The organism is Silicimonas lutimaris, assembly GCF_047314965.1.
Taxonomy (GTDB): Bacteria; Pseudomonadota; Alphaproteobacteria; order Rhodobacterales; family Rhodobacteraceae; genus JAVJUV01.
On record NZ_JBLBVK010000043.1, the window covers coordinates 54,259 to 110,916 of the forward strand.

The 56,658-nt window shown below is 59.9% G+C and carries 57 protein-coding genes (2 of these 57 cut by a window edge); 33 read left to right on the top strand and 24 right to left on the bottom strand.

What is annotated here, in order from left to right:
* Positions 1–277 carry the end of a beta-galactosidase gene (locus tag ACKLNI_RS07655; RefSeq protein WP_413718471.1) on the top strand. Its footprint begins 1,637 nt before the window's first position, so 277 of the gene's 1,914 nt are visible here — the last part of the coding sequence; its start codon lies off the left edge, out of view; its stop codon occupies positions 275–277.
* Here the strand turns inward: ACKLNI_RS07655 and ACKLNI_RS07660 are convergent.
* Both ACKLNI_RS07660 and ACKLNI_RS07665 read right to left on the bottom strand, forming a co-directional pair.
* Complete coding sequence (locus ACKLNI_RS07660; RefSeq protein ID WP_413718472.1) at positions 262–2,316, bottom strand: glycosyltransferase family 2 protein; 2,055 nt, start codon at positions 2,314–2,316, stop codon at positions 262–264. The genes ACKLNI_RS07655 and ACKLNI_RS07660 overlap by 16 nt on opposite strands.
* A complete protein-coding gene (locus tag ACKLNI_RS07665; protein WP_413718473.1) occupies positions 2,316–3,056 on the bottom strand; it encodes a hypothetical protein in 741 nt (246 codons plus the stop codon). The genes ACKLNI_RS07660 and ACKLNI_RS07665 overlap by 1 nt, the downstream gene beginning before the upstream one ends.
* A 265-nt stretch (positions 3,057–3,321) precedes the next feature.
* Here ACKLNI_RS07665 and pseB point away from each other — a divergent pair, with 265 nt between their 5' ends.
* The 8 genes from pseB (at position 3,322) to ACKLNI_RS07705 (ending at position 10,365) form a co-directional block, all read left to right on the top strand.
* Positions 3,322–4,320: a UDP-N-acetylglucosamine 4,6-dehydratase (inverting) gene (pseB, locus tag ACKLNI_RS07670; RefSeq protein ID WP_413718474.1), complete on the top strand. Its 999-nt coding sequence runs from the start codon at positions 3,322–3,324 to the stop codon at positions 4,318–4,320.
* Entirely contained in the window at positions 4,317–5,462 is a 1,146-nt protein-coding gene (gene pseC / locus ACKLNI_RS07675; protein ID WP_413718475.1) for a UDP-4-amino-4,6-dideoxy-N-acetyl-beta-L-altrosamine transaminase, read from the top strand. The genes pseB and pseC overlap by 4 nt, the downstream gene beginning before the upstream one ends.
* The gene (pseF, locus tag ACKLNI_RS07680) at positions 5,459–6,145 is read left to right on the top strand and encodes a pseudaminic acid cytidylyltransferase (protein WP_413718476.1); all 687 of its coding nucleotides are present in this window, start codon (positions 5,459–5,461) and stop codon (positions 6,143–6,145) included. Before pseC ends, pseF begins: the two co-directional genes overlap by 4 nt.
* A gap of 74 nt (positions 6,146–6,219) precedes the next feature.
* Positions 6,220–7,266 carry an N-acetylneuraminate synthase family protein gene (locus ACKLNI_RS07685; protein ID WP_413718477.1) on the top strand — a complete coding sequence of 349 codons (1,047 nt, stop codon included), beginning with the start codon at positions 6,220–6,222 and terminating at the stop codon, positions 7,264–7,266.
* Complete coding sequence (locus tag ACKLNI_RS07690; protein WP_413718478.1) at positions 7,263–8,618, top strand: 3-deoxy-D-manno-octulosonic acid transferase; 1,356 nt, start codon at positions 7,263–7,265, stop codon at positions 8,616–8,618. Before ACKLNI_RS07685 ends, ACKLNI_RS07690 begins: the two co-directional genes overlap by 4 nt.
* Before the next feature lies 1 nt (position 8,619).
* The gene (locus tag ACKLNI_RS07695; protein ID WP_413718479.1) at positions 8,620–9,216 is read left to right on the top strand and encodes a YdcF family protein; all 597 of its coding nucleotides are present in this window, start codon (positions 8,620–8,622) and stop codon (positions 9,214–9,216) included.
* Entirely contained in the window at positions 9,209–9,667 is a 459-nt protein-coding gene (locus ACKLNI_RS07700) for a GNAT family N-acetyltransferase (protein ID WP_413718480.1), read from the top strand. The genes ACKLNI_RS07695 and ACKLNI_RS07700 overlap by 8 nt, the downstream gene beginning before the upstream one ends.
* The gene (locus ACKLNI_RS07705) at positions 9,664–10,365 is read left to right on the top strand and encodes a YrbL family protein (RefSeq protein WP_413718481.1); all 702 of its coding nucleotides are present in this window, start codon (positions 9,664–9,666) and stop codon (positions 10,363–10,365) included. Before ACKLNI_RS07700 ends, ACKLNI_RS07705 begins: the two co-directional genes overlap by 4 nt.
* 9 nt (positions 10,366–10,374) lie before the next feature.
* Here the strand turns inward: ACKLNI_RS07705 and ACKLNI_RS07710 are convergent, their stop codons facing one another.
* The 6 genes from ACKLNI_RS07710 to ACKLNI_RS07735 form a co-directional block, all read right to left on the bottom strand.
* Positions 10,375–11,079, bottom strand: a complete 705-nt coding sequence (locus tag ACKLNI_RS07710) for a class I SAM-dependent methyltransferase (RefSeq protein ID WP_413718482.1) — start codon at positions 11,077–11,079, stop codon at positions 10,375–10,377.
* A 65-nt stretch (positions 11,080–11,144) separates the two neighbouring features.
* Positions 11,145–12,452 (bottom strand): DUF4910 domain-containing protein, encoded by a 1,308-nt coding sequence (locus tag ACKLNI_RS07715; RefSeq protein WP_413718483.1) that lies wholly within the window; start codon positions 12,450–12,452, stop codon positions 11,145–11,147.
* The gene (locus tag ACKLNI_RS07720; protein ID WP_413718484.1) at positions 12,453–13,418 is read right to left on the bottom strand and encodes a GNAT family N-acetyltransferase; all 966 of its coding nucleotides are present in this window, start codon (positions 13,416–13,418) and stop codon (positions 12,453–12,455) included. It abuts the gene before it with no gap.
* Entirely contained in the window at positions 13,415–14,749 is a 1,335-nt protein-coding gene (locus ACKLNI_RS07725) for an NAD(P)-binding protein (protein ID WP_413718485.1), read from the bottom strand. The genes ACKLNI_RS07720 and ACKLNI_RS07725 overlap by 4 nt, the downstream gene beginning before the upstream one ends.
* The gene (locus tag ACKLNI_RS07730; protein WP_413718486.1) at positions 14,742–15,398 is read right to left on the bottom strand and encodes a class I SAM-dependent methyltransferase; all 657 of its coding nucleotides are present in this window, start codon (positions 15,396–15,398) and stop codon (positions 14,742–14,744) included. The genes ACKLNI_RS07725 and ACKLNI_RS07730 overlap by 8 nt, the downstream gene beginning before the upstream one ends.
* A 60-nt stretch (positions 15,399–15,458) precedes the next feature.
* Positions 15,459–16,319 (bottom strand): lysophospholipid acyltransferase family protein, encoded by an 861-nt coding sequence (locus ACKLNI_RS07735; RefSeq protein WP_413718487.1) that lies wholly within the window; start codon positions 16,317–16,319, stop codon positions 15,459–15,461.
* A gap of 309 nt (positions 16,320–16,628) precedes the next feature.
* Here ACKLNI_RS07735 and ACKLNI_RS07740 point away from each other — a divergent pair, with 309 nt between their 5' ends.
* Complete coding sequence (locus tag ACKLNI_RS07740; RefSeq protein ID WP_413718488.1) at positions 16,629–17,987, top strand: polysaccharide pyruvyl transferase family protein; 1,359 nt, start codon at positions 16,629–16,631, stop codon at positions 17,985–17,987.
* 189 nt (positions 17,988–18,176) lie between these two features.
* On the opposite strand, the gene ACKLNI_RS07745 is transcribed toward ACKLNI_RS07740, so the two are convergent.
* The gene (locus ACKLNI_RS07745) at positions 18,177–18,605 is read right to left on the bottom strand and encodes an FKBP-type peptidyl-prolyl cis-trans isomerase (protein ID WP_413718489.1); all 429 of its coding nucleotides are present in this window, start codon (positions 18,603–18,605) and stop codon (positions 18,177–18,179) included.
* A gap of 145 nt (positions 18,606–18,750) precedes the next feature.
* Here ACKLNI_RS07745 and ACKLNI_RS07750 point away from each other — a divergent pair, with 145 nt between their 5' ends.
* From ACKLNI_RS07750 to ACKLNI_RS07760, 3 genes are read left to right on the top strand one after another with little or no spacing between them, the layout of a single operon-like run.
* Positions 18,751–19,437, top strand: coding sequence for a haloacid dehalogenase type II (locus tag ACKLNI_RS07750; RefSeq protein ID WP_413718490.1), 687 nt, complete (start codon positions 18,751–18,753; stop codon positions 19,435–19,437).
* Positions 19,437–20,258, top strand: a complete 822-nt coding sequence (locus ACKLNI_RS07755; RefSeq protein ID WP_413718491.1) for an alpha/beta fold hydrolase — start codon at positions 19,437–19,439, stop codon at positions 20,256–20,258. The genes ACKLNI_RS07750 and ACKLNI_RS07755 overlap by 1 nt, the downstream gene beginning before the upstream one ends.
* On the top strand, positions 20,255–21,217 hold the full coding sequence (locus ACKLNI_RS07760) for a threonine ammonia-lyase (RefSeq protein WP_413718492.1): 963 nt from the start codon (positions 20,255–20,257) through the stop codon (positions 21,215–21,217). Before ACKLNI_RS07755 ends, ACKLNI_RS07760 begins: the two co-directional genes overlap by 4 nt.
* Positions 21,218–21,375: 158 nt before the next feature.
* On the opposite strand, the gene ACKLNI_RS07765 is transcribed toward ACKLNI_RS07760, so the two are convergent.
* Together ACKLNI_RS07765 and ACKLNI_RS07770 are read right to left on the bottom strand one after the other, a co-directional pair.
* Positions 21,376–22,371, bottom strand: coding sequence for a zinc transporter ZntB (locus ACKLNI_RS07765; RefSeq protein ID WP_413718493.1), 996 nt, complete (start codon positions 22,369–22,371; stop codon positions 21,376–21,378).
* Positions 22,372–22,613: 242 nt separating this feature from the next.
* Complete coding sequence (locus ACKLNI_RS07770; protein ID WP_413718528.1) at positions 22,614–23,144, bottom strand: hypothetical protein; 531 nt, start codon at positions 23,142–23,144, stop codon at positions 22,614–22,616.
* 183 nt (positions 23,145–23,327) lie between these two features.
* On the opposite strand from ACKLNI_RS07770, the gene pobA reads away from it, so the two are divergent.
* The 10 genes from pobA to ACKLNI_RS07820 all read left to right on the top strand — a co-directional run bounded on the left by pobA (position 23,328) and on the right by ACKLNI_RS07820 (position 32,264).
* Positions 23,328–24,494, top strand: a complete 1,167-nt coding sequence (pobA, locus tag ACKLNI_RS07775) for a 4-hydroxybenzoate 3-monooxygenase (protein WP_413718494.1) — start codon at positions 23,328–23,330, stop codon at positions 24,492–24,494.
* Complete coding sequence (pcaD, locus tag ACKLNI_RS07780; RefSeq protein WP_413718495.1) at positions 24,491–25,279, top strand: 3-oxoadipate enol-lactonase; 789 nt, start codon at positions 24,491–24,493, stop codon at positions 25,277–25,279. The genes pobA and pcaD overlap by 4 nt, the downstream gene beginning before the upstream one ends.
* Complete coding sequence (pcaC, locus tag ACKLNI_RS07785) at positions 25,272–25,655, top strand: 4-carboxymuconolactone decarboxylase (RefSeq protein ID WP_413718496.1); 384 nt, start codon at positions 25,272–25,274, stop codon at positions 25,653–25,655. Before pcaD ends, pcaC begins: the two co-directional genes overlap by 8 nt.
* Positions 25,648–26,376, top strand: coding sequence for a protocatechuate 3,4-dioxygenase subunit beta (pcaH, locus tag ACKLNI_RS07790; RefSeq protein ID WP_413718497.1), 729 nt, complete (start codon positions 25,648–25,650; stop codon positions 26,374–26,376). Before pcaC ends, pcaH begins: the two co-directional genes overlap by 8 nt.
* A gap of 1 nt (position 26,377) precedes the next feature.
* Positions 26,378–26,962 (top strand): protocatechuate 3,4-dioxygenase subunit alpha, encoded by a 585-nt coding sequence (gene pcaG, locus ACKLNI_RS07795; protein ID WP_413718498.1) that lies wholly within the window; start codon positions 26,378–26,380, stop codon positions 26,960–26,962.
* Positions 26,962–27,666 (top strand): alpha/beta fold hydrolase, encoded by a 705-nt coding sequence (locus ACKLNI_RS07800; protein ID WP_413718499.1) that lies wholly within the window; start codon positions 26,962–26,964, stop codon positions 27,664–27,666. The genes pcaG and ACKLNI_RS07800 overlap by 1 nt, the downstream gene beginning before the upstream one ends.
* Entirely contained in the window at positions 27,663–28,493 is an 831-nt protein-coding gene (locus ACKLNI_RS07805) for a 3-oxoadipate:acetyl-CoA acetyltransferase (protein ID WP_413718500.1), read from the top strand. The genes ACKLNI_RS07800 and ACKLNI_RS07805 overlap by 4 nt, the downstream gene beginning before the upstream one ends.
* Positions 28,493–29,827: a class-II fumarase/aspartase family protein gene (locus ACKLNI_RS07810; RefSeq protein ID WP_413718501.1), complete on the top strand. Its 1,335-nt coding sequence runs from the start codon at positions 28,493–28,495 to the stop codon at positions 29,825–29,827. Before ACKLNI_RS07805 ends, ACKLNI_RS07810 begins: the two co-directional genes overlap by 1 nt.
* Before the next feature lie 76 nt (positions 29,828–29,903).
* Complete coding sequence (locus tag ACKLNI_RS07815; protein ID WP_413718502.1) at positions 29,904–31,106, top strand: TCR/Tet family MFS transporter; 1,203 nt, start codon at positions 29,904–29,906, stop codon at positions 31,104–31,106.
* 81 nt (positions 31,107–31,187) lie between these two features.
* A complete protein-coding gene (locus ACKLNI_RS07820; RefSeq protein ID WP_413718503.1) occupies positions 31,188–32,264 on the top strand; it encodes a Zn-dependent alcohol dehydrogenase in 1,077 nt (358 codons plus the stop codon).
* Between the two features lie 10 nt (positions 32,265–32,274).
* On the opposite strand, the gene ACKLNI_RS07825 is transcribed toward ACKLNI_RS07820, so the two are convergent.
* Positions 32,275–32,715 carry a GNAT family N-acetyltransferase gene (locus tag ACKLNI_RS07825; protein ID WP_413718504.1) on the bottom strand — a complete coding sequence of 147 codons (441 nt, stop codon included), beginning with the start codon at positions 32,713–32,715 and terminating at the stop codon, positions 32,275–32,277.
* 30 nt (positions 32,716–32,745) lie between these two features.
* On the opposite strand from ACKLNI_RS07825, the gene ACKLNI_RS07830 reads away from it, so the two are divergent.
* Complete coding sequence (locus ACKLNI_RS07830; protein ID WP_413718505.1) at positions 32,746–33,981, top strand: mandelate racemase/muconate lactonizing enzyme family protein; 1,236 nt, start codon at positions 32,746–32,748, stop codon at positions 33,979–33,981.
* A 4-nt stretch (positions 33,982–33,985) separates the two neighbouring features.
* Here ACKLNI_RS07830 and ACKLNI_RS07835 read toward each other — a convergent pair whose 3' ends face one another.
* The gene (locus tag ACKLNI_RS07835; RefSeq protein ID WP_413718506.1) at positions 33,986–34,657 is read right to left on the bottom strand and encodes an ABC transporter ATP-binding protein; all 672 of its coding nucleotides are present in this window, start codon (positions 34,655–34,657) and stop codon (positions 33,986–33,988) included.
* Between the two features lie 4 nt (positions 34,658–34,661).
* A complete protein-coding gene (locus ACKLNI_RS07840) occupies positions 34,662–35,741 on the bottom strand; it encodes a KpsE/RkpR family capsule polysaccharide export protein (protein WP_413718507.1) in 1,080 nt (359 codons plus the stop codon).
* A gap of 193 nt (positions 35,742–35,934) precedes the next feature.
* On the opposite strand from ACKLNI_RS07840, the gene ACKLNI_RS07845 reads away from it, so the two are divergent.
* Together ACKLNI_RS07845 and ACKLNI_RS07850 are read left to right on the top strand one after the other, a co-directional pair.
* Positions 35,935–36,729 carry an ABC transporter permease gene (locus tag ACKLNI_RS07845; RefSeq protein ID WP_413718508.1) on the top strand — a complete coding sequence of 265 codons (795 nt, stop codon included), beginning with the start codon at positions 35,935–35,937 and terminating at the stop codon, positions 36,727–36,729.
* Entirely contained in the window at positions 36,726–37,727 is a 1,002-nt protein-coding gene (locus ACKLNI_RS07850; RefSeq protein WP_413718509.1) for a glycosyltransferase, read from the top strand. Before ACKLNI_RS07845 ends, ACKLNI_RS07850 begins: the two co-directional genes overlap by 4 nt.
* Before the next feature lie 60 nt (positions 37,728–37,787).
* Here the strand turns inward: ACKLNI_RS07850 and ACKLNI_RS07855 are convergent, their stop codons facing one another.
* Positions 37,788–38,507 (bottom strand): sugar transferase, encoded by a 720-nt coding sequence (locus tag ACKLNI_RS07855; RefSeq protein ID WP_413718510.1) that lies wholly within the window; start codon positions 38,505–38,507, stop codon positions 37,788–37,790.
* A gap of 127 nt (positions 38,508–38,634) precedes the next feature.
* On the opposite strand from ACKLNI_RS07855, the gene ACKLNI_RS07860 reads away from it, so the two are divergent.
* Positions 38,635–39,003 carry a hypothetical protein gene (locus ACKLNI_RS07860; protein ID WP_413718511.1) on the top strand — a complete coding sequence of 123 codons (369 nt, stop codon included), beginning with the start codon at positions 38,635–38,637 and terminating at the stop codon, positions 39,001–39,003.
* Between the two features lie 1,200 nt (positions 39,004–40,203).
* On the opposite strand, the gene ACKLNI_RS07865 is transcribed toward ACKLNI_RS07860, so the two are convergent.
* Positions 40,204–40,698, bottom strand: a complete 495-nt coding sequence (locus ACKLNI_RS07865; protein WP_413718512.1) for a hypothetical protein — start codon at positions 40,696–40,698, stop codon at positions 40,204–40,206.
* A 66-nt stretch (positions 40,699–40,764) separates the two neighbouring features.
* On the opposite strand from ACKLNI_RS07865, the gene ACKLNI_RS07870 reads away from it, so the two are divergent.
* Positions 40,765–42,663, top strand: a complete 1,899-nt coding sequence (locus ACKLNI_RS07870; RefSeq protein ID WP_413718513.1) for a glycosyltransferase — start codon at positions 40,765–40,767, stop codon at positions 42,661–42,663.
* Here the strand turns inward: ACKLNI_RS07870 and ACKLNI_RS07875 are convergent.
* The 6 genes from ACKLNI_RS07875 to ACKLNI_RS07900 form a co-directional block, all read right to left on the bottom strand.
* The gene (locus tag ACKLNI_RS07875; RefSeq protein WP_413718514.1) at positions 42,660–43,307 is read right to left on the bottom strand and encodes a DUF707 domain-containing protein; all 648 of its coding nucleotides are present in this window, start codon (positions 43,305–43,307) and stop codon (positions 42,660–42,662) included. The genes ACKLNI_RS07870 and ACKLNI_RS07875 overlap by 4 nt on opposite strands.
* Before the next feature lie 509 nt (positions 43,308–43,816).
* Positions 43,817–44,200 carry a hypothetical protein gene (locus ACKLNI_RS07880; RefSeq protein WP_413718515.1) on the bottom strand — a complete coding sequence of 128 codons (384 nt, stop codon included), beginning with the start codon at positions 44,198–44,200 and terminating at the stop codon, positions 43,817–43,819.
* A 12-nt stretch (positions 44,201–44,212) separates the two neighbouring features.
* Positions 44,213–44,821, bottom strand: coding sequence for a hypothetical protein (locus ACKLNI_RS07885; RefSeq protein WP_413718516.1), 609 nt, complete (start codon positions 44,819–44,821; stop codon positions 44,213–44,215).
* Positions 44,805–47,366: a class I SAM-dependent methyltransferase gene (locus ACKLNI_RS07890; RefSeq protein WP_413718517.1), complete on the bottom strand. Its 2,562-nt coding sequence runs from the start codon at positions 47,364–47,366 to the stop codon at positions 44,805–44,807. Before ACKLNI_RS07890 ends, ACKLNI_RS07885 begins: the two co-directional genes overlap by 17 nt.
* A 3-nt stretch (positions 47,367–47,369) precedes the next feature.
* Positions 47,370–49,460, bottom strand: a complete 2,091-nt coding sequence (locus tag ACKLNI_RS07895; RefSeq protein WP_413718518.1) for a calcium-binding protein — start codon at positions 49,458–49,460, stop codon at positions 47,370–47,372.
* 59 nt (positions 49,461–49,519) lie between these two features.
* Entirely contained in the window at positions 49,520–50,731 is a 1,212-nt protein-coding gene (locus ACKLNI_RS07900; protein ID WP_413718519.1) for a glycosyltransferase family 4 protein, read from the bottom strand.
* Between the two features lie 286 nt (positions 50,732–51,017).
* On the opposite strand from ACKLNI_RS07900, the gene ACKLNI_RS07905 reads away from it, so the two are divergent.
* On the top strand, positions 51,018–51,494 hold the full coding sequence (locus ACKLNI_RS07905; protein WP_413718520.1) for a hypothetical protein: 477 nt from the start codon (positions 51,018–51,020) through the stop codon (positions 51,492–51,494).
* A 206-nt stretch (positions 51,495–51,700) separates the two neighbouring features.
* Complete coding sequence (locus ACKLNI_RS07910; RefSeq protein WP_413718521.1) at positions 51,701–52,876, top strand: tyrosine-type recombinase/integrase; 1,176 nt, start codon at positions 51,701–51,703, stop codon at positions 52,874–52,876.
* A gap of 353 nt (positions 52,877–53,229) precedes the next feature.
* Here the strand turns inward: ACKLNI_RS07910 and ACKLNI_RS07915 are convergent, their stop codons facing one another.
* Positions 53,230–54,195, bottom strand: a complete 966-nt coding sequence (locus tag ACKLNI_RS07915) for a helix-turn-helix transcriptional regulator (RefSeq protein WP_413718522.1) — start codon at positions 54,193–54,195, stop codon at positions 53,230–53,232.
* A 365-nt stretch (positions 54,196–54,560) separates the two neighbouring features.
* Here ACKLNI_RS07915 and ACKLNI_RS07920 point away from each other — a divergent pair, with 365 nt between their 5' ends.
* The gene (locus ACKLNI_RS07920; protein WP_413718523.1) at positions 54,561–54,902 is read left to right on the top strand and encodes a hypothetical protein; all 342 of its coding nucleotides are present in this window, start codon (positions 54,561–54,563) and stop codon (positions 54,900–54,902) included.
* Between the two features lie 257 nt (positions 54,903–55,159).
* Here the strand turns inward: ACKLNI_RS07920 and ACKLNI_RS07925 are convergent, their stop codons facing one another.
* Entirely contained in the window at positions 55,160–55,603 is a 444-nt protein-coding gene (locus ACKLNI_RS07925) for a c-type cytochrome (RefSeq protein WP_413718524.1), read from the bottom strand.
* 496 nt (positions 55,604–56,099) lie between these two features.
* On the opposite strand from ACKLNI_RS07925, the gene ACKLNI_RS07930 reads away from it, so the two are divergent.
* Positions 56,100–56,519, top strand: a complete 420-nt coding sequence (locus ACKLNI_RS07930; protein WP_413718525.1) for a nuclear transport factor 2 family protein — start codon at positions 56,100–56,102, stop codon at positions 56,517–56,519.
* A 17-nt stretch (positions 56,520–56,536) separates the two neighbouring features.
* On the top strand, positions 56,537–56,658 hold the 5' end (the start) of the coding sequence (locus ACKLNI_RS07935; RefSeq protein WP_413718526.1) for a hypothetical protein. Its footprint extends 166 nt past the window's final position; 122 of the gene's 288 nt are visible here — the first part of the coding sequence; its start codon is at positions 56,537–56,539; the stop codon falls past the right edge of the window.

Here is a 56,658-nt window from a genome sequence, read left to right on the forward strand (position 1 = left end):
GGTCGTCACGCGTGCCGGTCGACCCGCACTGGTAGGCTCGGGTACACTGCGATATCTCGCCGGGTGGCCTGACGCCGAGGGCTGGAACCGGATCATCGCCTTGGCCGCCACCGATGCGGGGCTGAAGACGACATTGCTGCCCGATGGCCTGCGCCTCCGCGACACCGCATCCCACCGCTTCGCGTTCAACTACGCGCCCGAACCGGTGACGTGGCAAGGCCAGACGATCCCGCCCGCAGGTGTGCATTGGTGGCCCCTCGATCAGATCCCGAAATAGAACCGTTCGGAGACGTCTCTTTCCAGGATGGCATCCGGAATGACCTGAGGCCCGGTATAGAAGACGCGCGACCCGAAATTCGGGGTCATCCGCGACAGTTTCTGCAACCGTGGCCCCGTGATCTCCGCATAAAAGGCGGCATAGTCCGCGTCCGCGCGTAATCGCGCGATACGTGACCTGTGCCAGTCAACCGCCCCGCTGTGCGCCTCGGACACGCCGGGAATAAGGCACAACCGGTCCCGCTCGGCCGCCACGCGATCGTCAAACCGCCGGATCGAATGATCTTCGGTCACATTATGGTTCATCCGAAACCAATAGCCCGCTCCCTGGTCGTGACCGACATGGTTGACGCGCCCGCGTTCCCGCTTGACCAGGAAGCTCTCGGCAGACCGCACGGCATAATGGTTGATGGTCGCGATTTCATAGCCCCAGCACTCCGGCGTCATGCGCCACCCCGACTGCCAGAGCCTTCGCGGCAGCGGACGGCCCGTGCCCTCGACCCAGTGCAGCGCCTCCGCCTTTTCAGGATTCAAATCGTTCGGTCGATGCACACCGATACGCCCGAATGTTCCATCGTTCCTGTAAAGCGTCTTGAACGCCCAGGCCTGCAGGGGCCGGGGCGCATATTCCGGCGCGCACAAGGGAAACAGCCGAACAACGGGCGTGTCCTCGAACCGATGGCGGTCCGCATTGCCGAAGAGCCGCCAGGGAATCGAGATCGCGCCCGCTCCGGGCGTTGCGGCAAAAAGATCCGAAACGAAACCGTCTCCAGCATGGATATTGAGGTACTCATCGACATCGAGCGTCAGCAGCCAGCCTGCATCTCGCACGACAGCCTCGGCCTCGGCAGCACGGAAAGCGGCGCGCTGTGGCGGTTGCCCACTCCGTCCGTGCGGATTGTCCCTCCGCACCACGCCCGTGTCTTCGAGAAGGTCCAGAAGCCGGTCGGTGCCATCCTCGCAATCGTTCGTGTAGACGACAAAACGCTCGATCCCGATCGCTCGATGGTGCGCGATCCAGTCAAGGATGAACGGCCCTTCGTTCTTCATCGCGGTCACGATGGTGACATCGCAAGCTTCGGAACGCCCATTTTGCAACACCCTCCTCGCTGGGCGACGGACGGGCGGGCGTCTCTTGTAGGCGCCACTCATCATCTCGACCAGCACCGGGTCCTCGATCAGCGTGCCTTTCGACACCAGCTTTCCGATGGTGACACCGGGATGGGCCACTCCCATAGCGCGCCGAAACTCCGCCGGTCGCTCCTCTGCCAGCGGCATGTTTCCGATGCGGTTTGGCCGCCAGACTGCCCGGTCGGAGCAGGTCCCCGGGGCAACACACCAGCTCGCGAGCCGCCGTATGTCGTGCAGCCTTGCCGCGACGTGATCTCCGTGATGTGCTGGTTTTCCCTGTCTCAGTCGCCAAGGGAAGATCTCGCTTCCTGTCAGTGCCAACGCCTCGCCTTCCAGTCCGCCGGCACGGTCGAAAGGCGTGCCGATCCGGTCCTGCATCAAAAGATCCGAGATCGACAGACAAGCGACAGCGCGGGCTTCGGACAGAAACCGGTGACGCAGCAACTCGAAAAAACCGAATGTCTCCGGCGACAGATCGGCGTCCCCCTCGACCAGCACGATCCGCATGCTGGCGCCCGGTCCGGATAGAGCGTCCTCCAGAACGTCGGCGTGCCGCGATGCATGGATCAGCGCTGAATCCGCTCCCAGAAAGCGCCTGTGCCAGTTCAGCCAGTCGCAAACCGCGACCTCGGTTTCGCCGGTGTGAAACCCGAACAGCACGTTGCCCGAAGCAAGAAGTTCCGGCTCGGCGGCATCGGCTTGGTCCAGTTGTGGCGTCCAGTCCGTTGACGCCAACGGAATGCCCCGGGCACCCAAAATCCGCGCCTCATGCCCCAGCGACCTTCGGATCTGCTCCGAAGACGTTTCCGGATGCAGCGCGAGCAGCACGTCATCGGAACGTCGAACGCCGCCAAGAACAGACACCCCGCCGACGTCGAACCCTTGAAGTCTGCGCCGCCACAGGGGCATCAGATCACCTTAACTCGGCGCGTCGCCGCGATCTCGGCCAGATCCTCATCAAACCTCTGCAAAAGCAATTTGCGGCTCAGACGATCCAGCCCCAGTTTCTCCCGGCAAGCCGTTTCATCCACGCGATTTCCGAACGATCGGTAAAGATCCCGCGCCACCTCGTCAGGCGGTGTGCCTTCACCCATGCGATCCAGAACCGCCTGCCCGGTCGCGTTCAGGGCCTCCCACAGGAAATGGCGCGAAGCGACCTCGCAGGCGGCCGGCCCGAATAGAAACTCCGCCACGTTCTCGCCTCCCACGGCCACGCCGCGATGGGTCAGAACAACGACCTCCGCCGCAGGCAAGGCGTCGCAAATCTCGCCAACCAGTTCCGCCCAACTGACCTCGTACAGGTGTTCCCAGGCCGTGTTGCGGATTTGCTCGGCCAGGATTTCGGAATCGACAGCCAGGAAAAGATCCGGCAGCGCATCAGGTGCAAGGATCACCCGAAACGGCTGGTCTTCAGCCACCTCCGCCAACAGGCCAAGTTGGATCGCCGCACTGGGAAAGAGCTCGGGAGTGCGAAAGCCCTTGTTCGACGCTCCGAGAAAATTCAGGGCGGAGTAGAACGCCGGTGCATTGTCCGACAGCGCCCGAAACGCAGCGCGCCGCTCGTCCAGGCTCTGGTCCGGATTGGCAAGCGCGCGAAGTGCCGGAGAGGCCAGCCTTGTCGGAAATGCTGCAAGTCCGGAGCGGTTCATCGCCGGACGATTGTTCCTGACGGCAAGGTTGACCGCCAAAGCATGGCGGCTCTGCGGCCCTAGGAACAAGGTCAGCCTGGGGAATGGCCCGTCGTGGCGCGGCAAGTCGATTTACCTCTGCTCTCCTGTCCGGCCTAGTCGAAGGTCGGTGCGAAAACAAGCGCGCAGCAGCCTCCCGCCCACCTCCCGCTCTTGGACACTTCGAGTATTTAATCTCCGCCCGACACAGCGTAGAAGGACGGTCAACAAATGATGGGCAAGGCATATGTTTGACGGGAAAACAGTTCTCATTACCGGCGGAACTGGCAGCTTCGGCAAGAAATTCATCGAGCATGTTCTGGCAGAGCAGAAACCGAAAAAGCTGATCGTCTACAGCCGCGATGAGTTGAAGCAGTTCGAGATGAGCCAAACCTTCAACGCGCCTTGCATGCGCTACTTCATTGGCGATGTCCGCGATTGCGAACGGCTCCAGCAAGCGATGGACGACGTCGACTATGTTGTGCACGCCGCGGCGCTCAAGCAGGTGCCCGCTGCCGAATACAACCCGTTCGAGGCCATCAAGACCAATATTCACGGTGCTCAGAACGTCGTCCAGGCGGCGCTTGCGACGGGCGTTGAAAAGGTCGTCGCGCTGTCCACCGACAAGGCCGCGAACCCGGTAAACCTGTACGGCGCGACGAAACTGGCCAGCGACAAGCTGTTCGTCGCAGCCAACAACATGGTGGGCAGTCGGCCGACCCGGTTCTCGGTCGTGCGCTATGGCAACGTCGTCGGATCGCGCGGCTCGGTCATTCCGTTCTTCCTCAAGCTGATCCGCGAAGGCGCGACATCGCTTCCGATCACGCACACCGAAATGACGCGGTTCATGATTACGCTCGATCAGGGCGTACAGTTCGTTATGGACAGTTTCGCCCGTATGCACGGCGGCGAGATCTTCGTGCCGAAGATTCCGTCGATGAAGGTCACCGACCTGGCGGCAGCGCTGGCGCCCGACCTGCCTCACGATATCATCGGCATTCGACCCGGAGAAAAGCTGCACGAAATCATGTGCCCCGCGGACGACAGCCACCTGACGATCGAATTCGAGGACCACTACGTCATCAAGCCCAGCATTTCCTTCGGCTTCAGGGCGGACTTCGAGACGAACAGGAACGGCGAACGCGGCACGCCGGTCGGCGAAGGTTTCTCTTACAGTTCCGGGAACAACACCGATTGGCTGACGGATCGCGAGCTTCTCCAAATGGTCGAGGATCTGCATCTGTGATCCCCTACGGGCGACAGGACATCCGGCCTGAGGACATCGAAGCCGTCGTCGAAACGCTGCAGTCGGACTACCTGACCCAGGGTCCGAAAATCCCCGAGTTCGAAGCGGCGGTCGCGAAGGCCGCCGGTGCGCCGCATTGCGTCGCCGCGAATTCGGCCACTTCGGCCCTGCATATCGCATGCCGCGCGCTTGATCTGGGCCCGGGTGACCTGATGTGGACCTCGCCGATCACGTTCGTCGCTTCGGCAAACGTGGGCCACCTGTGTGGCGCGGATGTCGATTTCGTCGATATCGAGCCCGGGACATTCAATTTGTCCGCAACCGCGCTCGCCGACAAACTCGCCCAAGCGAAAAAGGCGGGGCGCCTTCCCAAGATCATCATGCCCGTGCACATGTGCGGACAATCCGCCGACATGGATGCCATCGGCTCTCTGGCACGCGAGTTCGGCATCTCGGTGATCGAAGATGCCAGTCACGCCATCGGCGGACGCTTCGGCAACCGCCCGGTCGGCGACTGCCAGCACTCGGACATCACGGTCTTCAGCTTCCATCCGGTCAAGATCGTCACCACGGCCGAGGGCGGCGCAGCCACGACCCAGGACCCGCGCCTCGCCCAGCGCATGGAATTGTTCCGCTCACACGGGGTCACCCGGGACGAGACGCTCTACGAAGGCGCAAGCCACGGCCCCTGGTACTACCAACAGGTCGAACTTGGGCTGAACTACCGCATGACCGACCTCCAGGCGGCGCTCGGCGTCGCCCAGATGGCGCGTCTCGACGAGTATGTTGCCCGGCGCAACGCGCTGGCCGACCGCTACGACAGGCTGCTCGGGGATCTTCCTCTCGACCGGCCCGAACGGCTCGACCGGGCCTATTCCGCCTTCCATCTCTACGTGATCCGGGTTGACGGGGCGCGCAGGCGGCAGGTCTTCGATCATCTCCGCGCCAACGGCATAGGCGCCAACGTGCACTACATCCCGGTCCACACCCAACCCTACTGGCGACGGTTCGGCTTCGATGATGGACAGTTCCCTGTTGCCGAGAATTATTACGCCCGCGCCATCAGCATCCCGCTGTATCCGACCATGTCCGAAGACGATCAGGACACGGTCGTGCGCGTGCTGACCGAGGCATTGGCGTGAGTGTCTGCCTGATACCCGCACGCGGCGGATCGAAACGGATCTCCCGCAAGAACATCCGGCTCTTCAACGGCAAACCGATGATCGCCTGGTCGATCGAAGCCGCGCGGCAGTCGGGTGTCTTCGACCAGATTATCGTGTCGACCGACGACCACGAGATCGCCGACGTGGCGGCGGCACATGGGGCCGAGGTCCCGTTCGTCCGCCCCGAGAACCTCGCCGACGACCACGCCACGACAATAGACGTGGTGCGCCATGCCATTGACTGGCTCGAAACCGCCGGTCGCGATCCCGACGCACTCTGCTGCCTCTACGCCACCGCGCCATTTGCGCTTGCCGAGGATATCCGGAAAGGCCGGGCGTTGCTCGAAACCGCCGATTTCGCACTTCCGGTCACACCGTTCGAGTTTCCGATCCAGCGCGCTGTTCGGCTGACCGGCGACGACCGACTGGAGATGTTCCACCCCGAGCAGTTCAACACCCGTTCGCAGGACCTACCGGAAGCCTGGCACGACGCAGGACAATTCTATTGGGGACGAACTCCGTCCTGGAAGACAGCGACTACACTCTTCGGCAGCCAAACCGCAGCGATCCGAGTGCCCCGCTGGCGGGTTCAGGACATCGATACCGAAGACGACTGGACGCGGGCCGAGATCCTTGCCCGCATCCTGCAGGATCGCGCCTGACACGCGGGCAGGAACACTTGAGAAACCGGCCCGTCTCGGCCATATGGGCACGGCTTGCAGCGTGGAGAGCGGACATGGCCGTTGAAGTCGAAAACAGGAAGATTGGCGGCGACGCCCCGGCCCTGCTGATCGCCGAGTTGAGTGCGAACCATGACCGCGATCTCGACCAGGCGCTGGCACTGGTGGATATCGCTGCAGATGCGGGTTGGGATTGCCTGAAACTGCAAACCTACAGCCCCGAATCCCTGACCGTTCGCTCAAACCATCCGTCGCTGACGATCGACAAGGTCTGGGGAACGACAAACCTCTGGGACCTCTACGAAAACGCGGCCATGCCGATGGAGTTCCACGAGCCTCTGTTCGCCAAGGCGCGCGAACGCGGCCTCCTGCCCTTCACGTCCGTCTACGACCCGATGGACCTCGACTTCATCGAAGCCCTCGACTGCCCGATCTACAAGATCGCATCCTTCGAGATGACCTTCGACGACTTGCTGATCGCCGTGGCGGGAACCCGAAAGCCGATCATTCTTTCGACGGGAATGGCGACTATGGAGGAAGTCGGGCATGCGCTCGACGTGCTGGACCAGGCCAACTCGGGCGAGGTCATCCTTCTGCACTGTTGCTCCAGCTATCCAGCGCCGCTCGACCAGATCGACCTGAACGCCATGACCGCGATGGGCGAGAAATTCGGCCGTATGACGGGCTTTTCCGACCACACGATCGGAAGCATCGGACCCTTGACCGCCGTCGCCATGGGGGCCGTTGCCGTCGAAAAGCATTTCACCAACGACCCTGCCCGCAAGGGGCCCGACCACCGCTTCTCGGCCACGCCCGAGATCATGACCGAGATCGCAAGGGGTGTCCGCGACATTCACGCGCTCAAGGGCAGTTCCGAAAAAGCCATCAGGCCCGCCGAAGAGGCGCAGAAAACCATCGGCCGCCGGTCGTCCTTCGCCATCCGCGACCTGCCCGCGGGACATGTTGTCACCGAGGCCGATTTCCGCTTCGTCCGCCCCAGCGCCGGCATACCGCCGACAGACAAGGCGGCGCTTCTCGGTGCGCGTCTCCGTCACGCCGTGCCGTCAGGACATCCCATCACCTACGACGATCTCGACACGTGACCGACACCGGCGACGCCACGAAACCCCTTCCGCCGCCAAGGCTGCGCACGCGCGTATTCTTCGCCGTCTGGCAGGTGTTCGCGCACCTGATGCTGCCCTTCGCGCTTCTGTTTTTCCTCGCAAGGTCGCGCAAGGAACCGCTCTATCGCCGCCATTTCTACCAGCGTTTCGGTTTCGGAACGGTCGGGCCAATAGGCGCGGTCTGGGTCTTCGCAACCTCCCTGGGCGAGACACGCGCCGTCAGCCCTCTGATCAGGATGTTGCTCGACAGGGGCCACGCAGTTTGCCTGACACACTCTTCCCCAGCCGGGCTGACAGAGGGCAGGCGTCTTTTTGACGATCCCCGCATCACCCACCGCTATGTCCCGTTCGATTTCCTTTGGTCGACATGGCTGTTTCTGTCCCGCCTTCGCCCGAGCATCGGGCTTGTCGTCGAAGGCGAATTCTGGCCCGGCCATCTGCAAATGGCGAACTGGCTTGGCGTCCCGATGCTCCACATCAACGGCAACCTGCATCAGAAATCGCTCGACCGTGCCCGCAAGACCCGAAACATCCGCATGGACATCCTGACCCGCTTCCACGCGATACTGACGAAAAGCGAAGGTCACCGGCAGAGGTATCTTGCGGCGGGTGTGGAGCCGGAACGGATCCTGATCGTCGGCGAATTGAAATTCGACCAATGGATTGAGCCAGGACATCTCGAAGACGGCAAACGGTTCCGGACCGCCTGGTCTCCGGATCGGAATGTCTTCCTGATCGCCAGTTCGGTCGCCGACGAAGAGCAGGCGCTCCTAGATCTCGTGCGTCAGCTTCTTGCCCTCGAGAAACCTCCCCGCATCATCTGGGCCCCGCGGAGCCCGCAACGGTTCGCCTCGGTGGCGGAACGCCTCGAAGAAAACGGCATCCGTGTCGCGAGGCGCAGCAAATCCCTCGACGAAAGCCGGCAGGGCGACATCCCGGCAGATGCAGATGTACTCGTCGCCGACTCCATCGGCGAAATGAACGTATGGTACCAGATGGCCGATCTGGTCTTTGTCGGAGGAACCATTGCCGACAAGGGCGGTCATAACGTCTCGGAACCGCTTGCACTGGCTCGCCCCGTCGTCGTTGGCCCCTCGATCTACGGCATCACCTTCCCGGCAATCGACGCCGACCGCGACGGAGCCGTCCGCATCCTGCCCGATATTGACACCATAAAGGATCAGGTCACACGGTTGTTGTCGGACAAATCCGCGCTGGACGCGTTCACCAACGATGCGAAAAGCTTCGCCCAGCGACATGTCGGGGCAACAGAGCGAACGATGTACATCATCGAACAGGTAATCGAAACTCAAGGGCCGGGGGCGCGCTAAGATGGCCTCCGATTCCGCCCGCCGGGAAATCGGCACCGCGGTGCTCGTGTTGTCGAACGAGATGGCTGCCGACGGCTCGCCAACTTCGGAATCCGCGCGCCGGCTCGCAAGGGCGGTCCGTGAGTTGGAACGGCACCCGGACGGAATGCTGGTCACTTCCGGCTGGGGCTACCGCAATGACACGGACACGACGCTTGCCGACGCCATGGCCATGGCCGCAACACGGGACCACGGAATTCCCGAGTCCCGTATTCTGAGGCTGCACAGGTCGCGCGACACGGTCGGCGATGCCGTCTTCTTTGCTCTTGCGGTGAAACCTCGTCGCCTGTTCGTGATTACCAGCGAATATCACCGTGCTCGGACCGAGCAGATATTCCGCTTTGTTCTGGGCGACGGTGTCGCGCTTGAAGTCCTCGGCGTCGGCGAGCCCGGAAACGAGGCGCGCCAGACCGCCGAGGCCAATTCGCTCGCCGCGTTCAGAATGACCTTCGAGGGCATCGCCCCCGGCGATCTTCCCGCGATCGAAAAACGGCTGATGACCGCGCACCCGTTCTACAACGGCACGACAGACGTCAAGGCGCTTCGTCGCCATGATTGACGACATCACCATACGCCCGGCGACCCCTGGCGACGGCGAAACGCTTTGGCGCTGGCGTAATGCGCCCGACGTGCGCCGTGCATCGCTCGACAGCACAGACATTCCCCTTCCGGATCATCTGGAATGGTACCGCCGCGCGCTCCGGAACCCCGGCCGCGAAATCCTCATTGCAGAGCACGCGGGTCAACCGATGGGGATGGTCCGCTTCGACCGCGCCGACGACACGGCGACGGTTAGTATCCTGCTGGATGCGGCGTATCGCGGCAAAGGCCTGTCCGGCCCGGTCCTTTCCGCCGCGATCTCGGCCTCTCGTTCAGGTGGGGTCCGGCTCCGCGCCCTCGTCAAACACGACAATGCCGCAAGCCGCGCACTGTTCCTGTCGCTTGGGTTCCACGTTGTCTCGGACGGCGATACGATCGTTCTCGAGAGGGAAGGAGACAAGCCGGAATGACTCCCACGGACCGCCGCGCTGAAATCGGCCATGCGCTCCAGCCGATGCTACCGCTCGACCTCGGCGAAGCGGCTCCCATCGCAAGTGGCACCTATCGCGATGTCTACACCTACCCGGAGCGCGAAGATCTGGTCGTCAAGGTTCTGAAGCCGGGCGCCGCATACCGTCCCGGACGCCCCATCAGGAATTTTCTGAAAGCGCGAAGCGCACGCCAGCTGTATCGCTTCATGTTCCGCGAATACGAAGCCTACCTGGAAAGCCGCCTGTCGCCCTTGGCATTCGAAGTTCCATTTCCTGTCAGCCACCTTTGCTGGCTTCAGGAAACTTCCCGTGGTCTCGGCATGGTGGCCGAACGGATCCGCGGTCCGAACGCCGGCCCTGCGCGGTCGCTCGCCACATTGCAGGAAGAAGGCGGCCTGACGGACCGCCATCTGGCTGCCCTCAACCGGTTCATCGACGCTCTGGTCCGGCTCGACGTCGTCGCCAACGACACCAATCCGAACAACCTCCTGCTCGATGAAACCGGCCCTGAACCGCGGTTTGTACTGGTAGACGGATTTGGCGACCCCAACCCGCTTGGCCTGAAGAAGATCTTCAAAAGGCTACGCCACAACGCCCGCAACCGCAGGTTCGAGAACATGGCGAGTTTCCTGGGCCTTCGGTGGGACGCCGAACAGGGGCGTCTCATTCGGGACTGAATATCCGTCTCAGCCGTTCGGCGTGAAATGCTTGAGCTTCCGCATGAGGGGATGCGTCGGGCGGCCCGCTTGCCGGATTTCGTCGATCAAGCCGACAACGTCGCGACCCGGATAGGGCTGGATCGGCTTGTGGCTGAAAAGCAGCATGGGCCTCAGCGGCTCTTGGCGGGGAAGGTCGTTCAGCGAAAATCCGACAAGACCACGGTATGGGAAGATGTCTTCCAGCAAATCGAGGAAATACGCGATGATCGCCTGAATGTCGTTGTCTCCGAACGGCATCGGCTTCTTGTATTTCCGAAGAATGCAGGCCGGCTGAAAGAACAGCTGCATCCGTGTCTTGCGTGCCAGCGCCTTGAGGAACGCGTTGGCATATTCCAGGTCGTTATGCGCGACCAGCTGGTGATGGACCGACAGGAACAATGCGACGTCGATCTCGTCCATTTGCTCGATGTCCTCGAGAGAGAAAATCCTGCCTTCGAAGCGTGGCGAAACGTTCATACCCTTGGCGAGGATCTCGGCGTTCTCTCGGAACCGCCCGGTCATCTCGACACCCAAAACGTCCAGACCGCTCTTGGCCAGAACGCAGGTCAGCGCGCCTTCGTTGCTTCCGATGTCAAGCCCGGTGCGCGCCTCCGGGTCCAGGAAAGACGCCACCATGGCGACGCTCAGGCGCGTTCCGTTCCAGTGCTTTCCGAGCTGGTACCTGCGTCTCATCTGCGCCCCGTCATCTGTTTCCGGGTTTAGTATGCTCTACATCCGCGCGGTGCAAGAACCGAGCCTCAAGGCATGTGAACGGACACCAGCCCATGCCTTTGCAGCAGAGTGACCGTTTCTCTGACATTTTCGACAGGCACACCGATCTTCGCGCTCAACTCCTCGAGATCCAACCGGCCATCAGCATAAGCCAAGACGTTCCTGACCAGCATCGCATTTTGGGCCGAGCCTTTTCGCGACAGCGTGCTGTACAGTCCCCGTCGGCCAAGCTGTGGTTCGCCGAGCGTGAGTGTTCTGGGACGCGGAGTGTTTTCGAGGTCGTCGATGATCCGGCGGAAGACCGAAATGCTCTCGGAAAGCCCCAACGGCGTCACGAACTCAAGATCGTCGAGCGAGGTGTGATATTCCGGGAATGTCCCGTATTTCGACTTCATGACCGAACAGACCGGCAATTCGATACCTGGCGCGCAGTACTGCCTTTCGTCGCTGCCACGATCCAGGAAGGAATAGCGGCGATAGGAAACCCCCGCGGCCTGCAACGCGCGCAATGCCAGCCGGTCGGCCAACGTGTCCTCCTGCCGCGAGGCGAGATAAGAGAACGGCCCCTCATCTCCCACGCAGGTCAGGATGAAGCCCGCGTCCACGTGGTCCCGGAAATGGCCGAGCCGGCTGGACAGGTAGACCAGAGACCCGATTGTCTCAGGCACAAAGACAAACCGATAGGTGTAATGGCGCCGAGGCAGCGCCGCCACGATCCGCGACAGGGCCACGGCGACAACGATGCCAGACAGTTCGTTATTCGCCATCGAGGGATGACACAGGTAGGTCGAGACCAGAATTTCCCGGTCGCTTTCTCCCGCCAGCACTAGATCGGCGTAGTCAAGCTGTCCGGGTTCCAGCGTTGCATCCACCACCGCGCGGTAAGTGCCTTCGGGCAGGGATTGAAGGTCGCGTTCGGGCAGGCAGAACCCCCAGCGATCGGCATAGTAGCTGGTGACGTACGGAATGGCGTCAGGAAGATCCGGCTCGGTGTAAAGGTGCTCTTTCAACTCGCCCAGCGTCACCCGCCACTCGCCCGGCGTCGAATACCCCACCACGTGCAGATTGTGCACGTCCGTGTCACAAATCACCCGCCCGTCGGGTGTCTCGATCCAGGCCCGCTTCAGGTTCCACTCGCGCGGAACTTCCCAATCGAACGCGCGGTATCCGGTAGGAACACTGTGCCGCGTCAGCCCGGGCATCTCTCGTGCCAGAATATCGATCGTCTTCCGGACGCCCCCGCCGGTCAAAGATCGTGGCAAGGGCCAAAGCTCCCGCGCGAGCGCATGGGCCCACTCGCCCAGCGCAGCATCGCTTTCGCCAACGAGAGTCATCTAACCGGCCCCGCTGGCTTCGTACGTGGCCTCGAAATAGAGAACCGGCCCGGCACCGATCGAATGCTTGAAATAGGCCCGGTTCGGAGAGTTCGCGCCGTTGAAATCCACCTTCGGCGCCCCTTCGGACAGGGCGCGGTCCAGGATATCGAAATAAAGAAGCGTGCCCCCGAACCGGGTATCGCCGGTTCCGACCACCGGCACATGCACAGTGCCGTCACGATCCGAAAACACCAAGGCGATGGCGCAGGCCGTACCGTCGCTTTTCCTCACGGCCTGCAGCGTCCCGCGCCCCGATTCCAGGAAGAACCGGGCATAGACCGGCAGAAGCCGCATCTCGACGGGCGACGGCTCCACGCCTTGCCGCTCGAATGTTTGACGGTAAAGCGCGACCAGTTCCTCCACAGTACCGTCCCCGGCGGACAAGACGCCTTCCCGGCTCTGCGCATAGCCCTCCTCTTGCCGACGCGCGCTTCGTGCGCTCAACCGGATGCTTTCGCGCGTCTCGCCGGACAATGTGCGGATGGCGGTATAGCGGGGCAACAGCCGGACACGCGGCAAATCCGGCTGGTGGTAATGAACCCAGTCCAGACCGCGAACGTCTCCCAGCATCGGATGAAGCGACAGCGAGAAATGGCTCTCCTCACGGGCGACACCGGTGACAAGGTCCTCCGTTATCTCGATTTCATACTGGGTGCGCTTGGCCGGGGCAGCACGCCAGACCTCTTCGTGAAACACTATCCCCTGATAGTAGCACCATGGCAGGAACCGGCCGCCCAATCGTTCGGCCTCGATGACGGCCAGCCCGGCGATCACCACGCCTTTCCGCTCCAGTCCCCAGAACCGGAACGGCACGTCGAATATCTCAACGAACTCCGGTTCCAGAAAGACCGTGCGTTGCGGCGAACGCTCAAGCAGATCAACCCACTCCTGCGGGTCGAGCGGCCTGACGCAGCCCAGCTTCACGACAAGATTCCAAGGCGGCGCAAATCGTCGATCGCTTCCTTCCGCGTCAGCGCATAAGGATCAGGCAATACGATCTTGTCACCAAAGCGCGCGTCCATCCGCTCGAAGAACGTCTCGACCGCCGCTTCTATCCCGACCAGCGGAAACTTGTAGGTCGCCGGCACCCGGAACGATTTGGCCTTGCGATAGCTCTCGGCGCTCACTGCGCCGGTTTCCCGCGCCTCCGAGAAAATCCGGTCGATATGCGCCTCGGGATCGGACCAGTGCGCGTCGTTCAGGTCCACCGGCTCTTCAACGCAGATGACGCCGTAACCCTCGTGGTCCACGCACCCCATGTAGTTGAGGAAATTCGTGATCCGCGAGGACAGGTGCCCCGTGTCATAGTCCACGACATAATAGGGCGCCACGACGCTTTCGGCGGGCACCACGAAGCAGTGAAAGATCTCTGGCAGAACATGGGTTCGCTCAGCGATGGTGGTTCCCCCGGTCAGGATGCGCTCGGTCTCGCGGATATCCGTTCCGAAGATTACTCGTCCGAAGCCGATTTCCGCGCCGCTGCCGCGCGCTGTGCCGGTTTCCGCGTCGAACACATCCAGACTGGTCTCAGTAAGCACCGTCACACCCGCCCGGTCGAGCGCGTCCTCCAGTGCCCGTCGCACGCGCTCAAGGCTGTCGCCCTTCGGGTAAAGATTGACCCGCGCGCTGTCGACCGAGACCTTCCGCGCGGCCAGGAAGGAATCCATGAAAGCCGATTTCTTCAGATCCAGCGATATGTCCTGATCGAAAAGCTTCTTGCGGCCAAGGTACGAAACCATCGACCTTGTCCGCGGACTGACCTCTTCGGGATCGCGCCGAATGAACTTGCGCGTCAGTTCCCGCAGCCTGGGATACAGAACCGGACCCCCGTCATGGCGAAGGACGTCATCGAAATTCGCAAACTCGGGCGGCTTCCCCTTTTCCTCAAGCCTCTGCGCGAACAGCGCCTCGAACGCTTCCACGGCAACGTCATCACCTAGGGACTGCCAGTCCGGAATCGCGAAATCCGAGTTCAGATGCCCCGCCATGTAAGAGCCATATTCGAACCCGATATCCTGCATCACGTCCGGTCCGATCATGTCCTCGATCATCTCGGCATCACTCGGCTCGAAATTGTCGAAAAACTGCGGACCCTTGTCGATCCAGTATCCGTCCCAGTGGATGGGCGAGAGAAACCCGCCGATCTTCGGCCCCTGCTCCACCAACGCCACGGACTGCCCCTGCCGCGCCAGGGCCCAGGCAGCGGCGACCGATTTGAAGCCCCCCCCGACAACGATCGTATCGAAGCTATCCATCGTAGGCCGCCTCCACGATCCAGCTCGTGTGATCGTACCCTGTCCGGGCATCCCGGTCGGAAATATGCCGAAGTGCCAGAATGCGGTAACCCGCAAACACCTCGGCAACGTCCTTTTCGGTGAAGAACGCGGTCCGCCCAAGCGGCCGGAACACGCCGCCCGTGAACTCCGACCAGCTTCCGTCGCCCATGTCACGACCCAGCAGCCGCCCCGAATTATCCCAGGCAAAACCCTGCCAGAAAAGGCGCGCTCCCGGGTTCAGACAAGACCGAAGCCGCTGGTAGAAACCGATCGCCGTCGACACCGAGGAATGGGTCGTGGCACAGCGATCAACGACGAGGTCGAATGCCTCTTCGCCTGGATCGAATGTCTCGAAATCGGCGATGCGAAACGTGATGGCCTCGGAGGGATGCGCCTGCCGCGCCGCCGCGATTGCGGAAGCGCTGAAATCGATCCCCAGAACCCGGATACTCTGGCGCGCCAGAAAATCGGAATGCACTCCGGAACCACAACCCACGTCCAACGCCGACAGCACTCCGTCTCCGAGAGCGGGCCTGTTGCGATAGAAAAAAGAAACGACCTCTGAAAACGGATAGCGATTAAGTTGCTGCCCGCTCGCGTAGATCGCCTCCCACGCATCGTTGGGCATTGCGCGCAGTTCCTGGCTACCTGGGCCGAAGCTTAGACCAGGTTGGTTCCGCATTAAAGTCTAAGTGCCGAGGCTATCCGACGTCAGCGGGTCTTGCGCAGCAGGCGGGAGCTTCCACCGCCGGTGAATCCAGAACCACTGATCCATGTTCTCGCGCACCAGTTCTTCGACGATATCGTTATACGCCTGCATCATCGCTTCCGGTTCGCCGTGCGGGATGGGCTCGGCCACGTGAATGCGGAAATGCAGCCCGTCGATGTCGCGCAATGCGAAGACCGGAACCAGCAGCGCATCGTACTTGACCGCCCATTCCGCGGCGGACAGGGGCGTATGCGCAGGCTTGCCGAAAAAGGACAGGACAGGTGCATTGGTATTGGCAACATCGGCAACGATGCCAACGCAACCGCCGGACTTGAGATGCCGGACAAGGTTCGATACTCCTGCCCGCCCCAGCGGAAAGACAGGCTCGGCGATGGCAGAAATCGCTTCGACATACCGCCGGTTGAAGGCCTTGTTCGACATGGGCTTGTACAGAGCGGCGATGTTCAGGCCTTGACGGGACAGGATGCCTCGAACGACATCGTAATTGCCCAGATGCGCGGTGATGAGAACCATCGGCCGGGCATCCGCTTTGGCCGCCTCCAGTGCCGCGACACCAGGCCCCTCGAACTTTGTCGAGGCGCTATGGCGCAGAAATTCCTCTCCCGAGTATATCTCGATCAGTGCCCGTCCGACATTATTGCACACCCTGCGCGCAATTCGCCTCACTTCATGCTCAGGCACCTCGGGCATGACCAGCGCCAGATTCTCATGCACGCGCAGCTTCCAGCCGGAGAAAGGAGCTACGACAGTCGACACCAGCCAGCCAATGAACCTGACGCGGAGGCCGTAGGGCAAAAGCAGGGCAACACCGATGAACATGCTGAAAAAAAAGTTCTGAAGCCGATCCTTTGCCTCAACGCTGGCAGTTTTTCTGATGGATCGGCTTTTCACTGCGGCTCGCAACCATGTTCGATCGGGACGGACGGTTCGGGACGCGTTGTGGGTCTTAAGGAGCAGAAATGCAAGACAGCGACAAGCTCGCGCAGGCGACGGTCATGACGATTTCACTTTGTCCATCCGCGCGCGGTTGTTCCGACAAGTATCGTGGCGGCTTGGATCAAGAAGGTTGGACAACATGAAGGAACCTGTGTGGTGACCCGGGTATGTTCCCGCTAGAGTGGACGCCAGATGACTGACGAATTGGAGAGTGTTGGAACGAATGAACAAGGAAGTGGGCACGTGAAGGCAGTGATCGTGAACTTCACCGGAGGACGAGAGAACTGGGGCTGCCAGGCCACGAGCTACAATCTCTACCGGTTCTCCAAAGTGGTTCTGCAACAATTCGGCCTTGAGAGCCTCGAAACCGTCGCCTTTCCTCCCGGCTGCCTCCTGGACATCGTCCAACGGGAAAGGTTCGGCGCGCGCATCCGGAATGTCTTGAGCGATCCGAATGCAAGCGAGACGGATCTTCGGTGGCTTGAGAGTCTCGTTGTGTCGCGCTTTGGACGCTGGACCGATCGGGTCCGTGGCGCAGATGTCGTCATCTTCCAGGGAGAGGGCAGCATCGGACCCTCGCGGCATTTTGTTCAAACGCGATTGTTCGGCTTGCCGTACATCGCGGCGCGCCTTTGGAAGAAACCCGTTATTTCTCTCAATCAAACCATCACTTTGCGCAATAGCGCGGACAAAAGCACGCTGAAGAACATCTATGAAAGCTTTTCTTTGAACGCCGTCCGCGAACAAGCTTCCGTCGATTTCTGCTCCGAGGTTGGGATTGACGATATTCTGGTTTGCCCCGACATGGCGTTTTGCGACCTTTTCGATCTGGCGGAGATGAAATCAGGCGCTCCGGATTATTTCTGCGCCACTGGATCGGCGGCATTCGATACATACAACCTGGACCAGTATTGCGACACACTCGAAGAGATAGCCTCAATTCTGAGACTTGGCTTGAAGGTTTTGGTCTCGCGGCCCATGGACATGCCCCTGTACCAACAGATGTCGCGCCGATTGGGCGACCGGGTAGAACTCGTGTCGTCCAGGCAGGTGCCGAGCTTCCATGACATGCTGGGTATTGTTCGAAACGCGGCGTTCGTTATCGGCGGACGTTATCATACGTCAATTTCAGCGCTTTCGCAGTTAACGCCTGTAATCTTGACCCCATCGAACAGCCATAAATCTGATGGGATCGGGCGGCTCTTGGGTATTGATCTGCCTGTCTACCCCGCGAACGAAAGGGAAGCGCTGATCGCGAAGGCACAGGACCTCATCCGGGGGCGCGAACAGGCGGTAAATGAGTTGAAGAGTGCACACTCACGCCTCTCCCGGCAATTCGAAGAATTTTCGGTTTCACTTTCTGATTTTCTCGTTTCACAAGGCTATGCCAGAATTTCAGAAAACGAACCTCGATCCATTGGCGATGCAATCCGAAATTCGGATGTTCCCTGGAATGTCAATAAAGTCCCAAGAGGATTGAGTAAGGTCTTCTCCCAAATTTCCGTTGAAAGGAACCTTGCTGCATTTGATTGGCAGCCATCCAGCCAGTAAAGGCGAATTTCAGATGATGCCTTTCCAAAATCTCCGATTTCCAGTTTTGATCTCGCAAAACTGGACAGGCCGACAATTCCATTTTCAGCCTGTCCGAATGGTATCCGGTTAAAATTCGAGGTCGCCTCTACTCGCCATCAAGGCGACGCAAGCGCGAGGTTTGCGGCGGTCGTCGTGCCGCCTGTCCCCCTAGACGATCTCGACCAGCTCGATCTCGAAGGTCAGGTCCTGACCGGCCAGCGGATGGTTCGCATCCAGGATGACCTCGGTTTCGGTCACTTCGCTGACCGTCACCATCACGGGCTGACCCGAAGGCGTCGACAACTGCAGGCGAGTGCCGATATCCAGCGGAATGTCATCGGGGACCTTATCGCGCGGGAAGGACTGCATCCCGTTCGGATCACGCTGCCCATAGGCATCGTCGGCAGGTATCTCGACGGTCTTCTGGTCACCCACTGTCATTCCGTCCACGGCCTTGTCGAAACCGGGGATCACCTGGCCCGATCCCAGCGTGAATTCCAGCGGATCACGACCAGCCGATGAATCGAAGGTCGATCCGTCCGACAGCGTGCCTGTGTAATGAATACGGACCGTATCGCCCGCCTTGGCTTCTGACATGTGTTCACTTTCTTTCTGGAGAAATTTGCGGGCCATCCCGGCCCAGGCGATCCCCGACAGCCCAACATGTCTGCCGCTTCATGTAAACCCCACCTTTCCCCTGCCCGCGTCCCGTGCCAGTCTCCGCGCGGAAAGGAGCCCGATCATGCCCGTCACCACCTGCGTTTTCGACGCCTATGGCACGCTCTTCGACGTTGCCGCCGCCGCCCGTGTCGCCGCCGAGCAGCCGGGACAGGAGGAACTGGCCCGCGTGTGGCCGAAACTGGCCGCCGACTGGCGCACCAAGCAGTTGCAATACACCTGGCTGCGGGCCGTGACCGGCGACCATGTCTCGTTCTGGGAAGTCACCAAGGACGGGCTCGACTGGGCAATGGAAGCCTCGGGCCTCGACGATCCGGTCCTGCGCGAAACGCTTCTCGCCCTGTACTGGGAACTCCCGGCCTACAAGGAAGTGCCCGCGATGCTCGCCACCCTCAAGGCCGAGGGCTTCCTGACGGCGATCCTCTCCAACGGCTCGCCCGATATGCTGGCCGGCGCAGTCGACTTCGCCGGTGTCGAACTCTGGCTCGATGCGGTGCTTTCCGTCGAAGACGTCCAGGTGTTCAAGCCCGCGCGGCGCGTCTACGACATGGTGCACAACCGCTTCGGCACCCAGCCCGAACAGGTGCTCTTCGTCTCGTCGAACGGCTGGGACGCCGCCGCCGCGTCCGCCTACGGCTTCCAGACCGCCTGGGTCAACCGCGCCGGCGAACCGATGGATCGCCTTCCCGCGAAGCCGCAACACATCCTGCCCGATCTCACCACCATCCCAGAGCTCGCGAAATCCCTCTGATGCCCCACTTCACCGCTCCCGACGGCGCCCGACTGCATTATTCCGACGAAGGCGCCGGCAAGCCCGTTCTCGCCCTCTCGGGTCTGACCCGGAACTCTACCGATTTCGACTACGTGGCCCCGCATCTGTCGGGCGTCCGCCTGATCCGAATGGACTATCGCGGCCGCGGCAAGTCCGAGTGGACAGGGGCAGACACCTACACCGTACCAAACGAGTCGCTCGACGCCCTCGCGCTCCTCGACCATCTCGGCATCGAGAAATCTGCCATCCTCGGCACCTCCCGCGGCGGCCTCATTGCAATGGGCCTCGCCGCAGGGGCCAAGGAACGCCTGACGGGCGTCGCCCTTGTCGACATCGGCCCCGAAATCGCGCCCGCGGGCCTTGAGGTCATCAAGAATTTCGTAGGGCGCAACCCCGGGGTTCAAACCCTTGCCCACGCCACCGCAATCCGGGCGGAACTGATGCACGGCTTCGCCAGCGTCCCCGAAAGCCGCTGGGCCGAAGAGGTCGCCAAGCACTACATCGAGACCCCGGAGGGTCTGAAGATCAACTACGACCCCGCGCTCCGGGACGCGACGCTCAAGATTGCCGACGCGCCGCCCATCGACCTCTGGCCGTTCTTCGACGCACTCCAGGGCCTGCCGCTCGCACTGATCCGCGGCATGAACTCCGACCTCCTGACGCGCGAGACTGCAGACGAAATGCGCCGCCGCCGCCCCGACATGATCTTCGCCGATGTCCCCGACAGGGGACACGTGCCTTTCCTCGACGAACCCGAAGCGCTCCGCGCCCTCAACCAGTGGATCGACCTCCTGCCATGACCATCGACATCAAAGCCGCAGCCCAGCGCCTTGCCGGTCACGCCTTGCGCACACCGCTCCTGAACGCGCCGCTCCTCGACGCGGCTGCCGGAAGGCGCATCTTCGTGAAGGCCGAGTGCCTGCAGAAAACCGGTTCGTTCAAGTACCGCGGCGCGCGCAGCGCCGTCTCGGCGCTCGATCCCGAGACGCGTGCACGCGGCGTGATCGCCTTCTCCTCCGGCAACCACGCGCAGGGCGTTGCGCTGGCCGCACGCGAGATGGGCGCGCCCGCCGTCATCATCATGCCCGCCGACGCACCCGCGATGAAAATCCGCAATACCGAAGCCTACGGCGCCGAGGTCGTCCTTTACGACCGCGCCAACGAAGACCGCGACGCGATCGGCGCGCGGCTCTCCGAAGAGCGCGGCCTGACACTGATCAAGCCGTTCGACAACGAGCAGGTGATTTCGGGTCAGGGCACGACCGGTCTGGAGATCGCCCAGCAGGCCGCGGAAGCAGGCGTCACCCAGGCCGACGTTCTCGTATGCTGCGGCGGGGGTGGCCTGACCTCCGGCATCGCCCTCGCTCTCGAAGCCGAGGCTCCCGGCCTCACCGCACGACCCGTTGAACCCGAAGGCTTCGACGATGTCGCCCGGTCCCTCGCGACGGGCGCGATCCAGACCAACAACCGGATGTCAGGCTCGATCTGTGACGCCATCGTCACGCCCCGCCCCGGCGATCTCACTTTCCCGATCCTGAAGCGGCTCTGCGGACCCGGCCTCGCTGTTCCGGATGATGACGCGCTGCGGGCCATGGCAATGGCCTTCACCCACCTGAAGATCGTTGTGGAACCGGGCGGAGCCGTCGCGCTGGCCGCAGCGCTCTGGCACCACGAAGACAGCCGCGACGTCATCGTCGTCTGCTCGGGCGGCAACGTGGATGCCGATGTTTTCCGGGGCGCACTGGAGAGGTTCGCCTGAGGCAGAAAGGCGCGGCGTACGAACCACGCTCGCCCCATGACCCTCCCGCATTTCGGGCGCACCGCCCGACAGCTGAAATGTCAGCTATCGCCCTGTCGCCTTGTTGGCAGATCATACAGCATCGAGAAACTGCGAAGCAGCTTCGATCTTCGTCAAACCTAACGAAACATCCCCAAACGCCTGGCAATCAGGAACAGCAACACGCCCAGCACCAGCAGGATCAGGCAGACCACCCAGAACGCGCCAGGGTTCTCTGCCCCGGGAATGCCATCGACATTGATGCCGAGAAGCCCGGTCAGCAGACTGAGCGGCAGGAATATCGCCGCGACGATGGACAGGATCAGCATCCTGTCGTTCAGACGCTCCGCACGCGCATCCATGATCTGTTCGCTGATGATCTGCGTGCGGTCACGAATCGAATCCAGGTCTTCGCCAAGCCGGTAGATCCGCTCCGCCGCCTCGCGCAGATGGGACCGGTCTCGTTCGCTCAACCAGTCCAGATCCTCGATCTCAAGCGTTGTCAGGGCATCGCGCTGGGGCATGAGATAGCGGCGCAGAATGATCGCGGTTCTTCGGATCGACGACAGCTTGGACCGTTCGATCTCCGGTTGTCGCTCAAGAAGCGCTTCTTCAAGGTCATCCACCAGCTCGTTCAAATCCGCCACAGCCGGCTCCGCCCGGTCAGCCAGCCGAAGCACGAACCGTGAGATGAAATCGCCCGGAGACACCGGCCCCCGACCGCGCTCGATCGACGCCAGCAAATCCGCTGTGGCCGTCAGTGGGCGTCGCCAAACTCCGATGACCCGTGTCGCCGTCAGCCACAAACGCACCGAGATCATGTCTTCCACATCGGCGCCCGCCTGAAGGTTGACGCCCCGCAGGTTCACGATGACGCCATCGCCGTGGACCGTGCATCTGGGACGTGTTTCATCCGCAAGAAGGGCGTCGATCACGAAATCGTCCAGACCCGCCGCTTTAAGGCGCTCCGGCGTCTCGGCGGCCCCAAGACGGATGTGAGCCCAAAGGAACCCGTCTCCTTCCTCCGGCGGCGCCATCGCACCTTCCCCGGCCGGATCGACCGTCCTTGCGCCGCCTCTTCCGTCCAACCGGATCACCATCACATCGGGGTGAGGCGCGGTATCGGGTCTGCTCAAGCCGGTCTCCTGCATGGCTGTCCTCGTCTGGCGGCGACATTAACACTATCGCAACTTTCGTTAACCTCCGCAGCAAATTGAAGGTCCAGTGCGCACAAGCCGCACCCTTTGCCATACGCTTTGCCGACGTTTGCCATACGTTTTGCCGACCTGCCCAAACGCAATGGAATGCCAGCAAACACAAGCGTTTTCGATTTACGATCCGTTCCGCAACGCACTGCACGCGTACGCCACATTAACCATCAGGAACCGGAGGCAGCGGCCAGCTTGCCCTCGGCGATCAGCTGGCGGCGTTTGGCATCCAGAACAAGCTCGCGCTGCACCCACTCATACCGTGTATCCTCGCGCACCTGGTCCCAGAACAGGTAGCCGCCGGTCCGCCACGGGTCGAGGACAATGCCGTCATACATGCCTGTGCCCTTTGCCGCTATGATCGCGGTAGAATGGTCAATTCTGTAGGGATTATCGGCATTTGCAATGGCGCGATAGAGTACCAGAGTCTCGAAGTTCTCCTCCTTGAGCCGGCTTTCCATGTCCTCGGCCCAGTGCCAGCAAAGCCCCCTCGGCTTCAGGCCCATATTGACCTTCGTATTGTGAATGAGGGGCGGATCGACGATCTCGTACTGGATAGCCAGCTCGCGTGTCCGCTCATAGGAGATCCGCGCTGCCCGCATCGCCTCCTCCGGATCGACCTCGGGTCCCAGCGCCCGGATCTCCGCCGCAAGCGCCGCGATTTCCTCGAAGGTCGCCGGTGCCCGCTTCTCCGGCGCCACACCGCAAGCAACCAGCAAACAGCATGAAACAAAAAGAAAAATTGCCCTCATGTGCCGCCTCGCAGACTCTCTCACCCGTTCCAACCGCTACCCGCACAACCTCCCCCTGTCGACCCCCAACCGGTCGCAAAGTTTTGATTGACGATGACAATTACCTTTGCATAAGTCGGAATGGGAGGACCAATGAGAACCCAGGTTTGCATCATCGGCGGCGGGCCGTCCGGCCTGTTGCTGTCGCAACTCATGCACAGGGCCGGCATTGACACCGTCGTCCTTGAACGCCGGACACGCGACTATGTTCTTTCCCGCATTCGTGCCGGCGTCCTCGAAGAAGGCAGTGCCGCAATGCTTCGCAAGGCCGGGGTCGGCGCGCGAATGGACCGCGAAGGCTTCGTGCACGATGGCGTCTTCCTGTCCACCCAGAACCGAGGTTTTCGGATCGACATCAAGGGCCTGACCGGGAAATCGGTCATGGTCTATGGTCAGACCGAGGTCACCGCCGACCTCTACAAGGCGCGCGACGACATGGGTGGTACCGTCATCCACGAAGCCCTCGACGTCTGCCCGCATGACCTCGACACGAACGCGCCGTTCGTGACCTACAGGAAGGACGGCGCCGAGCGCCGAATTGACTGCGACTATGTAGCGGGATGCGATGGGTTCCACGGCGTCAGCCGTACCTGCATCCCCAATGCTGTCCTGAAGGAATACGAAAGGGTCTATCCCTTTGGTTGGCTTGGTATTCTCTCCGAAACCCCGCCCGTCAGCCACGAACTCATCTATGCCGGCCACGAGCGCGGGTTTGCGCTCTGCTCCATGCGGAACACGAACCTCAGCCGATATTATGTCCAGGCACCTCTGACCGACACGCCCGAAGCTTGGTCGGACGAGCGCTTCTGGGGTGAACTCAAACGCCGCATCCCCCCCGAAGCAGCCGACACACTGGTCACCGGCCCCTCGATCGAAAAGTCACTTGCACCCTTGAGATCATTCGTGGCCGAGCCGATGGCATGGGGGCGCCTCTTCCTTGTCGGAGACGCCGCGCATATCGTGCCGCCAACCGGGGCCAAGGGTCTGAACCTCGCCTTTTCCGATGTGCACTACCTGTCCGAAGCGTTGATCGCCGAATACGAAGGGGAAAAGGGCGCCACCGCCGGTTACTCGGACAAGGCCCTGGCCCGCGTCTGGAAGGCAATCCGGTTTTCGTGGTGGTTCACGACGACGATGCATCGCTTTCCCGACCAAACCGAGTTCGACCAGAAGATCCAGAACAGCGAACTGGACTACCTGTCGACATCGACGGCGGCGCAGTCCACTTTGGCGGAGCAATACGTGGGGATACCGTATTGAAGATAGCAGAACTCTCTGGTGCTTCGCTGCACTACCGTGAAGACGGTGACCCGGATGGTGCGCCGGTTGTGTTCGCCAATTCTCTCGGTACCGACATGCGGCTCTGGGACGCCGTGATCCCGCTCCTGCCGTCGAATTTGCGGATCATCAGATACGACAAACGCGGGCATGGCCTCTCGTCATGTCCGCCCGCACCTTACTCCATGGGCGCCCTCGTCTCGGACGCGGAAGGTTTGCTGGACCACTTGAACGTGCGCGACTGCGTTTTCATTGGCCTTTCGATTGGGGGCATGATCGCACAAGGATTGGCGGTCAAGCGCATGGATCAGGTGCGCGCCATGGTCATTTCGAACACCGCGGCAAAGATCGGCACGACCGAAATGTGGAGCGACCGGATCAAGGCCGTCCAGGCTGGCGGTATCGAAGCCTTGGCAGATACCATCATGGAGCGCTGGTTCTCAAAGCAGTTCCGCGCGACCCCAGAGCTGAAACTTTGGCGCAACATGCTGGTCAGAACGCCCGCCGAAGGATATGCCGGCTGTTCTGCCGCAATTGCCGGAACCGACTTCTATACGACTACAGCCTCGCTGACCCTTCCGACGCTTGCGATTGCAGGCAGCGAGGACGGATCGACCCCGCCGGATCTCGTTCGAGAAACAGCAGACCTGATCAAAGGCAGTCGTTTTGAATTGATCCGCGGAACCGGACACTTGCCTTGCGTGGAAAAGCCCGCGGAATACGCATCGATACTCACCAGTTTTCTCAAGGATATCGGCCATGTCTGAGCGCTACGAGAAAGGCATGAAGATACGCCGCAAGGTTCTGGGCGACGCCCACGTGGACCGCGCCGAGGCGCAGAAATCAGAATTCGACGCGGCGTTCCAGGAGATGATCACCGAAGGCGCATGGGGAACGGTCTGGGCCCGTAACACGATCCCGTTAAGGGAAAGATCCATGCTGACGATCGCGCTCCTGGCAGCGACGGGAAACTTCGCCGAAATCCCGATGCACATTCGCGCCACGGCGAATACCGGTGCGACGCGCGAGGACGTGATGGAGGCACTGCTGCATGTCGCCGTCTACGCCGGAGTGCCCAAGGCGAACCATGCAATCAAACTTGCCAGGGACACATACGCAGAGATGGAGGAAGACAATGGCTGACGGAGGACGCCTGATCCCAAGGGACCGCACAGCGCACCCGGCGCAATACGACCCCGACTACAAGACAGCGGTCACGCGATCGCCAAACCTGCCGCTCCTGTCGCTGCCGTCCACTCCAACCGAAGAGACGGGACCGGTCTTCGGCCATAACATACTTGGTGCCCTGGACAACAACCTGATCCTGAACTTCACAAAAGGAAAGGCGCCAGCCGTCGGAGAAAGAATCCGGGTGCATGGTCGCGTCATGGACGAAAACGGGCGCGCAATTCCCCACACTCTTGTCGAGATTTGGCAAGCCAACGCGGGGGGGCGCTACCGCCACATCAAGGATACCTACTTCGCGCCGCTTGACCCAAATTTCGGCGGCTGCGGCCGGACGCTCACAGACGAAAATGGCTATTACGAATTCATGACCATCCGCCCCGGCGCCTATCCATGGCCGAACCGCGGAAACGAATGGCGCCCGATGCACGTCCACTTTTCGATTTTCGGGCACAGCTTCGGCCAGCGCCTGATCAGCCAGATGTACTTTCAGGGCGACCCGCTCATCGACCTCTGTCCCATCGCTGCGACCATCAAGGATCGCAGCCAGCTTGACCGTCTTGTCGCGCCTCTCGACATGGCACACTCCAAGCCAATGGACTACCTCGCCTACAAGTTCGACATTGTCCTCAGAGGCCGCCGCCAGACGATGTTCGAAAACCGACCGGAGGGCCTGTAAGATGGTACAACCTCTTGACAACCTGCGCGAAACGCCAAGCCAGACAGCCGGACCCTACGTTCACATAGGATGCATTCCGACCTTCGCCGGGCTCGGCGCCATTTATCCCGAAGACCTTGGCAAATACGCCATCGACGACGGGGCGGAGGGCGAAATCATCACGATCACTGGGTCGATATATGACGGAGCCGGCTGGGCCTTCCGCGACGCCATGTTCGAATCCTGGCAATGCGACGCTGCGGGAAGATTTCCTGGGCAGCCGGACGCCGACCCAAAGATGAACGGCTTCTGCCGCTTCGCCGCAGACGCCGAGTCCGGTGAATTCACGTTGAGAACCGTGAAGCCTGGACGCGTCGGGGATCAATCTCCGCATATCGCGCTTTGGATCGTGGCCCGAGGAATCAATACGGGACTTCAGACGCGCATTTACTTCGGCGACGAGGACAACAGCACCGACCCGGTACTAAACCGGATTGAACAGCGCAATAGGGTCCAGACACTGATCGCCAGGAAAACGGGAACACGGGCCTATAGGTTCGATATCTACCTGCAGGGCGATAAAGAAACCGTATTCCTCGATATGTGATGGCACATTTCCTGTTGGTCCACGGCGCCTCGCACGGAGCGTGGTGCTGGTCGAAACTCCTGCCGCATCTGGAAGCCGCCGGCCACACGGCAAGGGCGATCGATCTGCCGTCCCATGGCGCCGATCCGACTCCACCCGAAACTGTCACCATGTCGGACTATGTCTCGGCCTGCGTGGACGCACTGGAAGAGGATACCATTCTTGTCGGACATTCCCTTGGTGGTCTGACGATCACCCTGGCCGCGGCCAAGGCGCCCGAGAAACTGCGCAGTCTCGTCTATCTCTGCGCCTTCGTGCCCCCATCGGGCCAGGCTTTTGCGGAAATCCGGAAAGGCGCGATCACTGCCGAACTGCAAAGCATCGTTACGGTCGACCGAGAACGCGGCGTTTCCACCGTCGATCCCGGGCGGGCCGGCTCGGTCTTCTATCACGACTGCACCGGGCAAGATGTGGCTTTCGCAGTGGCGCGCCTGTCGCCGCAACCGATCGGTCTCCTGGGTGAAGTCCTGAGTTTCACCCAGCCGACGGTCCCGCGCCACTATATCCTCTGCACAGAAGACAGGACAGTCGATCCGGCATACCAGCGAAATGTCTCGGCCGATTGGCCCGAGGAAACCGTGCACGAGATTGCCTCGGGGCACTCGCCCTTCTTCTCACATCCCGGTAAGCTCGCCGGAATACTCGGAAAGATTGCCGCAACATGACAAAGCCAGCCATCATCTGCGTTGCCATCACAGGATCGGTGCCGAAGAAAAAGGACAACCCCGCCGTTCCGATCAGCATCAGTGAACAGATCGAGTCCACGCACGAGGCATTCGAGGCTGGCGCTTCGATCTGCCACGCTCATGTCCGGACGGAGGACGAGACACCGACGTCAGACCCCGAGCGCTTTGCTCGCCTCAAGGAAGGGCTTGAGAAACACTGCCCCGGATTGATCATCCAGTTTTCCACCGGTGGGAGGTCGGGCGCAGGGAAAGAACGCGGCGGCATGCTGTCGCTCCGCCCGGACATGGCGTCACTGACCGTTGGATCGAACAACTTTCCCACCCGCGTCTATGAAAATCCCCCGGATCTGGTTGAATGGCTCGCTTCCGAAATGCTTGTCTACGACATCAAGCCCGAAATTGAGGCTTTCGATTTGTCGCACATCTTCCAGGCCGCGAAGATGGCCGATGAAGGGCGCCTGAAAACACCACTCTATGTTCAGTTCGTGATGGGCGTGAAGAATGCGATGCCTGTGGACAGACCGTCATTCGACTTCTTCCGCGAAACCCTGGCCCGCCTTGCTCCGGATGCTGAGTGGTGCGCCGCCGGGATCGGACCGGACCAAATATTGGTCAACGAATGGTGCGTCGCCAGTGGCGGTCACTGCAGAACCGGGCTGGAGGACAATGTGCGCCTCGACCGCGATACACTTGCGCCGTCGAACGCCGCGCTTGTGAAACGAGTGGTCGATCTCTGCGAGAAGTACGATCGGCCCGTTGCAACGGTGGCAGAGGCCCGGCAAATCCTCGGGCTCCGGGCAGCGTGATGACGAGTGCACCCTCGGACAGTGCAATCTACCGCAATCTCCTCGGTGACGCCGAGGTCGGAAAGCTCTTTACAGACACGGCGGAAGTGCGGGCGATGATGCTGGTCGAAGGCGCGCTTGCCAAGGTGCAGGGCGACGCGGGCCTGATCCCCGAGACGGCGGCGGCGGCGATCCACCGTGCCTCCATGGAGTTGCAACTCGATCCTTCGGGCCTAGCCAGTGGCGTCGCTCTCAACGCCGTTCCAGTGCCTGGGCTTGTCTCCATGTTCCGCGATGCAATGCAAGCTCCAGAGCACGCGCAATATCTGCACTGGGGCGCCACCAGCCAGGATATCATGGATACCGCGCTGGCATTACGACTGCGGCAAGCCCTGGCGATCATAGAAGTCCGCCTGAGTGAAACCATCAAGGCACTTGGAATACAGGCAGAGAGGCATGCCGAGGTGCCAATGGTTGCGCGAACCTATGGCCAGTCGGCAGTCGTAACCAGCTTCGGCGCTCATGTGGCTGGCTGGGGCAACCCGCTTCTGCGGCATCGCGATCGACTGATACAAGTTCGGGAGGACGTCACTCGTGTCAGCTTGTCCGGGGCAGCCGGAACGCTCTCGGTGATGGGCGGCAAGGGTCCGGCGATCCGACAGGCTCTCGCAGACGCGCTCAACCTCTCTGACCCCGGATCGACCTGGCACGCACAGCGCGACGGCATCGCCTGCCTTGCCTCATGGTTGACCGGTCTGGCAGGGTCCCTTGCAAAAATGGGCGAAGACCTTCTGATCCTCGCGCAATCAGGCATCAACGAAGTTCGCCTTGGCTCAGGCGGCGGCTCGTCGACGATGCCGCAAAAGTCCAACCCTGTTCTGCCGTCTGTGCTGTCCGCCATTGCCCGGCAGGTCGTCGGCCTGAATACCGCGGTTCAGTCCACCCTGCCCCACCGTCAGGAGCGCGACGCCGCTTGTTGGATGACCGAGTGGATGAGCCTACCGCAAATGGTGATCCTTGCGGCGCGCGCCGTTTCGGTCGCGAACGAACTCGCAAAATCAATCGTGCCCGAGCCCCACGCGATGGCACGCCACATCGAAAGCACCGGCGGCAAGCTTTTCTCGGAAGCGCTCAGCTTTGCATTGGCGGCGCACATGGCGCGTGCAGACGCGCAGGCCGAGGTTAAAGCACTGATAGAGACGGCGAACGCAAATGGACAAAGCCTTCGTGAGGCCGCTGGCACGTTACATCCGGAGCTGGATCTGTCCACCATCTTCGATCCGGTTCATCAGCTTGGCGAGGCCCCTGCCGAGGCAAGGCGCTTCGCCCAAGCCGCGCGGGTGGAGCGGGGCTGAAAGTCCGGCAAATTGAATGACGCTAGCGTACCGGTCCATGCTTCCCAGACCGGCCCCTTTCGCATACTGCTCGCCCATGCGATTACCACTCGTGTTCATACTCATGACGACGATGATCGATTCAATCGGGATCGGCCTGATCATCCCCGTCATGCCTGCCCTCCTGCGCGAGATCGGCAATGTTCCCCTTGCAGATGCAGCAATGTGGGGCGGTGTGCTCATGACCGCCTTTGCGGCGATGCAATTTCTTTTCGGCCCTGTAATCGGTGCCTTGTCGGATCGATACGGACGGCGTCCCATCCTTTTGATCGCGCTGTTCGTGATGACCTTGGATTATCTCGTGATGGCCATTGCCCAGACGTTCTGGCTTTTGCTCGCCGGTCGCATCGTCGGCGGAATTACCGCTGCCACACAGTCAACGGCATCCGCTTTCATGGCAGACATCTCGGAACCCCACGAAAAGGCCGCCCGCTTCGGTCTAATCGGAGCTGCTTTTGGCATGGGTTTCGTCATTGGACCACTTATCGGTGGCCTTCTGGCCGAGTTTGGCACTCGCGCGCCCTTCTACGGGGCTGCCGCTCTGTCCGCCGCGAACATGGTCTTCGGCTATTTCGTCATGCCCGAGACTGTAACCGACAGAACGCGGCGCCCCTTGACTTGGGCGCGAACAAATCCGCTTGGCGCATTCCTGAACGTAGGTCTCAATCCCCGCCTCAGAAATCTTTTGATCCTGTTCTTCGCCTACCAGGTTGCATTCATGGTCTATCCTGCGGTCTGGGCGTATTTCACCGAGGCACGTTTCGGCTGGTCGCCAGGCATGATCGGCCTGTCACTTGGCGCGTTTGGAATGGCGATGGCCATCGTTCAAGGCGGATTGATCCGGTTTATCCTCAACTGGCTTGGAGACCGGGGAACCGTCATCTACGGCATTGTCTTCAATTTCTTCGCTTTTCTGGTTCTCGGCTTCGTGGAAAGCGGCCTGGTTGCCATGCTTTTTATTCCGCTGACCGCTCTGGGCGCCGTCGTAACGCCTGCGGTTCAGGGCATGATGTCTCGCGCAACTCCAGATGACAGTCAGGGCGAACTGCAGGGCGTGCTCTCCTCATCTGCGGCGCTTGCCACCATCTTCTCGCCCTTGGCAATGACCTATGCTTTTGCGGTCTTTGCGGCAGAGGACGCCGACCCCTACATGCCTGGCGCACCATTCCTGCTTTCGGCCATACTGATGTTCGTGTGCCTCTTCGCCATCCTCGCCACCCGAAGAACCGTGCAAAGCTGAGCGCAATCGGAACGGCAATGTCGTTTTCGCTATAGTCAGCGGCGGGCCTTGGCTTCAGGTTGGCGAAAAACTGGAGAGGTCATGACAACGATACGCGCTGCAGTCTGCCACGAGTTTGGCAAACCCTTGGTCATCCAGAACGTCCAGATTGCGGCACCTACCGGACGCTCACTAGAGGTCACGCTCGAAGCCTGTGCAATATGCCACTCCGACATTTCCTATGCCGAAGGAATCTGGGGCGGCACACTTCCCGCCGTGTATGGCCATGAAGCCGCCGGACGGATAACTGCCGTCGGTGACCAGGTCACCGGATACGGTATCGGAGACAAGGTCATCGTGACCCTGATCCGGTCGTGCGGAGCCTGTGCTCCATGTTCATCCGGAACGCCGACCGGCTGCGAAACGCCCAACGGCCCTCAACCCCTCTCACTTGCGAACGGCGCACCGCTGCTAGCGGCGATGAACTGCGGTGCCTTCGCTGAAAAGGTGGTCGTTGACCAAAGCCAGATCGCAAGGGTCCCGGAGGACATGCCCTCCACGGTCGCCTCACTCCTGTCCTGCGGGGTCATCACCGGGATCGGTGCAGTCGTCAACGCGGCCAGGCTGCGACCGGGGCAGGATGCGGTCGTGATCGGCGCCGGCGGCGTCGGACTCAATGCTATTCAAGGTGCCCGCATCGCAGGTGCACGTCGGATCGTCGCCGTCGACATGACGAAGGAGAAACTTGCCGACGCCGCTGAATTTGGCGCTACCGATGGCGTTCTGGCGACGGGCGAAGCACCTTGGCGCGAGGTGGCGGATCTGATCGGGCGAAAGGCGGACGCCGTTTTTGTCACCGTCGGTGCCATTCCGGCCTATGATCTCGCTCCTCGTTACCTCGCACCCGGTGGCAAACTGGTCATGGTCGGCATGCCCGCGTCCGGTGCGACCTCGTCCTATGAACCGGATGTTTTTGCCAGCCTGTCGCAGGGCATGGTCGGCTCCAAGATGGGCAACGTTGTATTGTCGCGCGACATCCCCTGGCTGGTCGACCTTTACCGACAAAGGCGTCTGAAACTGGATGAGCTTGTTTCCAAGAGCTGGCCGCTGGAGCAGATCAACGAGGCAATCGCCGACACCAAGTCGGGCGCTGCAAGGCGAAACGTCATCGTGTTTTGACGCTGAAGTTTCAGAGGTGCGGATCGCTCCAAGAATACACAACGACGTCGGGCAACACCTTGCTGCTCAATTTGGCATACAGGTTTCGGGCCGCTGCGTTGTCTGCTTCTGTTGCGACCCAGACTTCTTCACAGCCCCTGTCCGAAGCAAGTTCGCTGATACGGGTCAGAAGCCGCTTGGCAATGCCCTGTCTACGGAAATCCGGATGGATCGAAACCTCGTTGACAAAGAACTGGGTTGGTTTGTCAGGATGCATGATCACCGTCCCGCTGGCAAAGCCGATGACCTCGCCTCGATCCAGTGCAACGACCAATTCGTTGACCCGGGTCGCAAGAAAGGCCCATGCCCGCGCGGGATCAACCTCATTATCGAAAGTACCGGGTCGAACGCGATCAAGAATATGCGCGTCCTCTGGACCGAGATTGCGAATGGTGATTGGGTTCTGAGACATAATTAAAGCAAAACCAACGGAGGGGCGCGCGTGAAACTCACAGACATGGAAGTGATCGTTACAGCCCCACCCGCACCGGGATGGGGTGGGCGATACTGGATTCTCGTCAAAGTGACAACAGACACCGGTATCGTCGGTTGGGGTGAGTGCTATGCCAGTGCCGTCGGACCTGAGGCCATGACCGCGGTAATTCGCGATGTATTCGGGCGGCACATGGCAGGGGAAAACCCAGAGAACGTCGAGTTGATGTTCCGTCGCGTGTTCTCGTCGGGCTTTACCCAGCGGCCGGATCCAACGGTCATCGGAGCCTTCGCTGGGCTGGAGATCGCCTGCTGGGACATTATCGGAAAGCACCGCGACCGACCTGTCTGGGCTCTGATCGGCGGGCGAATGACGCCACGCGTCAGGGCGTATTCCTATCTCTATCCTCTGGCCCATCACCCCTTGCCCGAATTCTGGGGCGATGCCGAGATGGCGGTGGAGTCAGCGCTTGATCTCATCGGCCGCGGCTACACGGCCGTAAAGTTCGACCCGGCGGGGCCCTACACAATTCGCGGCGGTCATCAACCCTCGCTTTATGACATCGAGATCTCTGTCAACTTCTGTCGGACGCTTCGCGCGGCGATAGGACCCCGCGCCGACCTTCTATTCGGCACCCACGGACAGTTCTCCACAGGCGGCGCAAAGCGCATCGCTGCGGCGGTCGAGCCCTACGACCCGCTCTGGTTTGAAGAACCTGTGCCACCCGACAACATCGAAAGCATGGCCGAAGTGGCCCGCGCCACGTCGATTCCCGTCGCTACAGGGGAACGGCTGACCACGAAGGCCGAATTCGCCGCCGTACTGCGTGCTGGTGCCGCCAATATCCTGCAGCCCGCTCTCGGCCGTTCAGGCGGCATCTGGGAAACCAAGAAGATCGCGGCGCTTGCCGAAGCCCACAACGCACAAGTGGCGCCACATCTTTACGCAGGGCCGGTCGAATGGGCCACGAATGTTCATCTGGCCGTATCAATCCCGAACATCCTAATGGCGGAAACGATCGAGACCCCATATCACGACGCGCTGATTAGGGGCTCTATCCGTGTCGAGGATGGCCATATCGCCGCTCCCGAAACACCCGGGCTTGGCATCGAAGTTGACGAAGATCTCGCTCGAGCAAATCCGTGGAAAGGCGACGGCCTGCATCTTCAGATGCAGGAAGCCCCTATCAAACATGCCGGCCCCAATCTTTTCGAAGGCGGTGCGCCGGTCGGAAAGTCGAAATAACGGATCAGATCGGGGACGGCTGCAACTCCATGTTCTGGCGGTGCTGGCGCAGTGCGGCATCGACATCGTCGAACCATGCGGCCTCGCCATTCTCGATGACGACGGCAGCTTTGCACATGCGTTTCAAGAGGGGGGCACTGTGAGACACAACAATCGCGGCCCGGGTCTCCAGCCTCGCGCGCAGCATATGCTCGCTTTTCTGGCGAAAAGACTCATCGCCAACGCTGGTGACCTCATCGATCAGGTAGGTATCGAAATCTATGCCCATTGAAGTGGCAAACCCCAGTCTTGCACGCATGCCTTGGCTATAGGTGCGAAACGGAAGATAGAATTGATCCCCAAGTTCCGAGGTCTCATGAACGAAATCCACCAATTGATCGGTGTCTACCCCATAGATGCGCGCGACAAAGCGCGTGTTCTGTAAACCTGATAGATCTCCGTGAAAACTGCCGGCGAAACCGACCGGCCAGGAAACACTGCCCACAGCTTCCACGTGCCCCGAATCCGGACGCATCGTACCGGAAATGATCTTAAGAAGGCTGGATTTCCCGGCTCCGTTCCGGCCGATCAACGCCACCGAGCGTCCAGAGGCAAACGTCAGGCTGATGCGGCTCGCAACTGTTTTCGCGATCCCATCGGCGTAGAAGGTCTTCGAGACGTCGACAAGTCGTATCATCTGCCTAGCGCCGGTCTCGAACGGAGTAATAGGCCAGCACGGCGATCGCCCAGAGCGCCAACAAGAAGAAAGAGGCGATCCCGACAATCACAGGTCGGTTCGGGAATTGCGACGATTGCGCCAATGACGGCTTGATGTAGGCCGCGAGGTACCGGCTCTTGCGCCGCGCCTCGGCCAAAGCCTGATCATAGGTTGCTAGGGCGGCGACATAGGCCTGTTCGGCGAACTCGCGATCGACGGCAAGGCGTTCGTACTCCGCCAGAAGGGTCGCATAGTCGCCTCCCTGCCCGCCACTGTGGCCGACGCCGAGCTTGCGACGTTCTCCCTCGATACGCGCCTCGATCACCGCGATCCTGCGCTCGGCTTGCTGGATGCGCGGGTCACTCTCGCGGGTGCTTTCCCGCAGCAAATCGGCGCTGATCAAGGCTTCGGCCAGCTGCGCTTCAAGCGTCGAAAGCAGCCCCATCTGCCCTTGAAGATCCGCCGACGGATCCACGATCTGGTTTTCCGAACGGAAGGCCGTCAGCCGTTCCCGCGCGCCCTTCAAGCGCTCAACCGCTCGCTCGACCTCCAGACGGGCAAATTCGGTGGTGTCATCCTGTGCGATCGCAGACAGTTCGTCGACCAGCCTAGCGCTCTCTTCGAAAATCCCCGTGGCAATCGAACGCGCGTCCTCCGGCGCAAAAGCAAGTGCCCGGATTGTGATCAGCCCTGCACTATCGTCATAAAACACGCGCACCATGCGCTCCCAGTAATCGTGCAGATCTTCGATCGTTCCGGTCGGATCATAGCCGAACACCGGATCACCACTGGGCTTGGAATAAATCTCGACCAGTCCCAAACGCGCGTCCAGCGTCTCGACAAGTTCCTGACTTGTGATGAACTCGTAAAGGATATCGCTGTCCGAAACACCAACACCCGTGAAGTCTGCGAGGCCTCCGAACATCTCGATGGGAGACGAAACCTCCTGTTTTATGACTGAAAATCCGACCGTCGATGCGTACTGGTCCGCGGAACGCATCCAGAGATAGGCCACCGCAAGCAGAACCGGGATCACCACGACAACCGAAAAAGAAAGCAGCATACCCCAATGGCGGCGACGTGGTCGCGCAGCCTCTGCAGGGGGACGTACCGGGGTGATCCGGGACAAATGTGGATCAGGCTGTTTCGGTTCAGGCAGCATCAAGCTCCAACCCCTTAATTCCTTGGAAAGGAATGCCAGTTACCTGCCATTGGTATATAAAGTCGGACAGGAAATGCAGTTTGCGGAAAAGGCCATGACACCACCGCTGACGCCGCTCGCAAACAGACGCTTTGCCACCATTCGCACGACGGTGGCATTGATGTTGCGCGAGATGGTGACGACCAATGGCCGTTCTCCCGGAGGTTACATCTGGGCCGTCCTTGAACCCGTCGCGGCGATCGCGCTTCTGTCTTTTGCTTTCTCGCTCGCATTCCATGCCCCGTCCCTCGGCAACAGCTTCGGCCTGTTCTACGCGACAGGCTATCTGGTCTACATGCTGTTCCATGACCTGGCCAACAAAACGGCGACGGCACTCCGGTTCTCACAGTCTCTGCTCACCTTCTCCGCGGTGACCTGGCTGGATGCGATCATTGCAAGGTTCCTTCTCAATCTTCTGACCCATCTGATGGTCACGATGCTGGTCATTGGTTCCATGATCATTCTCTTCGATACGCGTGCCGCGCCTGATCTGCCGACAGCAGCGAACGCCCTTGGCATGGCGGCGTCGCTGGCCTTGGGGGTGGGATTGATAAACTGTTACCTTTTCATGGCCTTTCCGGCTTGGGAGCGTATCTGGATGGTTATCACACGGCCGCTCTTCATCGTTTCGGGTGTGTTCTTCCTGTTCGAGGATCTTCCCACCTGGGTCCGGCAGATTCTGTGGTTCAACCCGGTCTTCCATGCGACAGGCGAGATGCGGGACGGCATCTATCCCACCTACGCACCCGGCTACATCAGTTCACCGTATGCGTACGCGTTGTCGTTGGGCCTTATCCTGGTTGGTCTCATGTTGATGTCCCGTCACGCCGATAGTCTGATCCACAAATGACCCGGAATGCTGATGAATTCGTTAACAGCGCCCTGAGCGACCGAAGCCTGGCCGGCCCCACTTGTCAGGAAATCGAACAGGATCACGTCGTCATTCTGATGGGGCTCTACAATGGTGCCACCAACATTGCGGATCAGCTGAGAAGCTACACCGATCAGTCTCACGGTAACTGGTCGCTAATCATTTCCGACGACGGCAGCACGGACAATGGTCCAAACCTGGTTGAAGATTTCGCGTTGAATAGTCAGCAGGCTGTCACGCTGATTAAAGGACCGCGGCTAGGGTTTCCGCAGAATTTCCTCCGCCTGCTCTGTGCCGCGGGTCCAAGCGTCCCCTATGCCGCCCTCTCAGACCAGGACGATGTCTGGCTTCCGGAAAAACTCAAGAGAGCTCTTACCCATCTGAATACCCTGCCCGCCGGGCGACCGGCGCTTTATGCAGGTCGGACAATTGTCTGCGACGCAGGCCTCCGCCCCTTGAGGCGATCCCCTCTTTTCGAACTGCCGCCCAGCTTCCAGAATGCTCTCGTGCAATGTATCGGTGGCGGCAACACCATGGTCCTGAACCGGGCCGCACTTGATCTGGTTCAGGAAACCGCGCGCCATGCCAAAGGCATCGTCGCCCATGACTGGTGGATTTATCAGATAGTGAGCGGCGCCGGCGGCCAAGTCATCTACGACCCAGAGCCCATGGTGCTGTACCGCCAGCACGGTGCCAACATGATCGGATCGAACGATACGGCGCTGGCCAGTGTTTTCCGGGTCGTGCAGGTATTTCAAGGCAGATATCGTGCTTGGAACACTGCCAACATCACAGCCCTTGAGGCGGCTTACCATTGGCTGTCTCCTCAAGCACGCCAGACGCTTGCTCTTTTCAAGAAAGCAAGGGCCGGCAACATGCGCACGAGGTTGTCCGCATTGTGCACGTCGGGAGTGTACCGACAGACAAATCGCGGCAATCACGCCCTGTCACTCGCTGCTCTCATCAAGAGGATCTAAACTGTTACCGCCGGACAAGGCGTGATGCGAAGCGGGTCTGGAAGTTCGTCCCTTCCCTGATCAGGCCGCTTCCCGACGATCCGACGGCAATGTAGATGGCGCTATTCCTGTTGCCAATGACAGCGTCCGGCGGGTTTCTGACCTCCGTCCCCAAGCCGAGGGATGCGAAAGCGAAGGTAGGCGGGACAGTGTTCTGTAGAGAACAAGAGCGTTTAGCGAAAAGCTGCGATTATCACGATAGATCAGGTCAAGCCGGGCCTTCAGCGGAATACAGTATGTCCGATAAATGCGGTCGGCCTCGATCGGATCATTGCACAGCGACAAGAGACGCTCTTCCCTTCGATGAACCATCACGGTTGCCAGGCCCGTTATACCAGGCGGGGTATCTTTCAGGATTTCTGCATACAGTTCCGGATAGGCCTCAACGTAGCGGCGCAGCGGAGGGCGCGGCCCAACAAACCGCATGTCTCCCTTCAGAACATTGAATATCTGAGGCAATTCATCCAACCGGGTGCGCCGAAGAAACTTTCCGACCGGAGTCACACGCCTAGCCTGCGTCCCGCAAAGCACGGTTTCCTCAGAAGCAGGCTCAGGCGGGTGAAGAGTGCGGATCTTGTAGAGATGAAACGACTTGTTCGGGCCGCGCATCCGTTCTGAGGCAAAGATGAACGGCCGGCCGTGCAGTGGAACAACCACCGCATAGAGAACTGCAAGAACCAACAGCGCAAACGGAGCAAGGAGCAACGCTACAACCTGGCCTAAGCCAAACTTGAAAGGCATTCTGTCTGTCCTGCCAGACCTTCCCTTGCAACGCGCACTCTTCATTTAATTTTCTTCCATCTGATTTTGAATACGACTTTGCCCACGATTCAATCGGCGCCTCTTTGCGAAACGGGGGGCTTGGCCAATGCAAGAAGTGCCCGATATCGGTAAGAAATTCGTTACCGGGCTGCGAATTGCCTCTGTTTGTGCGTCTGCGTTCTCCCCGGCCATAGCCGGCAGGCTTGGAGAACCGGAGATCGAGCCCGAGGTTTTCATGGTGCATGACAAGGTCGTCGCGGGCACTCGGAGCGGCAGATCCGGAGGTATTCTGATCGGTTTTCTTATTGACGATCTCGTGATCGCGGGCGACTCGCGCCGAGAGTCGCACACCTACGGCCTCACGAACTGCACCTTGGGGCAAACCGTCCCTGGCCTTATTCAGTGGCGCGAGCAGCGTGGTCGGATATCCGCTCCGACCCAGAAGCTATTCCTGGCTATAAATCCAAACCCATAGGCGTATGCCACGTTGCCCCGCATCACAACGTGGTTGCTCCGGAAGAAAGCTGCAGGGTTGCATGAACCCCGGCATCCGATTGGCAGACCAATTCGAAACTGCGGCTTCCTTGGCGGCATTCAACGTTTCGAGTAATTGAGCGCTCCGGCAACTAGCGGCGGACACAGGAGCGTTCGACGACATGAGGTCGGCACCCAAACCCACCTTAGCCGCTACACGACCAGTGCGGATTGAAACGGTTTGCCAGCCGACTGTTATACAAGTTCGGACGCCGCCGTTTTCGTCAAAGGAGACCAGAAGCTCGGAAATCCCGGATTCTTCAGGACCGCCAGGAACAGTGGCTCAGCAAATCAAGACAACCCAGACTTCACCAAACGCTCGGGACTGACCTGAACCGTTGGCGCCACCCACGGAACCAGACTTCCAATTCGCCGGGGTTGCGTTCGGTCTGGTGCGTTTCCGCACGCTGCGGTCAAAAGGCGGGCCCGGAAATCACCAAAAACCTCATCATCGCCAGAAACTCTCAACTTCCTGCAAACTCTTCCTGGTGGGCTTCTCTGACCGTATCGCAAAGCCGCCTGTCAACTTTGAGCCGCACTCCGCCGTCTCGGTCAGTATCTGAAAGCTGATACAGAAGGACCTATGGTACAGCGTGCGGTCTCCCGGCTGAAAGCCGGCAGTCCGCAGGTTCCTAGGACTGCCCTTGCATCGCGGCTTTTTCTTTAAATTCGGAGTCCTGCGGGTCTGACCGGAAAAACCTGCGAGACTGGTAGCGAAACCGGCATCCTTGAACGTGCCGACTGACGGCATCTTGATCAGGCCAAGCGTTCCAAAAGAGTGGAGGAACAGTCCGGGTCCATTGCTTCTGATGGCGCTGCGATAATCAACCCGACAGCGAGGCCTAAGCCGACCACTATCGGTCGCCTGCAAAATTGATGCGCCCGCCCGCCTTCGCTTTTACAGAATTCTACAGCCGACCGAAAATCATAAACCAAATTCTTTCGTAGAAACTGGATATTAACCAAATGTTCCGATGTCTCTCTGCATCATTGACCGGCCATTGCCACATTTTCGGCAAGCCGGAGTTTGAAGCTATCTCTTTGAAGAACGCACTCGCCGGGCGAGGAAGATGACCGAGTGACCATGCAGTTAACGCGCCTCGCCGCCTTTCCTCGGCTCAGTCGCAATGCCCTGAAAAGACTACTGGACCTGCGCGCCGAGGTCTCCTGCCATCAGACTCAACTCATGATCCTGAACGGCAAGACCGTGGGACGCATCGAAAATTGCCGCTGGCGCAAAACGAGCGTTCGATTGAGCGGTTGGCATACGGAGCCAGAGATTCGTGTCGGTTTTGAGGGAGCAGCGTTTCAAGAAGTCCAAACATGGATGAAACGCCAAGATATCCAAGAAAGCGATGCGAACCGGCCTCTGCACACGGGTTTCGAAGTCGAAATCCAGCGCAGTAGGATCGACGCGGCAATTCAAATTCGGGTCGGAGCGACTGGCTTGCAGGACACTCAGTTTCAACTCGCCCCTCCAAAAAGGCTGGCCGAAACGATGGCACGCCTCGTCCAGCTTCCGGGCGCGCTCGCCTTCGCCGCCGCGCACAGTCAAAAGATCGTCCGTTTCCTCAGAACCGGCGATCCCGGAACAGCAATTGCGTTGCGCGATGCGTTTGGTCACGGCGATGAACAAATACCTTCACCGCTCGTTCCGACCGACCTGTTTACTGCCCCTGAACATGCGGCATCGACTGCTGACTTGGCGACAACGATTGTCGTCCCGGTGTTCAATGCCGCCGACGATCTTGCGCGTCTTCTGGATCGCCTTGCCGCAACGACCAACAGCTATCACACGATCGTTCTGATTGACGACGGGTCCGATGACCCGCGCATAAATCGCCTGCTGCGATCTTTCGCCGTTCGTTTCCCCACACGAGTAATTGTCGAGACTTTCGAAGTGAACCACGGCTTCGTCGCCGCGATCAACCATGGCTTCGAAACGGCTCGTGATCTGGAGGGGCATATCATTATTCTGAACACCGACACCCTGCCCCCCGACGGTTGGGTTGGGCGTCTCCTCGCTCCCATAGCCAGCGACCCCAACGTTGCCAGCGTGACACCTGTTTCGAATACGGCCGAGATTGCCTCGGTCCCCGCACAGGGCGTCGAGACGAAACTGGGCAACGATCTGGTTGACCGTATAGACAGGGTCGCCCGCAACTTCGCCCCCGCCTGGCGCGATGTTGACATCCCGACCGGCATCGGTTTCGCCATGGCCATTAACCGCGCATTCCTGGAAAAGATCGGCGGCTTCGACAGCACCTTCGGCCGCGGGTATGGAGAGGAGGTCGACTGGTGCCAACGTGCGCGCGCCGCAGGTGGACGGCATGTCCTGGCAACGTCAGTCTTCGTAGGTCACTCAGGCAGCGCCAGCTTCGGGACCGCCGAAAAGCAGGAAAGAACCCAAGCCAACAATCGCATAATCTCCGCGCGATACCCCGGGTACGATCGCGTCGTGAAGGAGTGGGCTGAGACCTCCCCGCACGCTGTTCAGCGTTGCGCCTTGACTGTGGCTTGGCTCGACGCCGTATCTGTCGAACCTGTGCCCGTCTTCATCGGGCACGTGTTGGGTGGGGGTGCGGAGGTTGTCCTTCGCAGACAGGTGGACGAGGCATTGGAGAGAGGCGCGCCGGGTATCGTGATCCTTCGAACCGGGGGCACCACGCCTTGGAGGATCGAAATCGAAGCTGCATCGTTCAAGCATGTCTGCAGGGTTCAAGACATTGCAACCTTGCTTGCCTTACTTGCTCCCATCGCGCGCCGCCGTGTCATCTATTCCTGCGGCGTCGGAGCACGGGACCCGCGGAACATACCGGAAGTTCTGCTTTCTCTTACCAGTGAAGAAACGCACAGCCTCGAGCTACTGCTCCACGACTATTTTGTGATCAGCCCCTCCTACTGCCTGCTCGACAGCCACGGCAGATATCGCGGTGTTCCCCTGGCATCCGGAGATGATCCCGCCCATTGCCTGCCTGCGATCGCGGACAGGCATCGGTGTTCGCTTGCGGAGTGGAGCGAGCTTTGGAGACCGGTGATTGCACGCGCGCAGCAAATTTCCGCATTCTCCAACGCCAGCGCCGTGGTCTTCCGCGAAGCATATCCAGAGGTCGGGAAAAAGCTGGTCGTCACTCCTCACACCTTGCCCGACGATTTGCCGGCCAAGCTCTCAAGCGGAGGTACGTCGATTGGGATACTTGGCGGCATCAACCTCGCAAAAGGCGCCGGTGTCCTTGTCTCCCTTGCCCGCGAAATCAAGGCATCAGGCAGCAATCGAAAGATCGTTATCATTGGAGATCTGGACCCGAATTACCGGCTCCCCGTGCCGCACCGCACGACAGGCAGATACGAACGTGCCGACATCACTCGATTGGCCCGTCAGCACGGTGTCGGCCTCTGGCTGATTCCGTCGATCTGGCCTGAGACCTTTTCGTTCACAACCCGGGAGGCATTGGCCACAGGTCTACCTGTCCTGACATTCGACTTGGGCGCTCAGGGCGAAGCATCCGGGGTTGCACCCAACGGGCACGTACTGGATTGCCATCCCGACGATGTCGCCGGTCTGTTGAAACGGATCGAAGCCCTGTTCGGAAATTCCTAGACCGCGATCAGTTCGCGCTGGGCATCATAGCTCTTCAACAATGTCCAAAGCTCCGCCTTGGCATTGATCCCGTGCCGCCGAAGATATCGATAGTAGGCTCCACCAGCCTGATCGACGGGACGCGCGTGCCTTGCGGCAATGTCATCCAGAACAGCGATACGGCCTCCTTTGTCGGCGACGATCTGTCCCCAAACAAGGTCCAGACCGAATCCGCTGATCGACTGGCCGAATGTCGGCATCACCCACTTCAGCGCCTGACGGGAAAAGACAGGCATCATGATTTCAACCGCGCTGACCCGTCGAGGATCGCTGCCGGTCGGCCGGGTAAAGAGCTCGTTCCAATTGCAGGCAGAGTCGTCCGTCAGGGCCATCTGCGCCAGATCCAGCGAATGCCTGCGGCAAGCCGCAAAAAGTCCATTCAGATCCTCCCCGCTCGTCTCGATATCGTCGTCGATGAACAGCACATGGTCATAAGCGGAAAAAATCTGTGGAAAGCGGTCCGTCAGCATTTTCATGGCGGTGAACTTCGTACCTTTCTGAAAGACCGCATATTCACCGACTCCCGACCGCATCCCGGCCGCATCGTAGTAATTCAGCATAAGATCCCATTCCCGTCCGGAATGCCCCGCCCAGCGGTCGATCAAAGCCCCCCTCCCGGCCTGGCAAACAACCAAGGCTCTGCGCGGATTACCCGGAAGTCTGGTTCGATGCGCAAAAAGAACCACCCCGTCCAAGAATGTACGTTGGCAACGCAAAAGATCATCCGCGCCTTCATAAACACCCATGGCAATTCCTCGCACGCCGCCAAGGATTGCCGAATACACCCGTTCCGGCGGCATGGCGCCTCCGGCCAAATCCAGAAACTTCGTAACGTCGACCATGGGCGAAGGGTCACGCCCCTGACAACGGCCCACCTCAAGATAATGAAGGTAGGGTGTCTCAAAGCGCTCCGACCAGTCCGGGTTTTGCCAGGCATACCAATCAGTCGAAAAGAACTTCGTTGGATCAAGAGACTGTTTCAGCCCTTCTTCCAGATAGTACTCCGCGTGACGGTTCGACCCCGCCAGTAACGGCACCTGTTGCTCAAGAAACTCTCGATCGATGGGCAGCACTGCATTCGGACCCCGAGATGACCGAAAACCGAAAAGCCGGGTCAATCTCTGCGCCCCTCCGTCCGAGCGGCAAGCGCGTAAACGGTGCGCGTAAGCATGGCGATGTCATCCGACAACTGCTCTGCATCGGTCTTCTCGATGACGTCGTCGGCGCAGGGCAAGGGGAAAAGCGGACCGGCTGCCTGATGCGGAAGGAAGCGCGCTTTCAGCGCCTCGTTTTCCGCCTCGTAGACATTCAAGATCTCGCGACGCTTTTCGAGACTCATCAAGGACGAGGCCGCCCCCTTTTTGAAAGCCGCCTGCCCCAGCAGTCGCGCCATGACATCGTAGAACCTGTTGTCATGTGGGCCGTCAAAGACGTCGCGCACCCGGTGCGCCAGACGCGCCAGCGCCTCGTCAAAAGACGGATTGGCGTTGCGGGCCAAGGGCAACAGCCCCTACTGTGACATACCGATGTTCTCAAAAAAATCGTCGATCACGTCTCCATTGCGCAGGGCACTGCGCAGGAAAGGCCTGACCGTCACACGATCATCGCCAAAGGCATCGGCCCAAGCCGCAATCATGCGCAGCCAGCCCGCATCCCGACCGACGCGAGCAGACAGAAATTCCTCCAGGCTGGCGAACCTTTTAAGGTTCCATTGCTGCCAGCTTGAAATCAGGAAGTCGTCCTGACGCCGAATGTAAAAGACAATCCTCACCTCGGTATCTGAAAGCACTCCGGCCAACAGGGGAGCCAACTGAGGATGGTTGCAAATATTCTCGGCACTCACCACCACCGAGTCGAAACCCCGCTCCGCCGCCTCGCGACAAAGCGACCTGAGTCGCATCTCGATGCGCGGTAGATCTCCCGAAGTCACCGCGTCTTCGAAGAACCAGATCTGTTCCCCCGTGACCTCCGACAGAAAATCCATTGCGACACCCGGAACAGCCACACCGCGCCCGGCCAAGACGTCTCTGTTCAGCGCGAGATAGGCCTGTATGGCTGAACTTCCGCATTTGGCGCCGCCGATATGCAGAATGACGCGCGGCTTATCCTGAGATGGCATGCGCCAGGTTTCCTTTCAGCAATTCTCGCAATTCGTCGTTCTCGCCTTTCAGCGAGTCGACCTCCTGCCGCAACCAGCTCAACTCTTCGGCCTGAGCCGCTTCTGCGCGCGCACGCGCTTCCCCTTGCGCCATATCGAAACGGCGCGAGAACAGTTCACAGGCCATTTTGCCCAACCGGTCGAAATGCTGGTGAACGAGGGAGCGGAGATGTCGATCCTCACGCATGGCGAGACACAACGCGGGCAGCCCCGAAGGCACGTCGTTCCCGATACAGGCAAGACCCATGCCGTTTGCATGCGGCATCTCCATGGCGGGGTATCTCTCAGCGAGGTCCTCCCAGACCCTCCAAACTGCAAATTCACCGTCACGGGCGTTGGTGTCGTGCATCAGCAAGACGCCGCGCGAGGACAGTTTGGGAAGCCAGACTTCCAATGCACGGCGCAATGGCTTCTCTTCTCGAAAGCCATCGAGGTGCAGCAAGTCCAACGATCCGTCGGCAAAACGCAAAACCGCGTCCTCTGGACGCTGGCGAAGAAAGGCCGCGAAGTCCGCGTACTTCGTCGCCAGAAAGCTGAAAGTCTCAAAGGCGTTTCGATAGTCGTCCGAGCCGACCCTGTCCACAGCCCAGCCACTGACAGCAATCGCCTCTGACTGAAACTCTCCCTCGCGAACCGCCTGACATAAGGCCAGGAAACTGGCGCCGCGCAGAGTGCCAATTTCGGCCAGCCGTCGGGGAAGGACCAGACCAGTCGCCGCCATCAGAAAGGGGATGTGCTGCTGCTTTTGCGACGGAACGAGATCAGCAATGTCGCGATAGCTGGACGCGAAGATCTGGCTCAGGCATGCGCGGTACGCTGACCCGTCATCGGCGGCGGCTGTAACTTCCGGCAGGGGTCCGTATTCAGCGCCCCAGTCCTCCGCTGACCTTCTTAAGACACGCCCTTCAAATTCTACCCGGGTGGTTGCGACGCAATCCTGCACCTCTCTGTCCGGAGCAGGTATGGCGTGCAACCGCATCAGCAACTCGCCCATGCTCCGCGTGGGAACCCTACCCACGCCAGTCTCCTGAAGGGCAAGATCAAAAGAGACCGATCGGTGACCATCCTTCAAGAGACTCTCGACCGACAAGGGCGCCAATTCCGGCTTATCCTCACTGTAACGCACGACAACCGCGTTCAGCAGTTCAGGACTAAGCTCTTTATCGGCTGTCGCGCGCAGCATCTGGTCCCAATGCGTTCCATGCGCCGCGTCCCGGGTCTTGCCCATCTGCCGATAGGCCTCGACACCCTGGTTAAGCTTCAGAACAAGTTGGTCGACTGATCGGACCGGCAGGTGCAGAACCGTAACGTCTGCAACGAAGGCCGGAACTTCGAGCCCGTTCAGAGTCTCGATCAGGGCGTGATTACCCTGCGCCACCACGGTTCTCTTTAGACTGATACGCTTCGGCTGGAATGCGATCTTGCGGAACGGTGACAGATCGGGAGGTGCAATGAAACGCAACTCGGAGTTCAGTTGAACCTCATCCTTCCAGTATTCTTCCGGAACAAGATTCCGCCAGTGCATCGCAATGACCGGGCAATCACGATATGCGCTTAGCGCAGTCTCGAACTGGGGTCTGTCGGCAAAAGGCAGGAACTCATCGGCGTCCAGCAGAAAAACCCAATCCGCCTCTCGCAGAATTTCCATCTCGCGTACCACGTAGGTCATCGTGACGGACTGGAGGTAGGCCGGATCTTCGAGACGCAGAACCGTGACCCGGCGGTTCCTTCGCGACAACGCGTCCAGAAAAGCACCTGTCCCGTCATCCGACATATGGTCCACGATGACGATGTCATCAAACAGCGCGAGAAGATGCGCCGAGAACGCCCGAATGATGTCGCCCTCGTTGCGCACCATGGCCAAAGCGGCAAGCCTACGAGGTTCGGAAGAATTGGCTCCGCGGGGAAAGACGGCACGTTTGCTGCGCTGGATGTCTCTCGCCTCGCGGCAACCACACAAAAGGTAGTGGACGAAAGGATTTTGGCCGGTCTTGGCGATATCCTCGTGCTGGGCAAGATAGTGCTCCACCGAAAACCATGCACATGGGTCGCGCCGCTCGCGCCAGCCCGGCCCCAGGAAATGCTGCAGTCCGACTCTGTCTTCAGGCAGATCAGGGTTCGTCGCCGCATAGAAGTCGCGATCAAATGCCTCGGCGATGCGTTCCATTGCAGCCGTACCGAGTGGTTCAGGCCGCTGGCCTCCAACCGACGAAACACCGCGCCCTTCCTGCCGGCCGAACCTCAGGAAGTGAACCAGCGCATTGTATCCGGCCTCCCGCACATCCGGATTTGCCGCAAGGTAGGCCGATGTGCTGAATTTCGGCCCCGGGTCGTTCCCGTTGACCGTGCCCTCGCGCAGGAAATGCGCAAGGGCCTGACGCGGGGTTCCGGCATCCGGATATGTCCGTGCGTACCAATCCGCATTGAAATACCCCGAGTTGCCGACCAACCGCTCCTGCTCCAGCATCCTCATCCCGCCATCGATCAGCTTGGCCAGACGCTTCATGTCTCAGGCCGCGAAATCAAAGTCGGATGCATCGATGACACCCAGAAAACCGGTCAGGATGATCGTTTCAGACCCTGCGGTGATCGTCGTGGAAACCCCGGCTTGATCAATCGTCAGATCGCCGAAGCCGTTTATGCCGGCAATTCCACTCAAATTCATGATGTCGAGGCCGTCCTGCCAATCGTTGATGCGGTCGATTCCGGCGCCATCCGCGAAAACGAAAACGTCGGAACCCGCGCCGCCCAGCATCACATCGTCGCCGCCTGTTCCGCCGCTGAGGACGTCGTTCCCATCATTGCCAAAGATCGAGTCATTGCCCTGGCCTCCGGTCAGACTGTCATTTCCACCATTCCCGACCAAGAACAGGTCGGAAAGATACCCGGTCGCATTCACAGTCTCTGCCCCGGCGGCCGCATCCACGCGCTCCAGCAAAGCCCAACTGCTATCGATGTTCAGGACCGATCCAGCCCGGATCAGCGTTGCCCTGTCATACCCGCCGCCGGCATCGACAACCTTGTCGCCTTCATCATCGAGGTAGAAGAAATCGTCTCCCGGGCCTCCCCAATACTGATCGGCACCTGCATCTCCCCACATGAAGGTTTGCCCGCTGCCGGCAATCAGAGTGTCATCGCCGGCATTGCCGAACAGAAGTGTTGTGCCTGCGCCTCCGGTAATCCGGTCGTTTCCGGCGTTGCCGTTTATGCTGATGTCATCAGAATAGGCGCTGGCGTCTACCGTGTCGTTCCCCGGCGACAGGTTCAGCCTTTCCACAGCATCCCAGCCTGCCAGAGAAAGACTTATGCCCGACACACCCGGCGCAATCCGAGCACGGTCAAGACCGCTACCCCCGATGGCGATATCTCCGTTCTCCGATATGAAGAACACATCGTCTCCGGGCCCACCATCCATGAAGTCCGCGCCCAGATCCCCGGCCAGGACATCCGCTCCGTCGTTCCCGACCAGACTGTCAGAACCCGCATTGCCGAATAGCTGATCGTCACCAGAACCGCCGATCAGTGTATCGTCACCGTCATCGCCCTGAACCCGGACACCATTCAAAAACGTGCTGGCATCAATGCGGTCGCTTCCACCTCCCCCGTCGATCCGCTCGACACCGGACCAGCCCGATACGGAAATATCCAACCCGGCATCTGTATCGATCACGGCCCGGTCGAAACCGTCACCGCCCAGAAAAACATCACCGGGATTTTCGATATAGGCGTAGTCATTGCCCGCGCCGCCCTCGATCCGATCCGCTCCCGAATTTCCGAACAGAAAATCCCTCTTCGATCCGCCGATCAGAGTATCGGCGCCGTCACCTCCGCTCAGCGTGTCTTCCTCAAGCCCTCCGACAAGACGGTCCGCGCCACCTTGACCTTGGAGGTTGACGGCACCACCGACCCCCGAAGCATCAACCGTATCGTTTCCGCTCCCGCCAGTGACGCGTTCCACGCTGACCCAGCTCGCCAGCGACACGGAGAGTCCAAGCGGCGTATCGATGACCACCCGATCGTTCCCGTCTCCGCCGTTCACGATATCCCCGGCATTGTCCACAAAGATCAGGTCGTCTCCCGGCCCGGCATCCAGACTGTCGGCGCCCGAACCGCCGATCAGGGTGTCCGCACCGGCGCCGGAAACCAGCGTATCAGCCTCCCCAAAGCCATTAAGCGAGTCATCACCACTATCGGAAATCAGAACGTTTGCGTCGGAAGAACCGACAAGGACGCCATCGACAGGCCCAATCAGAGTGAAATTCTCGATACCCTGAAGGGTATCAACACCCACGCCCGGCATTTCTTCGTGAAAATGCGTTCCGGTCGTCAGGTTCAGGTAAACGGAAACGCTCCCTCGTGGAGCGGCAGACAGGTCTTCCACAAGCGCATCCGTGCCGGTTCCCCCATCAACGAAATCGCTGCCATCCCCGGGCCCGGTTGCCAGATAGATCGTGTCATCGTCAGCATCCCCGAAGACGCTATCATCACCACTGCCATCGAAGATAACATCGTTGCCATTCCCGCCCGATACGATGTCGTTGCCGGAGCCGGCAAAGATAGTGTCATTGCCATCGCCGCCGTTGATCGTGTCGTTGCTCATGCCTGCCCCGGTCCTGCAAATCGCACCGACCTTATGACTCAGGGATGGTTAACGCCGGGTTACTTGGCCTGCACGGCGCTCTCGATAAGCGCCTTCTGTTTCCCAAGACAATCGGCAAGCGCAAAGCGCGACACAACAGTTTCACGTGCGGCGCTCCGGATCGCATCGACGTCCTTCCGCAATGCCAGCGCATCGCTGACCCGCGCAGCGATTGCGTCAGCATCGAAGAACGGCACAAGCCAGCCATTCACGCCGTCCTCGATCACCTCCTCGACAGGCGGCGTGGCCGAACCGAGTACGAAGGCACCGGCTGCCATGGCCTCAAGCATCGACCAGCTCAGAACGAAAGGATAGGTCAGGTAAACATGCACGGACGAAACCTGAAGCAGGCTCAGGTAGTCACGATAGGGAATCCGTCCTGTGAAATGCACCCTGTCCGGCAATGGACCAACCTCGGCCTGCATGACCTCTCGCCAGCAACCGCCCTCCTTCGGTCGCCCGCCGTAGCTTACCTCGTCACCACCAACCACGACGACCTGTGCATCCAGTCTTGCCTCAAGGATTGCGGGCAAGGCCCGCATGAAACTGTGGAACCCCCTATACGGCTCAAGGTTTCGCGACACATAGGTCAGCACTTCATCACTTCGGCTCAGTTCAGATCCTCCCGGCAATCTGAAGCGTGCAGTCGCGTCCGGTTGGATCTGTTCGACGTCAATCCCATCATGGATGACCCGGATCTTGTCTTGATAGGCTTTCGGGAACTGAGCTCTTTGCCACTCGGTAGGGCTGTAAGCCAGATCGGCAGCCTCGATTGCCAGCAAATGCTGCGCAGAGCGCGCCCTCGCACGCAATACCGCGTCAGGCCCGGTGGAAAACTCTGCATCGAAACCGACATCGGAACCAAGCCCGTTGTAGTAGAACTCGGACAGTGAAATCAGCGGCGCTTCAGGCCAGACATCCTTGAGAAAGAGCGTCTCTCCCCAGCCTGGATTTCCGATCATCGCATCCGGCATGAACCCTTTCTGACGCAGCGCGAAACCCGTTCGGGCCACAGCCTGAGCATTCAGAACTGCAGCCTCTGTGCCGGCCAGATAGGGATGAATCTTCGGCGTCACCTTCCGGTGCGGCTCATACTCAACCTTCTTCACTCCCGCAGGCGTCGGTTTATTCTTTTGACTGATGAACACGACTTCATGGCCCTCGGCCGCAAGCGCAGGAGCCAAGTATTTGAATTGTCCGGGACAATTCTGATGTACAAAAAGAAATCTCACTCAGAGCGACCAAATATCCGTTGATCCATAGTCCAACAATAATCCTGATTAAGTCAATTTAACGACGCATTCTCTTTATCAACTCTAGATTGTCGTTGCCGAGTGAAGTCGCGCTTGATGACAGGGGATGAGATAAATGAATGCGTTTGGCGCAGAGCTTTGGGGAGCACCTGGCTCTTCACGACCCAGTTCGCAGTTACGGCTGCGGAAGACCAATTGGGGTTTCGCGGTAACAGACACTTCGGACCGCATTCACGGCAATGCTCTTGAGAAAGGGCTGAAGGCAATGGGCGTGTTCCTAATGCCCCTCGGCGCACTACTTCTCCTCTTTCCCGGCACTTCAGCCGCAAAAGACGGTTCAATGACCGTGAACATCGGCTTGGCCATTGCCATGGCGCTCGTCGGCTTCGCCCTGTTCACATATGCAACCCGCGGTCTGGGCAAAGAGTTGCGGGTCGATCCCTACAAAAGGGAGGTCAAGGTCGGCTCCGTCAATTCGAAAGGGAACTTCTCGCTTCGGAAGACCTATTCGGCGAACGATGCTCAAAGTTTCTTCCTGATCCGAGCTTCATCGCCCAACCCGGCCAAACTGTGCATGCGCACCAAGAAAGGTGGCCATGTCATAAAGCTGATGAATGGGACCGAAGAGGAACTCGTTCCCATTCTCGAGCGGATCAGCGAGGCTCTCCGCCCCAAACACATGGCGAACAAACGGGTCCGTACCCGCGTCACCGGAGCCTTCATTCACGCAACGTTCGGTTGATATGGCGATCCCGCGAGGACTCGAACCCCGAACCTGCTGATTAGAAGTCTTACGGAATTGACTTCGATCTGTTCCTAAGCAGTCCGCTAGACTTCATTTTTCCCCAATTTCATTGGAAATGAAGGCAATCTTAACTTCGATACTGCTCTTCACATCTCGCAGCAACTTGCTTACCTAGTGCTTACCCAAGTTCCGGCGAGCCTTCAATGCCTGTCAAGCGCCTGACCAAAACCATTGTCGATCGGACGCCGACTCCGAACAGGGACACGATCTTTTGGGACGAAGGGTTGCCAGGTTTCGGACTGCGCGTGAAAACGACTGGCGTGAAGAGCTTCGTTGTGCAGTATCGCAATCGGAATACGGGGAGATCGAAGCGGAAAACGCTCGGTCGTTACGGACCAACACTCTCGCTGCATGAGGCGCGCGATATGGCTAGGGCCCTGTTGGCCGATGTCGTGCGCGGTGAAGACCCGGTCGCACACTCTCAAGCACTTCGCCAGTCACCAACCGTCGCTGATCTTGCCGAGCAGTACATGACCGAGCATGCGGTTCCGAAGAAGCGCCCTAGTAGTGTTCGGAACGACCGGTCTATGCTCGACAATTGCATCTTGCCGAAATTCGGCAGGCTTCGCGCCGTCGAAGTGACACACACCGACATTCAAAAACTTCACAACAAAATGCGCGAAACGCCGTATCAGGCAAACCGGACGCTCGCATTGCTGTCAAAGATGTTTGAGCTTTCGATCCGATGGGGCATGCGCTCGGACAATCCGGCACGGGGCGTCGAGAAGTATACCGAGGAGAAACGGGACCGCTGGCTGTCGGACGAAGAGCTAGGAAGGCTCCTTTCGGCGTTATCCAAGCATCCCAATCGGGTGGCGGCCAATGCAGTTCGTCTTCAGTTGCTAACAGGCGCCAGGATCGGAGAGGTTCTGACGGCTCAATGGACAGATTTCGATCTGGACCGTGGTGTATGGACGAAGCCATCGCATCACACAAAACAGAAGCGCCGAGAACACTTGCCCCTGTCGAACGCAGCCTGCACGCTGCTGCTAAACATGAAGGCAGACCGCTCCGAAGTGACTCAGTGGCTCTTTCCTGGTCAATCTCCGGATCAGCCATACAGAGACCTAAAGGCTTTCTGGCGCTCGGTCACAAAGTCGGCGGGACTAGAGAACTATCGCATCCACGATAATCGGCACACCCACGCCTCGCACCTCGTCTCAAGCGGGCTAAGCTTGCCGATCGTTGGACGTCTTCTTGGCCACACCAATCCATCCACGACCCAACGATATGCTCATCTCGCCGACCATCCGCTTCGAGAAGCTGCAGAAGTGATGGCGGAGAAAGTGCGTCAGAACGATAAATTAGCCCAAGATTGAACGACTGCTTCACGGACATCGCGGTCGGGTTGCAGCAAACACATCAGTCGAAAAAGATCGGCGTTTGCTTCGAAAGATTGGGTGCTTGCGTATGTCCGCGAAGCGGTATGTGCCCCAATTTAGACGAGCGCTTGGTGATGGAGAAAGCGGGCACTTAGGGCTGAAACTCGGCGTTGCCGCCAGTCAATGACGGCTTAGAGGGACAGACCGGTCGTCTGACAGAATGACTCAGATTTCCGCTCAGAGCCCGGAGCCGACCCGCGGCGAGGACGCTTGTCTGCTGCCCATTTTTTCCGAAGCACGCCGTCTGAAGCGCGAGTCAGCACAAGTTTGCAAACGTCAGATGCGGCAATTTACGAAGGCAAAGCAGACTGCGCGCGGACGTCGGAGGGAGTTTGTTCGTAGCGCGCCTTGAAGCGTCGGTTGAAGTAGGACAGGTCTCCGAACCCCGCTTCCTGCGATATGGCTGCGACCGTCCAATGCGAATAGCGCGGGCTCAGCAGCATCGCACGGGCCGCTTCGAGCCGCAAAGCAAGCACGAACTCGGTGAACGTCGTTCCGGCCTCGTCGAAGAGCTTCTGCACGTATCGCGGCGTGACCGCTTGGCTACGGGCGATCTCATGGATCGAGAGGTCGCGGTCGTTCACAAGCGCCGCCTTGATCGCCTGTAGGCGGGCGGCTTTCAGGCTGCGTTGCACCGCAATCTCCGTGCCCTCGCGCGATGCGCCGATCGCAAGTGCCATGAGGTCGTAAACGTGGGTGGTGACCACACCTCTCAATTGCGGGTCGGCGATACTAATTGGCAAGGACCTGAGATACGTCTCGAGTAGCGTCAGCGCCACCGTATCGCGTTTGATGTGGCGTCCGGCGTCGGCGGCCATGTTCTTCGTGAGCGGGGCGAGAGCGGCGTAGGGAACCCGGACCGCGACGTAGTTCATGGCATGGAAGCGGAGGACCGCCGGCTCGCGATATACCAGCAGGACGGCTTCCCCGTCGTTCGCCTGAGACTGCTTGTTTCGTTGCGCGATGGCGATTGGCCCGCCCGTACTGAGAATGAGGCAGACGTCGTCCTCCCGGTCAGATAGCAGCTGTGTTGGCCGTTCCAGCGACACGTTCATGCTCGAGACCATGTTGGCGTACCTGAGACCCGGCAGGCCGTGGACGGTCATTCGTGCATCGATCCGCTGATCCGGATCGGCGTCGAAGCGCAACTGCACTTTGGTTTCAAAGAGCTCACGGAGTTGCGACAATCCCAAGGATGGCGCGACGCCGTTCGTAGTTAGTTCGAAAGATGCTCCCCTACGGACCTCGCTCGACATCGGTGCCTCCACACCAGCCGCCACAAGCTGAAAATACCACGGACGGACCTGGTTCCGCTACAGGCAAACTCATCCTCGCCATGGTTCGCACGAGGCATATTGAAGGTTCGCCCACGCCCAAGACCTCCCCGAGGAAATCCCCCAATGCTCGGGCGATCACGGCATTGGAGGATCACATGTTTGCTTTTTCAATCCATCGCGGAGTATCGAGCCAACTTCCATCCGTGGCGGCCGCAGTTGAAAGGCTGCCCCGATCGATATCGGTGCGTTCGAAGTGTCGCCGGTCGCTTGCATTTTGCCCTCACGCTCCTCTAGCGGGGATTAGAGCTGCGACAGGCCGCATTGCAACTTGCCTTCTAGTCGCAATGCTGGCCGCCGCATCTTCAGCGGCCCAAGACGCGCGTGCCGAACAGCCTGAGCCGGACGAGGCCGACCTCAAATACTTCTTCGAATGCTCCGAGTTGGCCAAGATGCAGCTTCTGAGCTTCGACAAAGCGAAAAGCTGCACGCGGGCGTACATGAGCATCAAGCTTTCTTTCGTGCCCGGCGTAGGCTTCGATGATTTCGATGCGCTGTCAGCGCAGGAAAAGGCCGCCGTCAACAGCTTTGGCTACAAGCGCTACTTGGAGTGGCGCTTGCGAAATGCCGCGCAGGTCAACGCCCTCGCGGCGACGCCTCGGTCGTCTTCCGTCTCTGCGGAAGATTGAGCGACCTTCGAACTGAGGAGGCCGCGATAAAAAATCGGCTGCGCTAAGATCGAAAGGATTGGCCGTTTTGTTCGCAGACTGGACATTGAGGTGCGTCGGCAACGCTGCGCACGTTGCGGTGGCATGTCATCTGCCTAAAACGAGTCCAACTCCATCGGAGACGAGCGGCAGCTTCATCCGCTGAGCGGTCATCGAGCAGTTTCAACCAATCGGTTGCTTCGAGCCCGAAGCTGACGCAGTCGGTTCGTTGATACAGATTACTTTGGTTGCAAGGTGGACAAATATTCCACAAGCGCAAGAATACGCATGCGAACAAAGGCACGTCGACGGTCTTCAAAGCCTATCGTGAAACTCTCCATTTCTTCTTCTGCTTGCTCTGAATAACGGAAACCCCAAGCGGGCATGCCTCGGGTTCCATGAACGCCGGACGCTTCTGTTCCGTCGATCAGGGAGTAGACTTTCGCAACTGGAAAAATGCCGCCGTTGGCTTCGGATAGCCTTGTTAAGTCTGGAACATCTGACTTTAGATACTCCGCAAGAACGCCACTACCGGTTCCGTCCAAGCCATGGCATTGAGCGCAACTGTTGATGTATTCAAATTCACCCAGCGTGGCCTCTTGCGAGTTCGCTGTTGACGCGGAGCAAACCAACGCAAACAAGACAATTCCGAGTTTCGAGCCGTTCATCTTCACCTCCGCCATTTTTTGTTGGTCATACCCTATTAGCCACAAGTGCAGGCGCAGAGCTTTTAGACTTGTGGACCCGAAGGCGCGTGTCAGCGCCCCTAGAACGGACCGAAGCAAACAGCAGCTTCGTCCCGCGACCCGGTCATTCCTGGGTTTTTTACCAGCGTCTGCTCTTGATGGAAGCAGCCGTTCACGCCCAGAACCGCTGATCGTCGCTGTTCGATGGCCGCCCTTCGGTCCATACCAGTCATCTGACAAAAGCACTCAGATGACTGCGTCGAGCCCATTTCGACGATTTCCGCGGCATGTCCGAATGTCAGCAATGAAGTCGGTCTCGATTCGGAAACCGGCATTTCTGCAATCGCCGCGTGCAAGGTTGTCCGTCGACGCAGTTGAGGGCCCAGTCTAACCTTCTTGTCGGAAGCCAGATGCTTCCTGGAACACCCTGAACTCGGCAGTCTGATCCCTCTTTTCGAGGGCCGATGCCGCTCGACGTGACGAAGGAGACCTCATGATGATCTACACCGAAATGGAGGCGGCAATGCGTGCGGACGATGCCGATCGCTACGCCGCACTTCTGGCGGAGGATTTCGAGTATGTCCGCCACAAATCTCACGACACAATTGACCGCAACGCTATGCGCGATCTGCTGAGAAAGGTCTGGCGTCCCGGCAATCGCACCATCGAGGATATGCGTTGCCTCTACGAGAACGACGACATCCTTGTCGTCCATATGACCTTGTCCTTCGCCAGCGGATCGCGCGAGGGCGCCATGATCGTCCACCAAAAGCGCGACGGCCGGATCGTGCGGATCGAGTCCGGCGTCTCGGACCTTTCTGGCGGGGCAGGCACATCGACGCCGCCGAAACCGGTTCAGGCACCGGCAGAGGCATACGCAAACGGTCAAATTTCTCACGAAACGAGCTCATGAAACGAAAGGAAAATCCCATGCCCTACGTCATTTCTCATTTCTTCCCGTCCGGTACCGCCGCGCAGTATGAAGCCGCCATGCGGGCGATGAACGGAGACCTAGGCCGCATCCCGGACGGCCAGATCGCCCATGTAGCAGG

Coding starts and splice junctions, on each gene's coding strand:
- ACKLNI_RS07855 (WP_413718510.1), bottom strand. CDS start 38,507: ATGCCTTTCAAGTTTGGCTTAGGCCAGGTTGTAGCGTTGCTCCTTGCT.
- ACKLNI_RS07845 (WP_413718508.1), top strand. CDS start 35,935: ATGACACCACCGCTGACGCCGCTCGCAAACAGACGCTTTGCCACCATT.
- ACKLNI_RS07750 (WP_413718490.1), top strand. CDS start 18,751: ATGCCCGTCACCACCTGCGTTTTCGACGCCTATGGCACGCTCTTCGAC.
- ACKLNI_RS07840 (WP_413718507.1), bottom strand. CDS start 35,741: ATGCTGCTTTCTTTTTCGGTTGTCGTGGTGATCCCGGTTCTGCTTGCG.
- ACKLNI_RS07895 (WP_413718518.1), bottom strand. CDS start 49,460: ATGAGCAACGACACGATCAACGGCGGCGATGGCAATGACACTATCTTT.
- ACKLNI_RS07705 (WP_413718481.1), top strand. CDS start 9,664: ATGACTCCCACGGACCGCCGCGCTGAAATCGGCCATGCGCTCCAGCCG.
- ACKLNI_RS07745 (WP_413718489.1), bottom strand. CDS start 18,605: ATGTCAGAAGCCAAGGCGGGCGATACGGTCCGTATTCATTACACAGGC.
- ACKLNI_RS07715 (WP_413718483.1), bottom strand. CDS start 12,452: ATGACTCTCGTTGGCGAAAGCGATGCTGCGCTGGGCGAGTGGGCCCAT.
- ACKLNI_RS07915 (WP_413718522.1), bottom strand. CDS start 54,195: ATGTCGAGCGAGGTCCGTAGGGGAGCATCTTTCGAACTAACTACGAAC.
- ACKLNI_RS07930 (WP_413718525.1), top strand. CDS start 56,100: ATGATGATCTACACCGAAATGGAGGCGGCAATGCGTGCGGACGATGCC.
- ACKLNI_RS07925 (WP_413718524.1), bottom strand. CDS start 55,603: ATGGCGGAGGTGAAGATGAACGGCTCGAAACTCGGAATTGTCTTGTTT.
- ACKLNI_RS07815 (WP_413718502.1), top strand. CDS start 29,904: ATGCGATTACCACTCGTGTTCATACTCATGACGACGATGATCGATTCA.
- ACKLNI_RS07805 (WP_413718500.1), top strand. CDS start 27,663: ATGACAAAGCCAGCCATCATCTGCGTTGCCATCACAGGATCGGTGCCG.
- ACKLNI_RS07890 (WP_413718517.1), bottom strand. CDS start 47,366: ATGAAGCGTCTGGCCAAGCTGATCGATGGCGGGATGAGGATGCTGGAG.
- ACKLNI_RS07725 (WP_413718485.1), bottom strand. CDS start 14,749: ATGGATAGCTTCGATACGATCGTTGTCGGGGGGGGCTTCAAATCGGTC.
- ACKLNI_RS07685 (WP_413718477.1), top strand. CDS start 6,220: ATGGCCGTTGAAGTCGAAAACAGGAAGATTGGCGGCGACGCCCCGGCC.
- ACKLNI_RS07850 (WP_413718509.1), top strand. CDS start 36,726: ATGACCCGGAATGCTGATGAATTCGTTAACAGCGCCCTGAGCGACCGA.
- ACKLNI_RS07920 (WP_413718523.1), top strand. CDS start 54,561: ATGCTGGCCGCCGCATCTTCAGCGGCCCAAGACGCGCGTGCCGAACAG.
- ACKLNI_RS07660 (WP_413718472.1), bottom strand. CDS start 2,316: ATGCCCCTGTGGCGGCGCAGACTTCAAGGGTTCGACGTCGGCGGGGTG.
- ACKLNI_RS07760 (WP_413718492.1), top strand. CDS start 20,255: ATGACCATCGACATCAAAGCCGCAGCCCAGCGCCTTGCCGGTCACGCC.
- ACKLNI_RS07710 (WP_413718482.1), bottom strand. CDS start 11,079: ATGAGACGCAGGTACCAGCTCGGAAAGCACTGGAACGGAACGCGCCTG.
- ACKLNI_RS07885 (WP_413718516.1), bottom strand. CDS start 44,821: ATGCCATCTCAGGATAAGCCGCGCGTCATTCTGCATATCGGCGGCGCC.
- ACKLNI_RS07700 (WP_413718480.1), top strand. CDS start 9,209: ATGATTGACGACATCACCATACGCCCGGCGACCCCTGGCGACGGCGAA.
- pcaG (WP_413718498.1), top strand. CDS start 26,378: ATGGTACAACCTCTTGACAACCTGCGCGAAACGCCAAGCCAGACAGCC.
- ACKLNI_RS07755 (WP_413718491.1), top strand. CDS start 19,437: ATGCCCCACTTCACCGCTCCCGACGGCGCCCGACTGCATTATTCCGAC.
- ACKLNI_RS07665 (WP_413718473.1), bottom strand. CDS start 3,056: ATGAACCGCTCCGGACTTGCAGCATTTCCGACAAGGCTGGCCTCTCCG.
- ACKLNI_RS07800 (WP_413718499.1), top strand. CDS start 26,962: ATGGCACATTTCCTGTTGGTCCACGGCGCCTCGCACGGAGCGTGGTGC.
- ACKLNI_RS07695 (WP_413718479.1), top strand. CDS start 8,620: ATGGCCTCCGATTCCGCCCGCCGGGAAATCGGCACCGCGGTGCTCGTG.
- pseB (WP_413718474.1), top strand. CDS start 3,322: ATGTTTGACGGGAAAACAGTTCTCATTACCGGCGGAACTGGCAGCTTC.
- pcaC (WP_413718496.1), top strand. CDS start 25,272: ATGTCTGAGCGCTACGAGAAAGGCATGAAGATACGCCGCAAGGTTCTG.
- pobA (WP_413718494.1), top strand. CDS start 23,328: ATGAGAACCCAGGTTTGCATCATCGGCGGCGGGCCGTCCGGCCTGTTG.
- ACKLNI_RS07740 (WP_413718488.1), top strand. CDS start 16,629: ATGACTGACGAATTGGAGAGTGTTGGAACGAATGAACAAGGAAGTGGG.
- ACKLNI_RS07835 (WP_413718506.1), bottom strand. CDS start 34,657: ATGATACGACTTGTCGACGTCTCGAAGACCTTCTACGCCGATGGGATC.
- pcaH (WP_413718497.1), top strand. CDS start 25,648: ATGGCTGACGGAGGACGCCTGATCCCAAGGGACCGCACAGCGCACCCG.
- ACKLNI_RS07730 (WP_413718486.1), bottom strand. CDS start 15,398: ATGCCCAACGATGCGTGGGAGGCGATCTACGCGAGCGGGCAGCAACTT.
- ACKLNI_RS07735 (WP_413718487.1), bottom strand. CDS start 16,319: ATGTTCATCGGTGTTGCCCTGCTTTTGCCCTACGGCCTCCGCGTCAGG.
- ACKLNI_RS07910 (WP_413718521.1), top strand. CDS start 51,701: ATGCCTGTCAAGCGCCTGACCAAAACCATTGTCGATCGGACGCCGACT.
- ACKLNI_RS07810 (WP_413718501.1), top strand. CDS start 28,493: ATGACGAGTGCACCCTCGGACAGTGCAATCTACCGCAATCTCCTCGGT.
- ACKLNI_RS07825 (WP_413718504.1), bottom strand. CDS start 32,715: ATGTCTCAGAACCCAATCACCATTCGCAATCTCGGTCCAGAGGACGCG.
- ACKLNI_RS07860 (WP_413718511.1), top strand. CDS start 38,635: ATGCAAGAAGTGCCCGATATCGGTAAGAAATTCGTTACCGGGCTGCGA.
- ACKLNI_RS07905 (WP_413718520.1), top strand. CDS start 51,018: ATGGGCGTGTTCCTAATGCCCCTCGGCGCACTACTTCTCCTCTTTCCC.
- ACKLNI_RS07820 (WP_413718503.1), top strand. CDS start 31,188: ATGACAACGATACGCGCTGCAGTCTGCCACGAGTTTGGCAAACCCTTG.